The sequence below is a fragment of the Paraburkholderia xenovorans genome (genome assembly GCF_046030735.1).
Lineage (GTDB): Bacteria > Pseudomonadota > Gammaproteobacteria > Burkholderiales > Burkholderiaceae > Paraburkholderia > Paraburkholderia xenovorans_A.
Window position 1 is genome coordinate 1 of the sequence record NZ_JAQQBV010000003.1, and the last position, 57,671, is coordinate 57,671.

The following is a 57,671-nucleotide window of genomic DNA, read 5'->3' on the forward strand; positions in this document are numbered from 1 at the left end:
GCGCGCTTATCTGCTGCAATTGATCGGCATGATTTGCACGAGCCACCGCGACATGATTCAGGCGCTAGTGGCGGCACGCTCGCCGGCGCGGCAGGAATCTGTGTTTGCGCGCTTGTCGGGCTATCTGCATGCCCACCTGTCCGATCCGTCGTTTTCTGCCGCTTCGCTCGCGGCGCTGATGTCGTTGTCGTCGCGTTACGTCGGCGACCTGGTTAAGCGCGAAACCGGCAAGTCCGTCGTGCAATGGATCACGCAGACCCGCATCGAGGAAGCGAAAAGACTACTACGCGACCACCGTCGGCAGATCAAGGACATCGCGTTCGAGGTCGGCTATCGCGACGAAGCGTATTTCACGCGACGTTTCAGGCAGTTCACCGGCGTGTCGCCGTCCGCGTATCGCGACGGAGCCTGAGCGGCAGCGCGTCACGACGCCGACGCACCGTTTCGGGCGAGGCTCGCGCGTGAAATGTGGAATTGTCCAGGTGCTTGCGTCTATCTGTCCAGGCGATGCGTGCCCTTCGAAGATATCGTGCAGTCACACACGATTTCTCCTTTGGAGCACCACGCCATGAGTCAATTTGTCATTTCCGCCCCGCCGGTCACCTCGGTCGAAGTCGCCGGATCGGACGCACGTTTCCCTGTCCGCCGCGTGTTTTGCGTGGGGCGTAATTACGCCGACCATGCGCTCGAAATGGGCGGCAATCCGGATCGCGAGCCGCCGTTCTTTTTCCAGAAACCATCGGACGCCGTCGTGCCCGCAAGCGGTCAGATTCCTTATCCGCCGCTGACCAGCGACCTGCACCACGAGATTGAAATGGTCATTGCAATCGGCAAAGAGGGGACGAATGTTTCCACCGACGATGCCAGAGATCTGGTGTGGGGCTATGGCGTGGGTGTCGATCTGACGCGCCGCGATCTGCAGGCAGCGGCGAAAAAGCTCGGTCGTCCGTGGGACTGGGGCAAAGGATTCGATTTGTCTGCGCCGACAAGCCCGTTGCGCCCGGTCTCGGAAGTCGGCCATCTCGAAGCGGGTCGGATCTGGCTCACGGTGAATGGCGAACTGCGTCAGGAAGGCGATCTTCGCCAGATGATCTGGCCCGTCGTGGACATCATTCGCTATGTGTCGGAATCGGTGACGTTAAAACCGGGCGATCTGATTTTCAGCGGCACGCCGGCCGGTGTCGGTGCAATGCAACCCGGCGATACGGTGCGCGGCGGCGTAGAAGGTATCGGTGAATTTGAATTCCGGATCGGCGACGCCTGAGGCTAGAACCAGGCGTTCCGGGTCCCCGCCAGACCCGCTTGTTGTCATTTCATCGCTACGTGTAATCAGTAAGAAATCCATGAAAAAAGTTTTGCCGTTCATTGCCGCGTTGACACTCTGGACGTCATGCCAGGCACAGTCATCCATCGGCTCACCCGTCGGCTCATCAAGCGGAGAATCATCCTCTGAGACTGCGGGCGATTTCATTGCACATGACTTCAGGTTCTCCGATGGAACCGTGCTTCCCGAAGTAAAACTGCACTATGTCACGCTGGGTCATATTCAACGAAACACGGCGGGTCACGTTACCAACGCGGTGCTGCTTCTCCACGGCACGACCGGTACAGGTCAGCAATTTCTGTCTCCCGCATCGCGAAAGGAGTTGTTCGCAGCGGGTGCACCGTTGGATGCCAACAAGTACTTCGTCATTATTCCGGATGGACTGGGGCGCGGCGGCTCGAGCAAACCGAGCGACGGATTACGCACACGGTTTCCTCAATACGGTTACAACGACGTCGTCACCGGGCAGTATCGGCTTGTGAAAGAAGGGTTGAAAGTCGACCATCTGAAGCTTGTTCTCGGCACGTCGATGGGCGGCATGCAAACGTGGCTTTGGGGCGAACAGCATCCGGACATGATGGACGCGCTGATGCCGATCGCGTCTCAACCGATCGCGATGGCCGGGCGCAACTGGTTCTGGCGGCAGATGGTCGTCAGCGCAATAGAGCATGATCCGGACTGGCAGCATGGCGACTACACCGCCTCTCCTCAGCAATGGGTGCGCGTCATGCCGGTGTTCACGATCATGACGCAGAACCCTCGGCAGATCCAGTTGACCGCGCCTGATCGGGATGCGGCCACTCGTCTGTACGATGCAACGATCGCGCAATACTCGAAGTACGACGCCAACGACGTGTTGTACTGGTTCAAATCCTCCTGGGACTATGACCCTGCGCCTGAGCTCGGCCGGATAAAGGCGAAACTGCTCGCCGTGAACTTCCAGGACGACCTGATCAATGCGACCGATCTCGGTGCGTTGCAGCGACTCGTTCCTCAGGTGGCCGAAGGTCAATTCGTGGAGATTCCGGAAGGCCCGTCGTCGTTTGGGCATCAGACGCTGGCACATCCGGAAGTCTGGAAAAAATACGTCGTGCAGTTACTCGCCGGTAAGCGCGAGCCTCAATAAGCTGGATCTTTCCGCTGACAACTTTCTCATTTCAGGTTCTGTGCTGCATCTGGGCACAGAACCGTTATCGGCCAGGCATTTCGTGAAAAAAGCAAAACATTTCATTCTCGGCGCTCTCTTCATCACAGCGTTGTCGTCGTGCTTCGCGCAAAACGCCGAGATAAACCGAACCGAGATTACCCGGAGCGACGTATCGGTGCCGGGCCGGCAGGCGATCGTTTCGCGTCTCGAGATCGCACCGGGTGGAAAGCTCGGCTGGCATACGCATCCGGGCGACGAAATCGGCTACGTGACCTCAGGGGTGCTGACACTGATGGTCGCGGGCAATGAAGCGCGCAAAGTTGCAGCGGGCGGCGGCTTCGTGGTGCCGGCCGGCGCTGTGCATAGCGCAAGGAACGACGGCGCGCTGCCCGTGCAGGTGATCACCGTGCACGTGGTGGCAAAGGATGAGCCCTTCGCCACTCCGGCGGCTGCGCCTGCATCCGGCAAGTAAAGCGGGCAAGGTGTTGCTGGCGTAAAGCAGTAAAACAGCCATGATAGAAAGAACGCGCCACAATCGAGCGCGGGAGGATTCGCTCTCGCGGAATCGAATCGTCGAAGAGTCGATCGCGTTGCTGGACAGCCGCGGCGAAAGCGGCCTGACCTTTCGCGCGCTGTCCGGGCGGCTTGCCACCGGCATCGGCGCTATCTACCGGTACATCGACAGCAAGAACGATCTGCTGACTGCCGCTTGCGACGCGGTCATCGCCGACATGATGAGCGTGCCGCCGGTCGGCGCGACGCCGGAAGCAACGATTCGCGCGCTGGCTCTCAGCCTGTTCGACGCGATCGACGCGCATCCGTGGGTCGGCTCGGTACTCACCCAGGCACCGGCGCAGTTGCCGACGGTGCGCGTGCTCGAACGCATAGGCCAGCAGATTCGCTCTCTTGATGTCCCTGACGACGCACAGTGGGGCGCCGTGTTCGTGTTATTGAATTACATTCTGGGCGTCAGCGGGCAGAACGCGGTGAACGCGCAGATCGCGCGGGAGTCAGGCACCGACAAATCCAACTTCCTCGACGAGCTGTCGGCAATGTGGTCCGAGCTCGATCCGCATGAATACCCGTTCACCCGTCGCGTGGCAGGGCAATTGCACGTCCATGACGATCGCCTCGATTTTCTCGCCGGCATCGATCTCATACTCGGTGGGATCGGCGCTGCGCGCAGTCGCTGAGCGGACGTGTCATGCGCGGCTGTGCGACGGCTTTCAGCCCGTCTTCTGCCCGTCTTGCAGACCCATTTCAGATTCCCCTTCATTTTCGCGGCGATTTGCCGTAATCCTGTTGACCGCCCGCGCCTTCCCGGCGCGATGTTTTTCCGTTCCGCTGGCTGTACCCCGAGGCATCCATGTTTTCCAACATCACGATCCGCGCCCGTCTCGCCCTTGCGATGGGCTTCCTCGGCCTGCTCATGACGATCGGCGCCGTGCTCGGCGTGGCGGGCATCGCGTTGAGCAATGCCGATCAGAAGGATCTGTACTCCAACGAACTCGCGTCTGCGATTGCGATCGGCAAGTTCAACTTCTTCTATGCGCGCGGCCGGCTGGTACTGGACCGGATCGCGGCTCAGCCCGATCGTGCGGACGTGGCCACCCTCGAAGCGAGAGCACGCGAGCAGTTTTCCATCGGCGACGAAGCCTGGCGGACCTACCGTGCCCTCTCCGCCGACCCGCGGCAGCAACCCCTCGCCGAAGCGGTCGAAGCCAAGCGCGCGCTTGCAATGAACGGACCGGTCGCTCAGGTGTTTGCCGCGATCGACCGGCGCGACACCGCGCAACTCGGCGATCTGATCTCGAACAGGATGACGGCGCCGTTCAACGAAATCACGGACCGTTCCGCGGAGCTCGAAAAGATGCAGGCGGATCAGGCCCACAGCCGGTACGAGGCCGCACAGGAGCGTTTCCATACGATTCTCGCGCTCGCCGGAGCCGGTCTGCTGATCGGGCTGTCGATGGCCGCGTTCGCGTGGCATGCGCTACGTAAGTCGATTGCCGGCCCGCTCGATGACGCGATGCACCACTTCCGCGCGATCGCCGAGGGCGACCTCGCCCGGCGTATCGAGGTACGCTCGCGCGACGAGATGGGCCGGATGCTGGAAGATCTGCGCCTGATGCAGTCCCGCCTGCGGGAAACGATGGTCTCGGTACGCGACGGTGCTCAATCGATTTCCACGGCTACCGCGCAGATCTCGGCAGGCAACACCGATCTGTCGCAGCGGACCGAGGAGCAAGCCGCGTCGCTCGAAGAGACCGCATCGAGCATGTCGGAACTCACGTCGACCGTGCGCCAGAACGCCGACAATGCGCGTCAGGCGAGCGAACTCGCGCGGGCTGCGGTAGACGTCGCGCACGAAGGCAGCGAGGTCGTCTCGAAGGTCGTCACGACGATGGGCGAAATCAATGCAAGCTCGAAGCAGATCGCCGACATCATCGGCGTGATCGAAGGCATCGCGTTCCAGACCAATATTCTCGCGTTGAACGCGGCCGTCGAAGCGGCGCGCGCAGGCGAGCAAGGCCGCGGTTTTGCGGTGGTGGCGGGCGAAGTGCGCACGTTGGCTCAACGCAGCGCGTCGGCGGCCAAGGAAATCAAAACGCTGATCAGCGAATCGGTCGACCGGGTGGGTAACGGAACGGAACTGGTGGGCCGCGCAGGAAAGACGATGACGGAGATCAACGACGCGGTGCGTCGCGTGACAGACATCATGGCCGGGATTGCGGCCGCCTCCGAAGAACAAAGCGATGGGATCGAGCAGGTCAACAAGGCCGTCTCGCAGATGGATGAAGTCACGCAGCGCAACGCGGCATTGGTCGAGCAGGCCGCGGCAGCCGCGGTATCGCTCGAGGAACAGGCCACGCGCATGAGCGATGTGGTGGCCGTGTTCCAGTTGCCGGCGAATTGAGTCTCTATCGCCTCGTTGATTTAGCCTGACAGCAACAGCACACCATTCACGCTTACTTACGCCAGCACGTTCGAGAACACCCGGTCGGCGAGGCGGTTCGAATCGGTGCCGCTGTTGAGCACGCCAACGGCTTTCAGGTCGTCCGCATAGAGCGAGATTTCCTTCCTGAACGCGTCGCCCACCGGATGATGGTGATCGGTGTGACTCCTGAGCATCGCGGCCAGTTGGTTCACGTCGGCGGAAGGCGTGTACGGCGAGAAAATCGCCGCGGCTTCGGCCGGATGATTGGCGGTCCACTCGGTTGCGTCGAGCAATGCCTGCGTCAACGCCTGCGCGGTCGCGCGGTCCTTGCGCACCAGCGAGCCGCGCACGCCGAGCACGCAGCACGCGCGGGTCTGGTATTCGCCGCACAGGTTGTTGGATACCTCGTACAGATGGTCGTCTTCGCGAATCGTCCAGATGGTCGGGTCGCCATCCGCGATCGCCTGCACTTCGCCCTTCTTCAGCGCCTGGCCCAGCAGGTTCGCCGGATACTGCCGCCAGTTCACGTCGCGCTCCGGATCGACGCCGATCTTCTTCAACACGATCGCGAAGAAATTCTTGGCCGGACTCGCCATGTCGCTCACGCCGATCGTGCGCCCCTTCAGACCCGCCACGTCGACGATGCCCGACGCGCGCGTGGCCAGCAAACGCATGCAGCCGCCGTGAATGCCGGCTGTCAGCTTCACATCGAAGCCCTGCTCCAGCGGTTTGATCCAGCGCAGCGCCATGCCGACGCCCGCATCGGACTTGCCGGTTGCGATCGCTTCGAGCAACTGGTCTGTCGAGCCCGAGTAATTCACCAGTTCGACCTGCAAGCCGTGCTTCTGGAAGAAGCCCTGTTTCTCCGCAACGGCCACCGGCGCGGTACAGATCGCGCCCGCATTCCACGACAGTTTCAGCGGTTTGAGCGGCGTCTGCGCGAGCGCCAGCGAAGCCGGCAGCAGCGACGCGCCGCCGAGCGCCGCCGCGCCCGCGGTCCACGCGGTTTTGCGCAGCCACGCGCGGCGCGCGGGACTCAGCGGAGATTCATCGTAGGGATTCATGTGCGGCTCCAGAGGTCGTTGTCGGTTGTTGTTTGGTCGTTGTTAGTTTTGCTTCTATGCTTCGTTCAGGTGTCGAGCCCGAGTTGCGCCAGCACTTCGCGACGCAAGGCCACCAGTTTCGGATCGTCGCGATGGCGCGGATACGGCGCGTCGTTGCGCACCTCGGCAATCACGCGTGCCGGCCGCTCGCTGAATACGATCACGCGATTGGCGAGCAGCAGCGCCTCCTCCACGTCGTGCGTGACCAGCAGCACGGAGAAGCGCGCGTCCTGCCAGAGTCGCGCCAGCTCGCCTTGCATGCGGATGCGTGTGAGCGAATCGAGCTTGCCGAACGGTTCGTCCAGCACCAGCAGCGCCGGATCGTTGACGAGCGCGCGCGCCAACGCGACACGCTGCGCCATCCCGCCGGACAGTTGATGCGGAAACGCTTCGGCGAATTCGCTCAGGCCGACGAGTTCCAACGCCGCGTCGATCCGTTGCTCGGCTCGTTCATACTGCGGACCGGCGCGCCGCGCGAACCGCTTGCGCTGCGCCTGCGGGCCGATCCCGACATTGCCGCGCACCGTACGCCACGGATACAAGGTCGGGTCCTGAAACACCACCACGCGCGACGGATCGGGGCCCGCGATCGCAGCGCCATCGGCCTGCAAGCTGCCTTCGGTCGGCTTGTCGAGGCCAGCGACGAGACGCAGCAACGTGGATTTGCCACAGCCGCTCGGTCCGAGCAACGCAACGAATTCGCCGGGCTCGACGCTGAAACTGACGTCCTGCAACACCGGCAATGCGGCGCCGCGCAGCGCGAACCGATGGCTGACGTGCGTGACGTCGATACGTGCGCCGTCGCGAACCGACGGCGCGGGAACGGACCGATTCAACACTTCGGGTACGGCTACCATTTGAGCAATCCTTTCTGCCATGCGAGCAGACGGTCACGCACACGAAACAGCAACGTGATCAGGCCGGAACACATCAGCGCCATCACCAGCAGCGCCGCATACATGTTCGCGTACGCGGCCCACCCCTGCGCCCATTGCAGATACCAGCCGAGCCCGGCTTTCACGCCCATCATTTCCGCGACGATCAGCACCGAGAACGACGCGCCCAGACCCATGAACAGCCCGACGAACACCGACGGCAGCGCCGCCGGAATCGCGACGCGCAGAATCAGAAAGCTCGGCCGCGCGCCGAGCGTGCGGGCAATGTCGTAAAAGGCCGAATTGACGCCGGCGACACCCGACCACGTCAGCACCGTCACCGGAAACGCGGTGGCCAGTGCGATCAGGAAGACACTCGCGCTGAAGCTCGACGGAAAGAAGAAGAATGCGAGCGGCAGCCACGCGGTGGCCGGCAACGGGCCGATCAGCCGCAGCACCGGATGCACCCAGTAGCTGACCGCTTGCGACCAGCCGATGCTCACACCTGTGATAAAGCCCACGGCCGCGCCGAGCACATAGCCATACGCCAGCAGACCGAACGAATGCAGCACGCTCGTGCCGAGCCGCGCATAGTCGTCTGCGTAGACGCCGATCAGCGCTTGTGGCGGCGCGAAAAACGGCCGCGGCAGCCATTCGAGTTGCGCGGTGACGGCTTCCCACGCGCTCACGCCGAGCGCCAGCGCGAGCAGCCAGGGCATCGCGCCGAGCCACGCGCCGGTGCGCGTCACCGGTGCATTCGCGCGAGCCGGTTCGTTGCGGTAGCCGGCAATGGCAGTCCCGATCGCGAATACCGCCAGCACCAGTTTCAGTGCTATCAATTGTTTCGTATATGGCCAGTCGTCGAGACTTGGCCACCATTCGGTCAACGCCGCGCCGCCGAGCCATGCGAGCGCCGCGAGGCCGGCGATCAGCACGCCGCGTGAAAAACGGAGCGTGGGAGCCGCGCGGCGGGCCTCGCTTTCGCCCGCGGCGACGGCCGCGCCGCGCGTCGCGATCGATTCGAACTGGGTGGACATGATGGTTCGGGCCTCCGGCCTCGTGTCGGTGCCGATGACGCGGCCAGCGCGCGTGAAGCGCCCGTCGAGGCCGTTACATGACACGCGATTCCAATAGGATGGCCGATTATAGAAACGGCATATCGGCATTTCCAACCGACAATTCCGCCGATCGATATTCCACTCGCAGCGCTATTTTTAGAGCGCTCGCGTCACGTTGACGAATACGACGCTGCGACATCCAAATCGTCCAGCTTTGCGCGCATTCAGATAACGGTATGAAAATTCCTTGGTTCTTTCTTGCGTCCGCAATGCCGAGAATGTGCGATCCCAACAGACTCCAGCCCCACTTTCTCATTCATGTTCAGCCGACCGACCCGCACACTCCTTAACCGCACCTTGCGCGCCGTCGCACTGCTCGCCGCATTCGGCGCGAGCGTCGCGCATGCCGACAGCACGCTGGACCGGATTCATCAGCGCCACAAGATCGTGGTCGGCGTGATCCTGTCCGGGCCGCCGTTCGGCTCGCTCGATCCGGCGACGCAAAAACCGGTCGGTTTCAACGTCGATCTCGCCAACGACGTCGCGAAGCGCCTCGGCGTCGACGTGGAATTGACGCCGGTGCAGCCGTCGAACCGCGTGCAGTTCCTGCAGCAGGGCAAGGTCGACGCGTTGATCGCCAATATGGAAGTCACGAAGGAACGCGCGGAAATCTTCTCTTACCCGCCCACGCCGTTCGAGGAGATCGGCGGCGCGCTGATCACGCGTAAGGACAGCGGCATCAAGACATGGAACGACGTGCGCGGCAAACCCGTGTGCGTGTCGCAGGGCAGCAACTATACGAAGCCGCTCGCCGAACAGTACGGCGCACAGGTCAAGGCTTTTCGCGGACAACCGGAGTCGCTGCTCGCACTGCGCGGCAACAACTGCGTAGCGGCGGTGCACGTCGCGCCGACGTTGCGCCTGCTCGTCGCGCACAATCCGGACTGGAAGGACTACACGATCCCCGTTTCGAACGAACTGATTCCGTCGCCTTCGGTGATCTGGGTTCGCAAGGGCGAAACGGACACGCAGAACGCGCTCGATAAAATCGTCCAGGACTGGCACCGCAGCGGCTGGCTGATCGACGTCGAACACAAGAACGGCATGCAACCGTCGCAGGCCGTGCTCGATCTGCACACGAAGCTGAAGGCACAAGGTGCATGAGCGTGTCCGCTGCTGACACGCTCTCGCATGCCGCGACCGGTCTCGTCGACGCGATCGGCAAGATCGGGCTGAACTACAGCTTCGTACTCGCGCCGGACGAACTCGCGTCGTTCCTGCATGGGATGCTGGTCACGCTCGAATTGTCGCTGGTGACCGCCGTCGGCAGTCTGCTCGCCGGCGTCGTGCTCGCGGCCATGCTCACGTCGCCGCGCGCGGCGCTTGCGCGCCCTGCCCGCGTGTTCGTCGAAATTACCCGCAATACGCCGACGCTCGTTCAGTTGTTCTGCGCGTTTCTCGTGCTGAACATGCTGATCAGCGAGGCGTTGCGCAACCTGGGCGGCAATCCGCTGACACCGTTCATCTGGAGCGCGATCGTGATCTCGCTGCATAAGGGCGCGTTTCACGCGGAAGCGCTGCGCGCCGGTATCGAAGCGGTGCCGCGCACCACGCTCGAAGCGGCGCAATCGCTCGGCTATAGCCGGCGTCAGCGCCTGTGGGGCGTGCAATTGCCGCTCGCGCTGCGTTTCGCGCTGCCCGCGCTCGTCAACAACATGGTGGATCTGGTGAAAATGACCACGGTCGCTTCGGCGATCGCGGTCGGCGACATCACGTATGCGTCGATCATGATCTGGACGCAGCGCGACAACGTGCTCGAATTGATGATCCTGATTCTGCTGTTCTTCGGCGCGCTGACTTTCGCGATCAATCGCGCGGGGCGCTGGCTCGAAGGTCGCCTGAGGATACCCGGCTATGGCCACTAGTACGCTTTCGCCGCCGGCACGCGGAGGAAAGCGCGTGGCTGCCGTAATCGGCGTGGCGGTCGCGCTCGCGCTCGTCGCGTGGCTGGTGCAGGGGTCTCGCAATCCGACGCTCTCCGCACTCGTCACATGGACACCCGCGCTCGTCAAATCGCTGTGGGTCAACATCGAAATCAGTTTGCTGGCGATCGCGCTGGGCACGCTCGCCGGTCTGGTGCTCGGGCCGTTGCTGCTGTCGCCGCTGTGGATCGTGCGCGCGCTCACTCGCAGCTATGTGCAGGTGTTTCGCAATGCGCCGCTGCTCGTGCTGATTTACTTTTCGACCTACGTGTTCCCTTTCGAAATCGCGTTCGGCCAGCATATCGTGCCGTTTCCCGACTGGTTCAAGGTGACGCTCGGTCTTGCATTGCCCGCGAGCGCCAACTTCGCCGAACTGTTTCGCGGCGCGATCCAGTCGATTCCGCACGCGCAGTGGGACGCCGCGCGCTCGCTCGCCTTCAGCCGCACACAGGTGTTTCGCTGGATCATTCTGCCGCAGTGCGTGAAGCGCATGCTGCCGCCGTGGATGAACCTCTACGCGAGCATTACGATGGCAACGGCGCTCGCGTCGCTAGTCGGCGTTCACGATCTGCTGGATACCGCGCAGGTTGCGAGCAATACCGTCGCGCGTGCGGATTTCACGGTGGTCGTCTATTTCGCCGTGCTCGCGCTGTTCTTCGCTTACTGCTATCCGATCGCGCGCTTCACCCGTCTTCTCGAGAAACGCTATGCCTTCAGTTGAAACCTCGCCCGCCGGCGCGCGCCCGCTGGTCCGCTTGCGCGACGTGCATCTGTCGTTCGGTGCTAACCCGGTGCTCAAAGGCATCGATCTCGACGTGTTCCGCGGTCAGGCGGTGTCGATCATCGGGCCGTCGGGTTCGGGCAAGTCGACGATCCTGCGCTGCATCACCGGCCTGCTGCGTCCGCAGCACGGCGAAATCGAAGTGGACGGCACGCGCGTCGACCGTCTTTCTTCCGAACGCGACGAGATCGAATTACGCAAACGCGTCGGCTTCGTGTTCCAGCAGTACAACCTGTTTCCGCATCTGAGCGTGCTGGACAATCTCGTGGTCGCGCCGGTGCGTATTCTGGGCCGCGATAAAGCCAGCGCGACACGCACCGCGTACGATCTGCTGAAGAAGGTGCGGCTCTCGGACAAAGCGCATGCGTATCCGGGCGAACTGTCGGGCGGCCAGCAACAGCGTGTCGCGATTGCGCGGGCGCTCGCAATGCAACCCGATCTGATCCTGTTCGACGAAGTGACGTCCGCGCTCGATCCTGAGACCGTCGGCGAAGTGTTGACCGTGATTCGCGATCTGGTGAAAGACGGCATGACCTGCGTGCTCGTCACGCACGAAATGCGTTTCGCCGAGGAAGTCAGCGATACGGTGTATTTCACCGAGGCCGGCGTGATCGTCGAACACGGGCCGGCCGAGCGGTTGTTTCGTGCGCCAGCCAGTCCGCGCACGCGCGCGTTTCTCGCGCACACGCAGACGGCGCCGGACGCCGCGCGCGAAGTACAGGCGCACGCGCACAGCACGACGCCGGTGAAACTCGATTTGAGCAGCTTCGCGATTTAAAGCGGACCGCGCGAATGCAAAAACGGCGTCCGTTTTGCGGACGCCGTTTTTTTTGTGCTACCCACCTTCCGCCGTTTCTAGCCCTGCTCCGCCGCGTAACGACTCGCCGGCCGCGGCAATCCAAGATGATCGCGCAACGTCGTACCGCTATATTCGGTGCGGAACAACCCACGCCGCTGCAATTCCGGCACCACCAGTTCGACGAAGTCGTCGAGGCCGCCCGGGAAATACGGCGGCATGATGTTGAAGCCGTCGGCCGCCTCGCCGACGAACCATTCTTCGAGCGCGTCCGCGATCTGCACCGGCGTGCCCCACACGATCCGATGCCCGCGCGCGCCTGCCACCAGATAATACAGTTCGCGCAACGTCAGATTCTCGCGGCGCGCGAGATCGGTCAGCAGTTTCGCGCGGCTCTTGAGCTGATCGGATTCCGGCAGATCCGGCAACGGACCGTCGAGCGGATACTTCGACACGTCGTGACCGAGACGGTCGGACAGCAGAGTCAATGCGCCCGACGTATCGATCCATTGCTGCAATTGCGCGTACTTGTCCTTCGCTTCCTGCTCGGTTCTGCCGATCACCGGAAACACGCCCGGCATCACATGCAGTTGATCGCCTTCGCGACCGAACTTCGGCAGGCGGCCTTTGAGGTCGCGGTAGAAAACCTGCGCTTCCTCGATCGTCTGCTGCGCGGTGAACACCACCTCGGCGGTGCGCGCGGCGAGATCCTGGCCCGGACCCGACGAACCAGCCTGAATCACCACCGGATGACCCTGCGGCGGACGCGAAGAATTCAACGGGCCTCTCACCGAGAAGAACTGCCCTTTGTGATCCAGCGTGTGCACTTTTGCGGGATCGAAATAGACGCCGCGTTCCTTGTCCTTCACCACCGCGTCGTCGTCCCAGCTGTCCCACAGCCCTTTCACGACGTCGACGAATTCGCCCGCCATCTCGTAGCGCAATGCGTGGTCCGGATGATTGCCGCGCGTGAAATTCGCAGCGGTGCGATCGTACGACGTGGTCACCACGTTCCAGGCCGCGCGGCCGCCGCTCAGATGATCGAGCGACGCGAACGAGCGCGCCACGTGATACGGCTCGCTATACGTGGTGGAAGCAGTCGCCGCGAGACCGATGTGACGCGTGCCCATCGCGAGCGCGGAGAGCAGGCACAGCGGTTCGAGCCGCATCGCCATCGACGGATGCGCGTCCGGTCCGCTCGTCAGCCCGTCGGCGAGAAAAACCATGTCGAATTTGGCGCGCTCGGCCGTTTGCGTGATGCGCTGCATCAGCGCGAGATTTTCGCTGCCGGCCTGCGCGTCGGGATGACGCCAGCCGGCGACGTGATGTCCCGCGCCCTGAATGAAGAGCCCGAGGCGCATCTGCCGCGTGGCGGCGTTGCGAGTAGTCGATGTCATACGGTGATCTGTGCGAAGACGTTGAAAAGAGTGGCGAGGTCGGCGGCGCTTTGCATCGACTCGACGTGCGCGGGCACGAACGCGACGCGTTCGTCGCGGCCGGTGGCGTCCGCGAATTTGGCGGGCAGATCTTCGGCGCTGTAGAGGCGATCGGTCTTGTGCGTCAGCACCGTGCCGTTATGCAGCGCGATCTCGACAGTGGAAAAACGCGTGGCGGGATCGGTCGAAGCACGCGGCGCGCTTTCGTCGTGACGACGCGCGACGCGCGCGGCAAGCGCGCTCAGGTCGTCGCGTACCGGCACGTCGGCGAACGTGGCGACGCCTGGCGAGCCGTCCGTCAACGCGGCGGCCACCGCGTATTCCACGCTGAATCGCGCTTCGAGACCGGTCGACGGCAATTGATTCGATAGCGGCGTGTCGCCGCCGGGCGGAAACGTGACCGTGACGCTGGCAATGTCCGCCGGCGTCACGCGATGCGCGTCGCGCAACGTCAACGCGGCATGCACCGCGTAGTGCGTCGCCGTGCAGCACGCCCACGGTTTGAAGTACAGACCCGGCGTGTCGATTTGCCAGCGCGCGCCCCAGCCGTCGTTGACGCGTTCGAGTTGCGCCGCGCCGCCGCTAAATACACCGAAGAAACCGATTGGGCCATCCAGCGCATCGGGCGACCCGTGCAAACGCGCCGCGGCGAGTTCGGCGGAAAACACACCCGCGCGTGCGGCGAGACCCGCGTGCAGCGGTTTTGCTTCGCTGCCGAATTGCACACGCAAACCGGCCGACTGCGTGGCCGCAAGACCCAGCGCGTTTTCGATCGCGTCGGCATCGAGCTTCAACAGATAGGCGGCCGCCGCGGCCGCGCCGAGCGTGCCCAGCGTCGCGGTGTTATGAAAGCCCTGTTCGTAATGACGGCTGCCCAGCGCGAGGCCGAGGCGCGCCATCGTTTCGACGCCGACCACATAGGCGTCCAGCAAGTCGAGCGCGCTGCTGCCGCGCGTTTGCGCCAGCGCGAACAGCGCGGGCAGCAGCACCGTGGACGGATGGCCGCGCACGCTGCTGTGAACGTCGTCGTAGTCGAGCGCGTGGCCGGCGTAGCCGTTGAGCAACGCGGCCTGTTGCGCCGAAGCGCGCACCGCGCTACCGATCACGGAAGCGTCGCCACGCGAATCGTGGCCGCTGACACCCAGCAGTTTGCGGTAGCCGCTGTCGCTTGCACCGGCGAAGGCCGCGGCGAGGAAGTCGAGAATGCCGCGTCGCGCCGCTGCAATCGCGCGCGCGTCTTCACGAGGAACCGACTGGGAGATCGCGGCGGCCAGAGTTTGGGTCACGCTGCGGGCCGCGTGCGTGGCAGCGGGAACATCGAGGCTTGGCATATCGGAGGCGGACGCGCCGTTCAAAGTCATGCGACAAACGTTGCCCGTCACCGGCGTGCCACGGAAAAACCATGCGCAAACGGATATCGATCGGGCAACGACCTAAAGGCCGCATGCTAACGAAGCATCTCGTCATAACCAAACAAGAATTCCCGCTTTCGATATTGCGGATTCTGCGATGCTGTAGCAGAACCCGCGGATCGAACTCGGACGGCCGAGCTGCGTTACTGTGCGGCCGCCGTGACAGGCGTGGCAGGCGTGCCGACCGCCCAATCGAGCGCGGCATCGAATAGCGTCGCGCCGTCGGCACTCAGTTTTTCGAACGTGCGATTGCCGAGAAACACCGCGACCCGGCGCGCGGGCGCAATGAAGTCGTAATCCATCGTCGCGCCCTTTTCGTACGCAAACATCACCGCGCGGGTGGGCTCGCCCGGTAACGTCGCGATGACGGTTGCGCCTGGCGCCGGCTTGCCCCAGCCCATTTCATCGTCGCGGGGATAGACCCAGCGCTTGCCCGCAGGAACGCCGCCCGCGAGCGGGCTCGGTGCGTTGACCACGTTGATGTAATGCTCCTTGTCCAGCGTGCCGAAGTCTTCTCCCTTCTTCTGGCCGGTGAAGCGCAACGAGTCGAACAGGTCCGACTCCCAGGTCAGCAACGGCACGGGCACGTCCCGAAACGCGGTGCCCACCATATCCCGCGCACTGACGACCGACGAGATGATCACCAGGTCCTCGCCTTGCGCGGCGCTGACCGGGCCGCTCTGATCGACCATCGTGACGACCATCCCGCGCTGTTCGAGATGCGCGCGAACCTTGTCGTCCTCTTCGCGATCGCGATGCGTGAGCCGCGTCACGTATAGCACTTTCTTGTGGTCGGTGACTGAAGAGGCCGACGCGTTGCCGCCCGCCGCATAGGCTGCGGCACCGCCGCTCAGTTCGCAGATCGCCGCAACGACGAGGGCCAGCGCGGCAAACGTGTTGCGACGCGAACGCGATACCGCAACCGGGCGCCTGAATCGGGAAACATCATGGCTCGAAAAAACGGACATCGAAAAATCCTTTATAAAAAACCGCATTCGGCTGTGACGAAGCTTAAAAATCGATCGTCGACGTAAGCGTGAACGTGCGTTCCAGCCCGATGCCCAATTGGCTCGACCCGGCCGACGCCCAGTAGTGTTTGTTGAACGCGTTGTCGACGTTCAACTGGAACGTCGCGCCCTTGCCGAAAATTTTCGTCGAATAACGCGCACCGGCGGAGAACAGCGTGTAGCCGGGAATGGTCGCCTGATTCGCGTTGTTGATCGGACGCGAGCCGACGAAATAAGCGCCGCCGTTGAACGACAGGCCCGTGAGTTGCGGTACCCGATAGTTCAGGAACACACTGCCTGTGTAGCTCGGCGTGTTTTCCGGGCGTTTGCCAAGCGTAGTCGGATCCGTGCTGTCGACGAGTTCGGCATTCAGCCACATGCCGGTCGTGACGATGGACAGATCGCGCGTCACGTCGCCCTGATATGAAAACTCGACACCGCGATAACGGCCCAAGCCGTTCAGTGCATACACGTTGTTTGCATCGGCACTCGCAGAAGGCTGACGAATCTGGAACAACGCGATCGACACCAGCGAATCGTTGCCGAAGCGATGCCGCACACCCAACTCCTCCTGGCGGCTGACCGCGGCCGGCAACATCTGGTACGCGTTCGCTGCGGTAGCCGGCGCGCTGCCCGCGGATTCGAGCCCCTCGATATAGCTCGCGTACACGCTGGTCTGCGGCGTCAGCTTGTACAGCAGACTGGCGGACGGCGACGTACGATGAACGTCCTGCGTCGCCGTGAAGGCCTGAGTTGCGTGGTAAGCGGAATAGCGCACGCCGGGCGTGAATTGCAGGTTCTGCGTGAGGTCGATGCGATCGAACGCATACGCACCCGCGTTGCTGGCGTGCTGTGCGTAGAAAGCCTTCGAACCCGCCGGCGTGAGGTTCGTGATGCTGATCGGCGAATAAAGGTTTTGAGCCGCCGTGTAGTACAACGTCGTGAAATCGGGCTGGAATTGCCAGGTCTGCGACACGCCGAAGGTGACATCGTGATTCACGCTGCCGGTGTGGAAATTGCCATTCATTTCCGCCCGAACGATCTTGCTCTCGTAGAACTGACCATTCTGCTTACTGCCCTGCAACGTACCCGCGCCCGTGTTCACGTTGTACTTCTGCATGATCCACAACCAGCGGTCGCGCTGCGTGATCGACTGCCCGAGCGAGACGTTCGCGCTCCAGTTGTCGGAGATCAGATAGTCCGCGCGAAACAACTGGCTGGTGGCCGTCGCGCTGGTTTTCTTGTCGTTCGGCGACAGCAGCGTCGACGCATCCGGCAGTCTCGGCAGCGTGATCACGCCCTTGACCGCAGCCTGCGGCGTGATGCCGGCCTGCTCGGCCACGCGCTCGTCGATATGCTCGAGATCGTATTTGAACGACAGGCGCCGCGTCGCCTGCCAGTCGAGCGCGACGCTTTCGAACTTGCGATAACCGCGGTCGCCGTCGATCGGCGTCTCGAGATGCTCGTCCATCGCATTCACACGGATTCCGAACTGATTGTCCGCACCGAAGCGGCGCGCGACATCGGCCTTCGCGCCGACTGAACCGTGCGAATCCACGAGTGCCGAAACGCTCGTCACCGGCGTAGCGCCCGCACGCTTCGTGACCATGTTGACGACGCCGGCCGGAACCGTGAACCCGTAGTACAACGCGGAGGCACCCTTCAGAACCTCGACATGATCCTTGTCCTCCATCGGCATCCAGATGTTGTTATCGATCGGCAGCACACCGTTGAGGAGATAGCTGTTGCGGTTGTCGAGCGCGATACCGCGGATCGACAACTGGTCGTACGCGATACCGCTCAATTGCTGACGCACGACTCCGGCGACATTGCGCAGCGCGTCGTACAGGCCGCTCGCCGCCTGGGCTTTCAGCAGATCGCCGGTCACCACGTTGACGGTGGCGGGAACGTCCAGCGTATCCAGTCCGCGGTATTGTGCGGTATCGACTGTCTTCGGCGCGAACGGGCTGGCTTGCTGCGCGTTCTTCGTCGCGTTGACGTCGACTGCTTTGAGCGTGGCGCCTGTGGCGGCGTCCGCACTGCCTGCATTACTTGCAATACTCGCATTACTCGGCGGTGCAGTTGCGGGCGTGGCGGAAGGTGCCGACGCGCCCGATACCGGATCTGCCGCAAGCTCTGCCGCGGCATGACTGACTACTGGCCAGGCTGCCGAGATGAGCACCGTCGCGGCACAAAATACACGCGGAAGCTCGAACGTCCTGGTTCGCGCGCTCCGATGTGGGCGTCGGTGTGGCACAGCGTTTGTCATGAATTCCCCGAGGTCGATGCTGAAAAAAGATAAATATGAATTGTCACTTCTCAAATGACAATAATTCTCATTTGAGAACGGATCGCATTTATACTCCCTTTCATTTTTGTGATCAAGCGCGGAGCGATGACACTCACGACAGCGCGGTTTTCGGCTTGATTGCGCGGAGTACGACCTCAGGTCGTTATGTATATGAAAGAAATGGGCGGTATTTTGTGCGGGTAGTCAGTGATCGATTGCGGCCCATCACGCGCCGCGAACATCACGAAAAATCGTCACATTGAGTTGCTATACAGGAATGGCAACGCTCATCGGAGATCGATTTGGACATTCGAAAGTCAGCCACACGCGTCGACGGTGCAACGAAACACCCTTTCGAAAACTGCTTCGTCGACTTGGGGGGACACTCGGCAGAACGGGCTCTTACTGCGCTCACTGCTGCGATACATGCGGCGCAGCGCGATATGAACGCGCTCACCTGGATCACCGACGCGCTGCCGGGCGCAACGCTCAAACCGGCGCTCGCGATCGGTACGGTCGGCGAGTTATACCGAACCTATACGCGCCCCGCCGAACTGGGCCGTCTGAAATCGGTGCTGCGCGCGTAACAGGCGATCGTTGAGGCCTGGAAAGCTGGCTTTAACTGAAGGGACGAGGCAATTAAGATGGAGGCTGAAACCTGCCTCCTATTGCCGGATACCTCACGCCAATGCCTTCTTCCGTCCGCAATTCGCTGCTCTGGATTTTCGACGCATTCGAGCGCGAGCCGACTTACGTCAGCAAGCGCATGTTCGGTAGCGACGCCGCTTATATCGACGGCCTGCTATGCCTCGTCGCCGCCGATCGCGCCAAACCGTGGAACGGCTTGCTGGTGTGCACGTCGCAGGAACGCCATCGCGCGCTCATCGACGAAATGCCTGCGTTGCAGCCGCATCCGGTACTGCGTAAATGGCTTTATGTGCCGCAAGACGATCCCGCGTTCGAAACCGTCGCGCAACAGATGACAGCGCTCGTGCTCGCGCGCGACCCGCGCGTGGGCGTCGAGCCGAAACCGCGACGCGGCTCGCGCGGGAAATCCGCGCTGCCGGATACGTGACCCGCGCTAAGCGGTTTCGCAGCGCTGGTTATCGGGCCTGGCTGCGGACTTTGCTTCGAGTTTCGGCCAGATAAGTTTCTCGAATTGCTCCGCCGAAACCGGCGCGGAATACAAAAAGCCCTGTGCGTAGTCACAATCGATATGGCGCAGGAAGTCGCGTTGCTCGTCCGTCTCGACACCTTCCGCAATCACTTTCAAGCCGAGCTTGTGCGCAAGCACCACCATCGCCTCGCACAGCGCCTGGTTGTCGCCGTCCGAGCCCAGGTTGTGCACGAACGAACGGTCGATCTTCAGATAGTCGATGTCGAAACGCTTCAGATAGGCGAGCGACGAATAGCCGGTTCCGAAGTCGTCGATCGACACACGTATCCCCGCGTCGCGGAAGATCAGCAGCTTGCCGTTCAATTCGGCATCCAGCAGCAGGCCTTCGGTGATTTCCACCGCAATGCTCTGTCCGGGCATTCCTTCGCGAAGAAGCGATTCGGACCACTGTTCGCATACCAGGCTATCCTGACGAATCTGCACCGGCGACATGTTCACGCTGATCTGAAACGACGGATGAAAGCGGCTACGCCAGTCGCGCACCTGCCGCACCGCCTGCCTGAACACCCAATCGCCGATCGGTACGATGAGCCCCGTGTCTTCGGCCAGCGGAATGAAGTCGAGCGGACTGATCATCCCGCGCTCCGGATGCAGCCAGCGGATCAGCGCCTCTGCTTTGCAGACCTCGCCGGTCGCGAGATCGACGATAGGCTGGTAATAGACGTGAAACTGCTCGCTCTGCAACGCGACGCGCAGATCGCTTGTGAGACGCAGGCGCCTTTCCGCCGCGACCTGCAAGTCGGGCGTGAAATAGCTGAAACGGTTGCGGCCGGCATTTTTCGCCGCGTACATCGCCTGGTCGGCGTTCTTGAACAGCACGTCGAGTTCGCGGGCATCAGTCGGATACAGCGTGACGCCGGCACTGGCGGAAATAAAGGCCTCCTCCGTACCGAACCTGAACGGCTCGGCCAGCTTGTCGATGATCGTCCGTGCGATCCGCTCGACGGTTTCGGTGTCGTCGAGTTCCGGCAGAATCACGGTGAACTCGTCGCCGCCGAGGCGGGCGACGGTATCGCATTCACGCACGCATGCGGTGATGCGCTTTGCGGCTTCGATCAGCAGAATGTCGCCGGTATCGTGCCCGAGCGAATCGTTGACCTCCTTGAAGCGATCGAGGTCGATCAGCATCAGTGCCATCGGCCGGCCTGAGCGATGCGACATGCGCGCCTTGTCGTCGAGACGGTCATGGAACATTTGCCGGTTCGGCAAATGCGTCAGTGCGTCGAAATTGGCCTGTTTCCAGATCGTCGCCTCGAATGCCATCCGGTCCGACAAATCGCGGCCCACCGCGAGCACCGAACTCACTTCACCCGATCCGTCGATCTCCGGCGTCAGGCGGATATGCGTGCATTGCTCGTGGCCATCCTTGCTGAGCCATCGCAGCTCGAATTGCGTGCTCTTTCTGCTGGCAATGGTCTCGCCGATCTTCTTCTCGTAGATCAGCGCATTCGAGCCGCCCGGAACTTCGGAGGGCCGCTTGCCGAGCGATTCAGCAAGATTGAATCCGGCCGACGTGCAGAACGCGGGATTGGCGTACGTGCGGCGCAAGTCGCGGTCGTAGCGAGTGATCGTATCCGGCGAATTCTCGATCAGCGTGCGCGACTCCTGTTCGCGACTGACGAGTTCCATCGTGCGCGTAATGACGGTCTGCTCAAGCGACGCGTTGATCTCGTTGATCTTCTGGATCTTCTGCCGCATCGCCGCGCTCATTCTCTCGAAGCGTTGCGCCAGCCTGCCGAGTTCGTCTTTTGCACCGGCATGAATGTTCTGTTCCGCCTGTGCGTCTGCTTCTGAGTCTGCTTCTGAGTCTGCTTCGGCGCCCGCGTCGTTGCCGCTATCGTGCATTTTCCGCACCAGTTCGATGAGCGGCGCCGAAATACTGTACGAGATGAAGTACGCGAGAAAAATCGACAGCAGGAAACCGGAGATGCCGACCAGCACGATCTGGTTGCGCACCGACTGCGCTTCGGCCATCAGCTTCTTTTCGGCGACCGTGCTGACCACATACCACGTGGTGCCGGGAATGTTCGTGTAGGCGGCGAAATAGCGTCCCGCGTGCCGGCCTTCGAAGTCGACAAAGCCGCTCGGCTCGCCGAATGGCGCGCTATTCGCGATCTTATTGACGAGACCCGGCTCGGCCGATCGATCTGCGTTCGCGGACGATCCGTCGGCTCGCGCGATCAGTTTGCTATTGCTCGCGTCGAGAACGTAGATCTCGGTGCCGCTTCCCAACGCGACGTCATTAAAAATCGTTGAGAAGTGTTCAGGGCTGATCACCAGCACCAGATTGCCGATCTGCCGGTTATTGCTCTTGCCGATGATCGCGCGCACCATCCCGAGATTCTGCTGCCCTGCGCCGTTGTCGTAACTGCCCCAGTAGGGCCGGCCGCTGAGATCCGGCGCCTGCTTGACGAGGCGCATCACCCCTTGGGTCAGTTGCGCGAATGCTTGCGTGTCCATGACCCGGTCGGTGGTGTCGAGTATGTATTTCTGATTGATGAAATTAACCGACCCGTAATGCTCGAGCAGCAGCCGCGTCATCTCCTCGCGCGCCTCGCTCTGTTCTTTCGCGCTGCCGGTCGCGACCTTCGTCAGACCGCCCTGAACAGGGTCCGACAACACCACCAGACTACTTTCCGTCTCGATCTGCTCCATCCGCAGCGAGATGTTCCTGGATACCTGTTTGACCACCTCTTTCGAGAATACTTCGGCCTTCTCCCTGATCGCCGCAGTCGACTCCACGTACGATATGTAGCCCGAAATCAGTATTGGTATCAAAGAAAGCAGGATGAATGCCGCGATCAGCCGGTAACGAATTTCGACCCGGCGCAGCAAATCCAGCGAGAAGTACGCGAAAACGCGTCGCAGCAAGCCAAGGAGCGATCTCATTTGTAATGCATCTTCGCTTCATGCTTGACGGACTCGTCGAGCAGCCTGGCCGCCTGGCTGGGCGAGATCTTCCTGAACAGCACGTCCTGCATCAAACGGTGCAGGCGCTCGATCGAGTTGGACGGGAACACCGAATAATAGGGGCTCGCGGTGACCGGATAACGACTGACCCTGTTCGTATAGTCGACGATCTTCTGATCGCTCACGATCGTCCCCGGCACTTGCTTGAACGGTGGAATGTTCTGGCGTTTTCTCTGCAGAATGGCAAACCCTTTCCCGGCGATGAACTCCAGAAAACGCATCGACGCCGCCTTGTTGCGCGTGTCGCACACCGCGAAGCCGGTTTCGCTGCCGATCACCGGCACGACCCGCTCGCCGGGTGCGTTCCACGGCGGAATGAAGACGCCGACCTCGAACGGATTGCCATGCAGCAACAGGCCCGCCGCCCAACTGCCGTGAAAAGCCATGGCGGCTTTACCGTCCTTGAACAGGCGTATGCCTTCATCGTAATCCGTCGCCATGAATCCTTCCTGCGTGAAACCGCGCTCGGGTATCAGCTTAAGCCCCGCAAAAATGTCCGCAACCTGCGGCGTGTTCAGATTCAGCGTGCCCTCGCCGATTTTCTGCTTCCACGTGGGTTCGTGAGCCACCACGTTGTTCGCAAAGCCAGAACTGAACGGGCCGTTGCCGAGCATGTTCGGGAATCCGCCGCTCCACACGATCGGCGTAAAGCCAGCGCGCTTCAGTTGCTCGCATGCCTTCAGGAACTCGCGGAAATTAGTCGGCAGTGCCTTGATCCCCGCCTTCGCGAACATGTCCTCGTTGTAGTAGATCAGGGTTGTCGCCACGCCGCCGGAGATGCCGAAGCTTCTGCCTTGACGGCTCGTCCAGTCGCCCTTCAGCGGGTCGAGCATGTTGTGCCATGCGGCTGTTGCCCCGACATCCGCGAGCGTGCCCTGATCCGCCAGTTCAGCAGCATAAGCGTTCGGATTGACGCTGACCACATCGGGCAGGTTACCGGAAGCGATCCGCGGCTTGATGTTCTCTTCGACCGAATTGCCGATCATGAACTGCACGTTCACGCGAATGTCCGGATTGAGCTTGCTGAACTCGGCCGCGATCTGCAGCATTTCTTCCGGCCAGTCCGGCGCCCAGATCAGCGCGGTGATCGTGGTGACCGCCGGCGTGGCCGCACTCGACGACGTCTCGTCTTGCTGCCTGCACGCGCATAACGATAACAGCGTCAGACCGAGCAATCCGGCAAGCAAGCAGGAAAACAGGGAGGCAAGCTGAGTTCGTCGCACTTGGGATTCAATCGTTGGTTTCGGGACGGATCAGGTGGGTGGCGGCGCGTGCAATGAACGAACCGGTGCCTACCGTGCATATCGGCAAAATATAACGGTTCTTTACCCAGGGCAAACTCGATGGATCGCGGATCGGCGCGAGGGCCTGTTTATCGACCGGATGACGACCGGATGCGATCGCTTCGGCTGGAGGCCAGGAGTGGGGGGAACGGCTGGTGTGGAGGAATCGAGGGCCGTGCGAGATGCACGACCGCGATATCGCGCGGCGGCATTCAGATCGAATGCGGAAGATCGACCGGCACGCCACGCATACTACCCGCGGCGCACCGGTCGCTTGCAGCGCTTATTGCCCGGTGTAACCGACCGGAGCCGTCGCGTTGGACTTCGCCAGCGTCGCGTTGGCCGACACGATGTACTGCGGCACTTCGGTGAGCGTCAACGTGGCCGTACCGTTGGTATAGGCAAGCGTGCTGATGTTGCCGTAGCCGTCGATCTTCGTCACATTGCCCGACGTACCCGGGCTATCCACCTGCAGCGAATAGCTGGTCGAATAGGTCTGGCTGTACAGGCCATTGCTCGCCGGCCACTGCGCATTGCTGTGCGCCCATGCCGCGGTCACGACCTTGCCGTTGCCGAGTTGCTGGAACGCGTACGCATAGACACCGGCCGGCGCATTCTTGACCCGGCCCAGCGTATTCGTGCCGTCGAGGGCGCGCGTCATCGTCGCGAAGGCCATGGCCTCCGGTTTCGGCGAAAGATTCGTCGCGCCGTACGCGCCTTGTGCGTCGCTCAGGTCGAAGAACGAGCCGTATCCCACTTCACCCGGATAGTCGGGGCCGTAGAACAGCGTCGTCAACTGCGCGCCGCCGCCGAGCACGATGATGTGCGAACGCACGCCAACCGCTGCATGAGCGAACAACTGGTTCTGCGACGGACCCGTCGAGCCGTAATTGATGCCCGGGTCGTAGCTCGTGCCTGCCTCGGTGAAGAAGAGCTTCATGTTCGGCTTGCCCGCCTGCATCACCGAGCGCAACTGCGCGACCAGATTGTCGAGTGCATTCGCCTGGTTCGCCGGATCCGGATCGGAGTCCTGCAACTCAGGCGGATGCGCCGGATACGTGCCCGCGTTCCAGTAGCCGTGCGACGAGACTGCATCGATGTAATTCCACAACCCCAGCGCGCCGAACTTCTGCAGATAACCGGTCGTACAGGTATCGCAATTCGACGGGAACGGGTTGGTCGTGCCCATCACGACCGCGTTCGGATCGGTCGAATGAATGCCCTGATACGCAGCCTTGTACATCGCGACAAAATTCGCGTCGCTGTCCGCCCAGCCGAGGCTCGGTTCCCACGTCACCTGGTAGTAGTTGCTCTGCTGGTTCGGATAGTACGCAGAGCGAATCAGACTGGTATCCGTGCCGACTCGCGCCATGAAGCTCTGGAACTCAGGCATGTTCGTCGGCGCGTAGTAGCTGTCGTTGAACTGGCCGGTCTTCGAATCCCAGGCCGGCAGTCCGTCGAGACGAACAATGCGCATCTGATCGGGATTGGCCTTGTAGAACGGATCCAGATCGTTCACGTTAGGCGTGTACGTGTTGGGACCATTGGGTTCCATGACCGACACCTGACGGTCGTCGATCGTCCACGAGATGCCCAGGTCGTGCAGCGCGGCGATATTGCCGTTGAATCCCTGCATGCCGAAGCGATGCTGATCCTGATGCGCATACGTCACGTTGCCGAGCACCGACGTGAGGTTAGGCAACACGCCGAATGTCGCGATGCCGGTCGGACGCGTGCCGCTCATCGGCAGCGTGCCGCCGTTCGAGCGCAACGTCGCCGTCAGCGCGCCATACCCGGACCACGTCGACGTGCAAGGAATCGTATTGGTCTGCACGCCGGTGCTGACCGCAAAACTGCCTTGTGCCTTGATTGCGCCGTTCGAGTCCGCGACCGACCAGACCACCGTGTCCGCGCTCGGCGCGTTCGTCGTGATCGCGAGCTTGAACGGTGCGTTGTTCTGGAAGATCCGCAGGCCGTCGGTGGTCGGCGTGTCGGCGCTGATCACGCCATTGGCGGTGCCGCCCGCGGTGTGAGTCGGCGCGCTGCATGAGAGCGTCGACGTGCTGGGGCTGGGGGTGGGGGCGGGTGCGGGCGTGGGTGTTGGGGTTGGCGTTGGCGTTGGCGTCGGAGCTGGTGCTGGTGCTGGTGCTGGTGCTGGTGCTGGTGCTGGTGCTGGTGCTGGTGCTGGTGCTGGTGCTGGTGCTGGTGCTGGTGCTGGTGCTGGTGCTGGTGCAGGCGTCGGCGCGGGGGCTGGCGTGGGCGTTGGGGTGGGAGTTGGCGTCGGTGCAGGTGCAGGTGCCGGCGCAGGTGCAGGCGTCCCACTCGCGGCAACCGCCCTTACCCAGCACGATTTTCCATAGCCGTACGCGGGATCGGTCTGCGAAACCGCGCCGACATAGCAACCGACTCCGTTGCTGAACGTGCGCGGCGCCGTCAACATCACCGAAGGCGAGTTGGGAGGAACCGCGCCGAACACCACCGAACCGGTGCCGAGGAATTTGCAGGTGCCGTTCTCCTGTCCGCACAACGTGTATTGCAGACCTGACACGGTGATGGTGCTCGCTGCGTGTGCGCTTTCCGCGCCAAACCACGCGAACACGGTTGCTGCCGCAACCCCCATGAGTTTCAAGTTACTCGTCATTGACTGTATGTATCGCTAAAAGCAGGTTATCCCCGAGGATGAGCAAGATCGAACTAAGCCGTCCCGCCTTGGCGTTGTTGACTACAGAGAGAGGTGAAACCGGCGAACGCGATGATCGCGTTCATTGCTGACGAAGCTCGCGCGTCTGCTAGGCCGCTGTCCGCGAACAGAGGACGTTATTCATTCGAACGTGCGCATACCGCTGCCATAGCGCAGCCAGATCACCCGTCGATTCACAGTCATTTGCTATTTATTACGGATTACTTACCATAATGTTTAAAAAATCTGTCTACCCTGACGCCATTTACGATTGCTTCCATGGATTGACGACGCGCAGCATTTATCGCGGCGTGAAGTTGCCGTTCGACGAAGTACAGCGATACAACGGGCAGTTGGCAGTCCGGCGACGGACAAGTGACAAACAAAACAGATGACGAACGGACGCAATCATGAACCAGCGGATCGCAGCCGTAACGCTGCATCCGTGCACGTTCATGTCTGACGATTGCTGCGCAAGCTTTACTGAGCAGCGAAATTTCCTCGCGAGTGCCCGGTATTACTTACAGCGGCGAATGGCAGACGAAGTATAAACGTTTCATCCGTGTAACGTATCGGCACGCTGGCGCGATAAGTAGTACTTCCAAGGATATCCGCTGTGACGTCCCCGTCGGTTTCGGAAAGAAATGGAAAGAGAAAAGCTCTGCCTCATTGAGCCGCTTAAAACGCAAGTCTTTATTTTTTCCAGGCCGGGAAATTTGAGCGACACAAACAAATGCACACGTCTATTTATATTATTAATATAAAACCCTATTGGAGAATGGTCGAAAAGACGCGATGATGGCTTCATTCACGGACTGACAATGCGTCGTCGCGGTCATCCAGTTGAACGCGCAACTATTCTCACGCATTACTCCAGTCAAGAAATTCAGTTGCGAAAGATCAGCCCGATAAGTGGAAAATACAGCCTATGAGACCAGTCAAATTCGATACCGTCGTACTCGGCGCGGGCATTGTCGGCGTGTCGGTTGCAGTGCATCTTCAGAAGCGCGGGCGCGCAGTCGCGCTGGTGGACCGCAAGCTGCCGGGCAACGAGACCTCGTTCGGCAATGCCGGGCTGATCCAGCGCGAAGGCGTCTACCCTTACGCGTTTCCACGCGACCTCGGCACATTGCTGCGCCATGCGCGCAACCAGTCGCTCGACGTCCGCTATCACGCGGATGCGCTGCTCAAGGTCGCGCCCTTCCTGTGGCAATACTGGCGCAATTCCCATCCCGAGAAACACGCGGCAATCGCGCGCGCGTACTCGACGTTGATCGAACATTGCGTCAGCGAACACCGCGCGCTGGCCGCGCAAGCGAACGCGAGTGCGTTGTTGCGGCCGATCGGCTGGATGAAAGTGTTTCGCACCGAGGCCCGACACCACGACGAAATACGGCTTGCCGAACAATGGAATCGTGAATATGGCGTTGCGTTCGAGTCGCTCGACGCCACCCGTTTGCAACAGATCGAACCCGATCTCGACAAGTCTTTAACAGGTGGCGTGCGCTATCCGCAGTCCGATTCCGTGAGCGATCCGAACGCGCTCGTCACCGCCTATGCGAAGTATTTCGAAGCACTCGGCGGCCGTTTTTTTATCGGCGATGCCAACTCGTTGCGCGAGCCGGGAGAACATTGGGAGGTCGACACGAACGCGGGCACGCTCGCCGCATCGTCTGCGGTGATCGCGCTGGGGCCGTGGTCGGATATGTTGAGCGCACGACTCGGTTACCGGCTGCCGCTCGCCGTCAAGCGCGGGTACCACATGCACTATGCGTCAAAGGGCGACGCTCGCCTCAACCAGCCGGTGCTCGACGCCGAGCGCGGCTATCTGCTCGCGCCGATGGCGAAAGGCATCCGCCTCACCACCGGCGCGGAGATCGCGCTGAACGAAGCGCCCCAAACGCCCACACAACTCGCCGCAGTCGAACCCATCGCGCGCACGCTGTTTCCATTGGGCGAGCGCCTTGACGAACAAGCATGGATGGGACGCCGCCCTTGCACTGCCGACATGATGCCGATCATCGGTCCAGCGGGACGTCACAAGAATTTATGGTTCGCGTTCGGCCACGCGCACCATGGGCTCACGCTAGGACCCGTAACAGGCCGTCTGATCGCTGAGATGATGACCGGCACGCAGACGTTCATCGACCCGCGGCCCTTCAGGGTCGACCGGTTTTAACCTGTTCTCTGCACGGCCATCGCACGGAGAACTTCGAAAACCGGTTCGCTCCGGCGAATACCCTTTGGCCGACGTCCGCGAGAATTTACGATTCATGTTTGCCAGCCAATAGCCAGATCACCCACAACGCCAACAGAATGGGATGTGCCTGCCGTATCGGCCGGCATGCGTGACTGCCGCAAGCAGTCATTCCTGAATAAGGAGCATCGTATGTTGATGCGTGATGTCATCCCCAACGTTCTGAACCGCGAATCCGTCCTTCTTTCGGAAGACCCGGCGGCGCCCGTCGCACTGAAGACCTTCCATCACGGGTTCGATATCTACCTGAAGGACTCGAACGCGTTCATGAATACCTATTTCTCGCGCTACTTCGAATGGCAAGGGGTGTGCCGCGAGCGCTGGTTCCACGAGTGCATTCACAACGACTTGCTGGGCTCGGACGGTATGTTCGTCACCAAACGCGCGCACCAGGAATACGTGCATGAGACCTTTCCGTTTCAACGGGTGGATTGCTACCTGAACACCGTGCAGGTCAGGCAGTGCTCGGCGTACCTGCTGTTTCGCTTCTTCGTGGACGGACGCAAGGTCTCGCAGGGTTACCAGCAGATCCTGTTCTCGGGAAGGGACCGGAAAATCAGGCGTTTTCCGGAAGGGATCATCGAGCGTGTGAAAGAGTACGAACTGCCGGTCTCGGCACTCGCCAACGCATAAAGGAGAAACGGGGGTTAAAAGGGCTCAAGGCGCTATAGAGGAATAACCCCAAGGCACTCACCGCGCCTGACGCCCACCTGCAACTTCAACGCTTCATGTTTTGACGCCGGCGCTCGGACCGCGCCGGCGCATTCGCCTGTGCCCGGTCGGCCGGAGAACCCGGCGTGGGCAACCAGACCGTGAAGGTTGTATGCGCACCGGGTATCGACGCGCATTCGATGCTGCCGCCCAGCATATCGACCGCACGTCGGCAGAATGCGAGCCCCATTCCCGCGCCGCTGCCGTGCCGCTTGGTTGAAAAGAACGCGTCGAAAATGTGCGGCAAGACGTCGGGCGCGATGCCCGGGCCGGTGTCGCGAAAACGCAGAACGCAGAAGCCCTGCTCTTCGGTAGCGCTAATGCTGATCTGGCCTTCGCCGCTCACGCGAATCGCGTGCAATGCGTTCTTGAGCAGATTGAACAGCACGAAGACGGCCAGCGTATCCGAGCCCGAGAAACACATGGTTTCGTCGATCGGCATGACGGTGACTCGCGCGCGCTCGTCGCCGCGGAACGGATAACGCTCCAGCGCCGAATTCACGCATTGCTGGATCGAATGCGGGCTAAAGCGCTTGCGATCGAGCCGGTCCAGCGTAAAAGAAGCCAGTGCCATTTCGACCATCGCGCTGGTACCCGAGACTTCCCGCCTGATCGACGTAGCGAGTTGGCTGATGCGTTCGGACTGTCCGGAATGCCCCTGATCGTCGTAGAGCCCGTGGGTGACCGCGAGCCGGTAGCCCTTGAACACGTGGGACCAGACGCTCGCGATTTCGTCCGCGTGCATGCCGATCGTCGCGAGCGGTGTGGCGATTTCGTGTGCGATGGTCGCCGCGAGCGCATACGGGTGGATCAGGTGATAGCGCACGATCGTGATGGCCAGAAGCCCGAGGCTGAGGGCAATGAACAGCACGCCGGGCGGGTAGATCGGCAAGCCGTAGTTGACCGCGTAATCGACCGCCGCGAACGAGTACAGGCACAGGCTCGCCAGGCACAGATCGAGACGCCTGCGCGCCTCGTTGCCGGCCTTCTTGCGGGCGGCGAGCAGAAGCTGTGCGCTGCGCAACGAGAGCAACACCGTCTGCAGTACATGCAAAGGATGCAGCGTTCCGGCGGCCGGATAGTAGCCGAAGAAGTAGTGGCGATAGCCGGCGATCACTTCGTCGCCGGGAAGCAGCACGGCGAGCACGACGCAGATGCCGTAGGACACCAGCAGCAGCGGCCGTTCGCGGCGGCGCGCCGCCACTTCGGTGACGAAATGATAGAACGTGGTGGGCAGAAAAAGAATGAACAGATAGCCCACCCGGACCAGCACGCTCGCGATATGGGGATTGTGAGTCTGGAACAGCAGGGTCCACGTGCCCTGCCATGCGAAGGTCGTCGCGCACATCAGGATGAACGGCGCGGACAGGCGGTTGAAACCCTGAGTAATCAGCACGTAGAGCCCGAACACCACGAACAGCGCGGACACGAAGGCAGTCGGGATCGCGTACATGGGGCTCTATGTGTCTCGAAACGTGGATCCAGGCCGGCATTTTTTACAGCCCGGTCCGCTACTCATCAGGACGGTAGCCGCCCTCTTCTTCAGACCGGCGCTCGCTGATTCCGGTCGTCGCGCCATTGCGAGAATGTCAGCGGGTTCAGGCCCGGGTTCAAGCCCACCTCGCCCGGCTCGATTCTGGCCCAGCCATAGAACGCGTCCTCCCAGCCCGGAATCTGATACGGCTTCAGTTCCTTGTACCGGGTGCCCGGACGGTAGGCCATTTCCGGCCAGAAAAGCGGCATCGTTTCGCGCACTGCCATGCGCTTCAACAGGTCAGCCGGCCCGCTCTCGTCAGCGACGATCTCGCCCTGCGAGATCCAGTCGCTCTCCGCCCACGCGACAAAAACGCTCGGCTTGCCGGCGCGGTCGAACATCAGGATCGCGTTCTGCTCCGGCCGCCAGTAGTACTCGACGATGCCTTCGGCAGCCACCAGCTCGTCGATCACGCGCCTCGTGCGCGGGTCGCAATAGGTCATGCCGTTGTCGCCCAGACCCAGCCAGCCGGCTTCCGCGCAATGCCTGCGCCTCGCGTCGTTCAGAAAATGGACCAGCCGGTTCGCCGAATCGCCGTCGGTCTTGCGCAGATACAGATCGACGATGCCGGCATTGAACGCCTTGACCGCGACTGTTTCATCCGCAACACCGGTCAGCAGCACTTTTGCACAACGCAAACTGGACAGCGACGAAAGAAAATCGACGCCGCTCATGCCCGGCATGTCGTAATCGACGACAACCGCGGCCACTTCCTCGAAACGCAGATCGCGGGTCAGGATGTCGCGCTCCGCCGAGGTTTCGACGAACCGCTCGATACCGGTTTCGCTCAGGCACGCCGACGCGGGCGCGAACTCCAGCGAATTCTCGCGCGCGTGCTTGCGGATGAAAGCAAGCGCCGTTTGCGGGCGGGTAAAGAACAGATTAGTGGAGACATCCGGAAAGAAGCGACGCAAAGCGTCGAGATAGCTGTCGTTGTCGTCCACGAAAACGACGGAGGCCGGATATAAAACGGGGGGTCGGATAAAGTTGTTCATATTTTCACGTGGTTCGTCACGGCACTGCCTGATTCCGGTAGAACCATATAGTACCGGGGTCTGTACTTTAACTGTGCAACTTGCTTGGTCTTTCAGGCACGCTATGCCAATTGAGTACCACGCACTCAAGCAAGCCGACCCGAAACCGGCGGCCAGCGGGCGCTCGCGGCTGAACCGCGCTGCCATCACCACTTAATTGTGAAATCCCCCGTGAAAATCCCTATTCTCAATCGCTCTCGATAAATGCAGATCGAGCAACCTATGCTCTGATCGCTATATCGATCTATCCATTGCTTCGTGGCGACGCAAGTGGAACGGCAACAGAATGAGGCGATCGTGAAACTCCGACACTCATCATGTCCGCTATCTCCGCTCCGCAATCGCCCAGTCCCATCCGCAGCGAAGTCGACCTCGACGCCGACGGCAAGCACGCCGGTTACCTGCGGGTGCCGCATTCCGTTCACCGCTCCGCTTATGAGCTGGTTGCCGGTGCCGATCGTTTCCATCCGCAATGGAGACGGCCCTGTCGTGTTGATCATGGCCGGCAATCACGGCGACGAATACGAAGGCCAGATCCTGGTCTCGCAATTGATCTTCGATCTCGAAGCCGAGGACATCCAGGGTCAACTGATCTTTCTGCCGGCGGCCAACGCGCCCGCTGCGGAAGCCGGCTTGCGCACCTCGCCGGTCGACGGCGGCAATCTGAACCGTGCGTTTCCGGGCAATCCCGACGGCACGCCGACCCAGGTCATTGCGCACTACATCGAACACACGTTGCTCAACCGCGCCGACTATCTCGTCGATTTGCATTCGGGCGGCAGTTCGCTTTTATATGGCGGCGCCAACATGCTCGCGATCGATCCACGCGACAGCGACGAGCGCGAGAGGATCATTGCGCTACTAAAGGCATTCGGCCTGCCCAATGCGTTTCTGCATAAGGAAAACCCGGTGCATGCGGCATCGGCGGCTCGACGCCAGCGCGCGTTGTCCATCACGACGGAACTCGGCGGTGGTGGAACGGTGAACCCGGCATTGATTCGCGATGCGCGCCGTGGGCTGCTGCACTTTCTCGGCTTCATCGAGTTGCTGCATGGGCGCCTGGTCCCCGAGAGGCCGCCGGCTGCGACGCGCTTCCTGCGCGTGGCCGGCTCGAGCCACTATGTGTATGCGTACGAAAGCGGCCTGTTCGAACCGCTTGTCGAACTCGGCGAACGCGTCAGTGCGGGGCAACCGGCAGCTCGCATCCACTTCCCCGATACGCCTTTGCGCGAACCCGTCACGCATCATTTTCAGGCCGCTGGCGAAGTGGTTTGCAAACGCGTACCCGCGCTTGTACGGCGCGGCGATTGTCTTTTCCATCTCGCAGAAGACTATCCGCTCACCTGACCCGCGCGCTCAGTTCTGCCTGACATATTGCCGGTTTGTCCGCATTGACGACTGATGCCACGGCCATCGATATGGATATGGCAATTGCTTCTTTAGTCCGTGCGGAATCCGAAGCTATCGTAGCTGCACCCCGATCAATGCATCCATGCAATCTGGTTATCCATGAGCGACAGCATTCTCGATACCACCACGCTCGATCCTCGCGCCAAGCCGTTGATCGATGCATTGCAGAACGAATATGCAACGCGCTACGAGCCGTACAGGAAAGACGGTGGCGCGGCCGCCGCGCAGGAAATGAAGCGCTATCCGCCCGAAGCCTTCGCGCCGCCGCACGGTGCGTTTGTTCTATTGCTGCGCGACGGTGCAGCGATCGCGGGCGGCGCGTTCAAGCGTTACGACGAACGCACGGCGGAACTCAAACGCATCTGGACTCGCGACGATGTGCGCCGCCAGGGTCTCGCAAGAAAAATCGTGCAAGCGCTCGAATTGCGCGCGCTGAATCAGGGCTACACGCGCGTCTATCTGACGACCGGCTTCAGACAACCCGAAGCATGGGGTCTCTATAGCGACTGCGGCTACACGAGCCTGTTCGATTCCGCGGTCGAGCCGGAGGTGCTGGTGCAACTTCGATACGGCAAGGACCTGCTCGAACCGGGGCGCACCGACACGCTCGACGATCTCTACAGCAAGGAACCCACGCTGGTTGCTCACGACTCTTCCTCCATCGCCTCTCCGGATTAAAAACAGAACCGCCATGAAAACCACCCACAATTTTTCATCTCTCGTTCTGGCCGGCATGATGGGCGCCGCGCTGATCTTCAGCTCCGCGTCGTTTGCCGCCACCGGTTTCGACCTGAGCCCCGAGCAACCCGGACGTCTGCACACGGCTCCGGACTCCAATGCGATCAAGGCGCTGCCGGCCAATTTCCCGTTCATCAAAAGCGACACGCTAACGGTCGGCCTCGTCGTCGCGCATCCGCCGATCAGCACCTATGCGACCGACGCGAAAACGGTAGTCGGGTTCGATCCGGACCTCGCACAACTCGTCGCGGACAGTCTCGGGCGCAAGCTGAACCTCGTGATACTCGCGTGGCCCGACTGGCCGCTCGCGCTCGCGTCGGGCAAAGTGGACGTGGTGATTTCGAACGTGACCGTGACGGAGGAACGCAAGGCCAAGTTCGATTTCTCGACCTATCGTCGCGATCTGGTCGGCTTTTACGTGAAGAACGATAGTCCGATCAAGTCGATCAAGGAACCGAAGGACATTGCGGGCCTCAGGGTCATCACGGACGCCGGCACCAATCAGGAAAAGATCCTGCTGGAGTGGGACAAGGAAAATGTCGCGCACGGACTCAAGCCGATTTCGGTGCAGTACTACGACGACGACGCGGTCAAAGCCGTCGCGCTGCAATCGGGTCGCGCGGACGCCATCTTCAGCGTCAACGCCGCGCTCGCGTATGAGGCCGCGCGGCAAGGCAAGACCCGCGCGGTCGGCGCAATAAGCGGCGGCTGGCCGCGCACCGCGGAACTCGCCGTCACGTCGCGCAAAGGCAGCGGCCTCGCCGATCCGCTCACCGTTGCGCTCAACGATCTCATCCGCAACGGCACGTATCTGTCCCTGCTGCAACGCTGGAAGCTCGATTCCGAAGCGATCGACAAAGCCGCCACGAATCCGCCGGGTCTGCCGAAGACCTGACAAGCGCGCGCGTTGAACCGCTGCACCGCCCACTTCCTGTCTTTCGATAGCCGCTACCGTCATGGCTTATTCACTCTCCTTGCTGGACAAAAGCCCAATCGCGGAAGGCGCGTCCGCCGCGGACGCGCTCAGCTTCACCGTGAAGCTCGCGAAACGCGCCGAAGAACTCGGCTACCGGCGTTTCTGGATCGCCGAACATCACGGTTCGCCGACGCTCGCGAGTTCCGCGCCCGAGATCGTCATCTCGCACGTGCTCGCGCATACGTCGCGCATTCGCGTCGGCTCGGGCGGCGTGATGCTGCAGCACTACAGTCCGTTCAAGGTCGCCGAAACGTTCAAGCTGCTCGCGGCGCTCGCGCCCGGCCGCGTGGATCTCGGCGTAGGCAAGGCGCCCGGTGGGCTGCCGCTCACGACAAAAGCGCTGCAATGGCTGCAGGACAAAACCCGCAAGCCCGATTTCGCGTCGCAACTCGCGGAACTCGACGCGTTCCTCGCGCTTGGCGTCGCTGAAGATCATCCGCTCGCGGGCGCACTCGCGCTGCCGGTTCCACCCGCGCCGCCGGAGCGGATCCTGCTCGGCGGCAGCCCCGAAAGCGCAGCGCTCGCCGCGCGGCACGGCTGGCAATTCTGCTACGCCGGCCATTTCAACGGCGACGAAGCCAACATCGAGCGTTCGGTGCAGACCTATCGGGACGCGACAGGACACGCGCCGCTCCTCGCGCTTTACGCGGTGGTCACGCAATCTCAGGAAGAAGCCGATCGGCTCGTCGGGCCGTTGCGGCTTTTCAGGTTGCAACTGTCGAGCGGACAAAGCTTCAACCTCGCCACGGCCGAAGCCGCGGCGGAATTCGCGCGGCAAAGCGGCGTGAATTCCACCAGCGACTATCGCGTCGAAGAACGCCGGCCGCACGTAGTCAAAGGCACACCCGAGCAGGTGCGCGAACAACTCGACGCGCTGAGCGCGCGTTTCGGCATTCAGGAGTTCGTAGTCGATTCGCCGCTCGTCAGCTATCCGGAGCGGCTGCGCTCGGTCGAACTGCTGGGCAGCCTTCTCGAAAGCGTCCACGCGTGACGCATCCCTCAACCTTTTCACCCGAGCGGCGGACGACGTCATGAGCACGCAAAACATCAGCTTTGGAATCATGTTGCACGGTGCAGGCGGCCACATGAATTCGTGGAAGCATCCCGATGGCCCGGCGGATGCCAGCGTCAATCTGGACTACATCGTCAAAACCACGCAGAAGGCCGAGGCGAACGGCATTGTCTTCGCATTCGTGGCCGACGGCCTGTACATCAACGAGAAATCGATCCCCCACTTTCTCAACCGTTTCGAGCCGATTTCGATTTTGTCCGCGCTGGCCACGGTCACGTCGAAAATCGGCCTTGCGGGTACGGTCTCCACGTCGTATAGCGATCCGTTCACCGTGGCGCGGCAGTTTGCATCGCTCGATCTGATCAGCGGCGGACGCGCGGGCTGGAACGTCGTCACGACGCCGCTCGAAGACACCGCGAAAAACTACGGCGGCTCGCATCCCGAGCACGCAGTGCGCTACGAAATCGCCGACGAGTACCTCAGCGTCGCAGAAGGACTGTGGGATAGTTGGGATGACGATGCATTCGTGCGCGACCGGAAAAGCGGTGTGTTCTTCGATCGCAGCAAACTTCACACGCTCGATCACAAGGGCAAGTTCTTCCAGGTGGCTGGGCCGCTGAACATTCAGCGCTCGCCGCAAGGCCAGCCGGTGATCTTCCAGGCGGGCTCGTCCGATGCGGGGATCGCGCTCGCCGGCAAGTATGCCGACGCGGTATTCACGCACTCGATCTCGGTCGAAGAAACAAAGGGCTTCGCGCAACGCGTGAAAGACAGCGCGGTCGAACACGGCCGCGAACGCGACGAAGTCCGGATCTTTCCGGGCATCGGCCCCGTGGTTGCGGCGACGCAGGCCGAAGCCGACGAGAAATACCGCGTGATCAGCGAGTTGCTGACCATCGACGAAGCGCTCGCCTATCTCGGACGCTTCTTCGATCATCACGACTTCGGCCAGTATCCGCTCGACGCGCCCTTTCCCGAACTCGGCGAGATCGGCCGCAACAGCTTCCGCTCGACCACGGACCGCATCAAGGCGAATGCACGCGCGAACGGTTCGACGTTGCGTCAGGTGGCGCTCGAAGTCGCGACGCCGAAAACGCAATTCGTCGGCACAGGCGCGCACGTCGCCGAGGAATTGATTCGCTGGGTCGATGCGGGTGCCGCAGACGGATTCATTCTGGGCTTTCCGGTGCAGTCGCAAGGACTCGACGATTTCATCCGCTTCGTGATTCCCGAACTCGAAAAGCGCGGCCGCTACGAGCGCACGCTGAAGGGCGCGACGCTGCGCGACCATCTCGGCCTGCGACGCAAGGCAAGCCGCTATGCGCTCGCGGAAGCGATCTGACGACACGCGAGGCGCATATGAACGATTCCGCAGAAATCCTGAACTCGCCGCTCGGCGCAGCCCAGCCCCATACGAACGCAACCGCGGACCGTGAGCGCTATCGGATCGTGCCGGCGCGGCACCGCGCGCGTACGATCGGCACGCTGTTCGCCGGGCTGGTGATCGTCGTCGTGCTCGACTCGGTGCTGAGCAATCCGCGCTGGGGATGGAGCGTGTTCGCCGAGTGGTTCCTGTCGGAACCGGTGCTCTCCGGTTTGGGACGCACGCTGATTCTCACCGCGCTCGGCGCCGTACTCGGCTTCTCGCTCGGCATTCCGATCGCGCTGGCGCGCGTGTCGCGCTCGCCGCTTCTCGCGGGTATCGCGTGGGCGTTCGTGTGGCTGTTCCGCTCGATTCCGCTGATCGTGCTGCTGCTGATTCTCAACAACCTCGGTTATCTGTACGAAACGGTCTGGCTTGGCATACCGTTCACGAACATCTCGTTCCTCAGCATGCCGACCACCGAGCTGATCAGCCCGTTCTTTGCGGCCGTACTGGGCCTGACGCTCAATCACGCGGCGTTTTCCGCCGAGGTGATTCGCGGCGGCATCCTTTCCGTCGACCAGGGGCAACTCGAAGCGGCCGGCGCGCTCGGCTTGCCGCGCTCGCGCCAGGCCCGGCGCATCGTGTTGCCGCAGGCGATGCGCGCGATCCTGCCCACCGCGTTCAACGATCTGATCGCGCTCGCGAAGGGTTCGTCGATGGTCTATGTGCTGGCGATGCCCGAGTTGTTCTACACGGTGCAGATCATCTACCGGCGCAATCTCGAAGTCATTCCGCTGCTGATGGTGGCCACCGTCTGGTATCTGATCATTCTGACCGTGCTTTCTGCGATTCAGGTTTATGTGGAGCGTCACTATTCGCGAGGCGCCACTCGCAATCAGGCGGCGTTGCCGTTCGGCGGTCTCCTGAATTCGCTCGTGAAGCATCTTGGGGTTGAGCCCAAGAAGTCCAATACCGAATCCTCCACATCGCCCGTCGCAACAAAACAAACCATCGAAAACCCGTGGACCGATCAGCGCGCAGGCGGCGCAATCTCCATCCAGCGGATCTCGAAGAGCTACGGTTCACTCAAGGTGCTCGACAACGTATCGCTGACCATGCCACCCGGCAGCGTGACGGTAATCCTCGGCCAGTCCGGCTCGGGCAAGTCGACGTTGCTGCGAACCATCAATCACCTCGAACGAGTGGATGAAGGCCTGATCGACATCGATGGCGAATTCATCGGCTATCGACGCGAAGGCCACACGTTGTACGAACTGAAGGAAAAGGACATCCTGCGCCGCCGTATCGAAGTCGGCATGGTGTTTCAGAACTTCAACCTGTTCCCGCATCTGACGGTGCTCGAAAACCTGGTCGAAGCACCGCTCGCGCACGGCACCGCGACGCGCGCCGAAGCCGGGAACATCGCGCGTAGTCTGCTCGCGCGCGTCGGACTGGCCGGCAAAGCCCATGCGTGGCCGCGGCAACTGTCGGGCGGTCAGCAACAGCGGGTCGCGATTGCGCGTGCGCTGGCGCTCAAGCCGAAGGTGTTGCTGTTCGACGAACCCACGTCGGCGCTCGATCCCGAACTCGTCAACGAAGTACTCGACGTCATCAAGGAACTGGCCCGCTCCGGCACCACGATGGTCATCGTCACGCACGAAATCGGCTTTGCACGCGAAGTGGCCGATACGATCGTTTTCATGGACCAAGGCCGGATCGTCGAATCGGGGCCGCCGGCAAAAGTGCTCAACGCGCCTGAACATTCGCGCACTCGCGAATTCCTTTCACGGGTTCTTTAAATTCATGATCATTAGTCGACGTCGATTCATTTACACCTGCGTTGCGCTTTCGGCACTTTCTGCGCTTTCCGTCTGCATCGGTTCGAACGCGACGGTGGCCGCATCGGGCGCGGTCGATTTGAGTCCGCAGCAGACGGGCCGTATCCGGACCACCGCAAACCCCGAAGCGATTGCCGCCCTCAAGAACTATCGTTTCACCAGACCGGGCACGTTGACCGTCGCTATTTCGCCGCATGGGCCGCCGACCGCAACCTATGCGACCGACGCGAGAACCGTGATCGGCTCGGATGCCGACTACGCGCAACTGGTCGCCGATTCGCTCGGGCTCAAGCTCGAGATCGTCCCTATCACGTGGACCGATTGGCCGCTCGGTCTGACCTCGGGAAAGTACGACGCGGTGATCTCGAACGTCGGCGTGACCGAGCAACGCAAGGAGAAATTCGACTTCACGACCTACCGCCAGGGTCTGCACGGTTTCTATGTCCGGACCCAGAGCCCGATCAAAAAACTCGCGGAGCCCAAGGATATTGCGGGTCTTCGCATCATCACGGGTTCGGGGACGATTCAGGAAAAGATCCTGCTGGAGTGGAACCGGCAGAACGTCGCGAAGGGTTTGAAACCGATCGAGTTGCAGTACTTCGACGACGACTCCACAGCACGCACGGCGCTGCTGTCCGGCCGCGCGGATGCGGAGTTGAATCCGAACGCGCCACTCGCATACGACGCCGCGACTACCGGTGCGGTTCGCGCCGTCGGCACCGTCAACGCGGGCTGGCCGTTGAAAGCCGACGTGGCGATCGCGACGCGCAAAGGCAGCGGTCTCGTCGACGCGTTGACCATCTCAACGAACGGATTGATTCAGAACGGCACCTATCAGAAGTCGCTTGCGCGTTGGGGCATTCAGGGCGAAGCACTCGAGCGCGCTGAAAGCAATCCGCCGGGATTGCCGAAGTTCTAGCGCAGGCGTTTGGCCGGCACGGCCTCGCCTGTCATGGTTGTTTCGCCCGCCATTGCGCGTAAGCCACGAGCGTTTCTTCATTCGGCGGATAGGTGCCGCGCAACGGCCTGCCTTCCGCGATGCGTTGCGTGATGAACGCTTCGAGTTGTTCCTGCTCGGTCGCATCGCGCGCGACTTCTTCGGCCATTTCATGCGGCACGATCACCACGCCGTCGACATCGGCGACCACGATATCGCCCGGATAAACCGGCACGCCGCCGCAGGCGATCGGCACGTTCATATCGACCGCATGGTGTTTCGCGAGATTCAGCGGCGCGCTCGCGCCGGCACACCATAACGGCAGACCCAGTTCCGCGATCGTGCCGCTGTCGCGCACCGGGCCGTCGGACACCATGCCGGCGACACCGCGTTTCGCGAGCCGCTGCGCGAGAATCGAGCCGACCGATGCAACCCCGCGCTCGCCGCGGCAATCCTGCACCAGCACGCTGCCCGGCGGCGCCGTTTCGACTGCCTTGCGCTGCGGATGGTCCGGGTCCTGAAACACGCCGAGGTGATCGAGGTCTTCGCGCGCCGGAATATTGCGCAGCGTGAACGCGGGACCGACCAGGTTCGGCGCACCGGGCGCCGGTTTGACGAGCGGCGCGACGCCTTGCAGGAAAACATTGCGCAGGCCGCGCTTGAACAGTTGGGTGGTCAGCGTCGCGGTACTGACGTGGCGCAGCAGTTCGAGAGTCGTTTCGCTGATGCCGGGATCGGATGCGGTCATGAGAGATTCTGGATGAGTTAGTGGATTTCGGGCTCGGGGCGCGGGCCTGCCGGGTTGTCCCGAGTACTTTGCTGGACGGATGCGGACGGTGTCGGCGCGCGAATCGGCTCTTCGAGAAAATCGAAATCGCAGCCCTTGTTCGCCTGCATCACGTGCAACTGATGCATCACGCCGAAGCCGCGTTCGAACGGCAGCTTCGGCGTGATCGGCAACTGGCCCCACTCGGGCATGCCCGGTGCGCCGATCGGACCGGCGTGTTGCAACACGATCACCGAATCGGCGGTCACGTCGAGCGCTTCGCTATCGATGCGCGCCGCCATGTCCGCATAGTCCCTGAACACGACGGCAGGACCGCGATGCTTCAGCAGATGCGTTTCCATCGCCGCCGGCTTGATCACGCGTGATAACCCATCTGCGCGGTGCGCGAACGATGACCGAACGAGCGCAGATCGTTCACGCCGTACCAGCGGTGGCTGCGAAGTTGCTCCGGGGTTTTGCGGTTCGATGACACGGACGTCTCCATGGTCGCGATACCTTCGCTTCGCGCCGCGCCCGGATGAACCGCACACGGCTTTTCGATCACGCGGATGGTAGCGCTACCATCGAGCGGCGTCGCTCGGGGATTGCACTGAACGAGACGTGGGAGGATTGGGCGGCATGGCGCCGCCATCGAACAAAAACTGAAATGTGCGCGAAGAACTCGCGCCGCAGGAGAAAAGCCGGCAACGCCGACGAATTACGAAAACAGCGGCAGAGACTCGACAGGCGTTGGACGCGGGCGCCGCGGCGCCGCCCGGCGGGTTCGCGCGACAGCTTTCACGCCGCTGGAACCGAGCCGCCGGTTCAGATCCGACAGCGCCTTGCAGAGCGACGTGCGAGCCGGCATCTGAGCCAACGCCAACTCGAGCCGGTCGAACAGTTCCGGCAGGTTCGCTTCGCCGGTCGTCTTTCGCGCCGAGCTACGGTTGCGCATAACACCGCTCCTTTATTGCATCGATATTCCGTCGGCGCGCTTCCCGTCATGTCCACGGCGCGCCGCTGCCGGATTCAGAACAACTGGGCGCCCAGTTCGCGCAGGCTATTCCACTTGACCGTGCTGACGAAAGTCCGGCCGGTGGTGTCGAGCGACTCGATCATCGCCCGTTGGCCGCGCGCTTCCGCCACCACGCGGACGATGCGCGCCTGGTAGCGCAGCAGCGCGCCAATCGGCGGACACAAGGCTTCCCGGCAACGTTGCGATCGTTTCTTTTCCATGCGCTTTCATTAGGTAATCAACGGGGTGCAGGGCCGCGGCAAGTCGCGGCATCGCAGCCCGGATGCTACCAGGTCAACGCGAACCCGTCCAGGTATCGGGGTATCGGCGGGTAGCGGGATATCCGGGCAGCGTGCAGCAACGCTGGTTGAACCGGTAGAGCGCGAACCGTTCACGCATACGCTCACGCATAGCGCGCGAGAAACATATCGGCAGCGGACTCCGCCACCTGCCGCTGTTCATCCGCACTTAACGGCGGCTGCCCCATCGTCACCTGCGGCCAGAAAGCGAACGCCTTCACGAGGGCCTGCAACTGCGACGACGCGAACACCGGGTCCGGCGTCCTGAGCCGGCCGTCGGCGGCTGCGGCGCGAATCCACACCGTCAGATCCTCTTCGCGCTCACCCATGCGCGCCACCATGTCGCGAGCGCGCTCCGGCGAATGAATGCCGGCCGCGATGGCGACGCGCGCAAGCGACAAAAACGCCTCGCCACTCAACAGGCTCAGTTTCTTCGACAGCAGTTGCAGCAGTTGCGCGCGCAACGGCAGTTCCGGCGAATACGCGGGTGCCGCGTCGGTATCGCTCGACTCCCACAGCTGCCGCAGAATCGCCGCGAACAGCGCTTCCTTGCTCGGAAAATGGTTGTAGACGGTGCGCTTCGAAACGCTCGCGCGGGCCGCGATGCGGTCCATGCTGGTCGCGTCGAAACCCGCCGCGAGGAATTCTTCGATAGCCGCGGCCAGCACCGCCGCGCGCTTGCGGTCGGTCAGGCGTAAGGAGGAGACACAGAGTTTCATGAGCAAATTCTACACCGCACAGTATACTTTTCTCGAAAATAAACTACACTAGGCAGTCTACTTCCTGTATCGAGATGGCTCATATGACATCGTTCACCGGTTCCATTCGTCGCGTTTTAGGTCTGAGCGCGGCGCAGCGCGGGCGCGAATCGTTCGACGCGTCGGCTCAGCACGACGGCGAGCGCTTTCGCAACGTCAAGCCGCGTCCCGTGGAAGGCTTCGGCAAAACCTTGCGGATCGCGTGGAACGTGTTGTTCAGGAAGCCGGACGGCACGATGCCCGCCGGTCCGTTGCCCGTCGATTCGTTGTCGCGCGAACAGCTTCTCGCCGCGCCCGATCGCAGCCTGTATCGCCTCGGCCATTCCACGATGCTGCTCAAGTTGCGCGGCCAGTTCTGGCTCACCGATCCGGTTTTTGCAGAACGTGCGTCGCCGTTCAAGCGGCTCGGTCCGAAGCGCTTTCACGCGCCGCCCATCGCGCTGGACGACCTGCCGCCGCTGCGCGGCGTGATTCTGTCGCATGATCACTACGACCATCTCGATCGCGAAACCGTGCTGGCGCTCGCCGCCACCACCGGCGTTTTTCTCACGCCGCTCGGCGTGGGCGACCGTCTGATCGAATGGGGTGTGGAGGCATCGAAGGTGCGCCAGTTCGACTGGTGGCAAAGCGTCGAGATCGACGGCCTCGCGTTCACGGCCACGCCGGCGCAGCACTTTTCCGGCCGCAGCCTGTTCGACGGCAACAGCACGTTGTGGGCGTCGTGGGTAATCGTCGACGACGCGTTGCGCGTGTTCTTCAGCGGCGACACGGGCTACTTCGACGGCTTCAGGACGATCGGCGAGCGGCTCGGTCCGTTCGACGTGACGTTGCTCGAAACCGGCGCCTATGACGCGATGTGGCCGTACGTCCACATGCAGCCCGACGAAACCGTGCAGGCGCACGTCGATCTGCGCGGCCGCTGGCTGGTGCCGGTTCACAACGGCACGTTCGATCTGGCGATGCACCGCTGGCAGGAGCCGTACGAACGCGTAAGCGGCCTCGCGCTCGCGCGCGGCATTCCGCTCGCAACGCCGCGCATGGGCGAGCGTTTGAACCTGGACGCGCCGCATCGCGGCGAACGATGGTGGCGCGAAGTCGTGGAGAATGCCGAGGTCCGCTTGCAGGAAAGCAGCGGACAAGGTCTTTCGTCGAACTGACGGGTGACTGACCGACTGACCGGCGCGCGGCCGCTGAGTAACCGGTATCAGTCTCAGAGTTCGAGCACGAGTCTGTTGCCGGCCGCGCGTGAACAGCAGGTCATCATCCGCGTATTCGACTGCCGCTCGCCTTTGGTCAACACCACGTCGCGATGATCGACTTCGCCGGCGAGCACGCGCACTTCACACGACCCGCACAGCCCTTCCTCGCAATCGCTCTGCACGTCGACATTCGCGTGACGCAGCGCCGCGAGCAGGGTCTGGTCGGCGGCCACCGTCACGACGAGTCCCGAGTCCTTCAACTCCACGTCGAACGCGTGCTCGTTGGCGGCATCGAGCGCGCCGAGTGTCGATTCGAAGTGCTCGACTTTCAGCGAATCGTCGGGCCACTTCAAGCTCGCATCCTGCAACGCGTCGAGCATGCGAGCCGGACCGCACGCATACACCTGCGTGCCCTCTTCCACCCTCAACGCATTGAAATCGTTGCGCGTGCCTTCGTCCGACACGAAGACGCGAACCCGTTCGCCATGCAGTTCGATCAACTCGGGCAGCAAAGCCATCGCGGCCCGCGTGCGGCCGCTGAAGTGAATTTCGTAGTCGAGGCCGAGCGTTTGCGCGCGACGCGCCATCGCGCTAATCGGCGTGATGCCGATACCGCCCGCGATCAGGATCAGCTTGCGCGCCGCTTCGTCGAGCCGGAAATGATTGCGCGGACCACGAATTCTCAACTGCGCGCCGACCGCGAGATTGTCGTGCATCCATGCCGAACCGCCGCGGCTTTCGCGTTCCTTCAGCACCGCGATTTCGAACGCGCTCGCATCCTCGGGATCGCCGCATAGCGAGTACTGCCGCGCTATACCCGTTGCGCCGCATTCGACGTCGATGTGCGAGCCCGCTGTCCAGCGCGGCAACGGCCGGCCATCCGGCGACGCGAGCTTGACGCGCACGATATCGCGTGCGTCGCGCGACAGCGACGTGACCACCACCGGCCGGCTGATCGCATGAGCCGAAGGTTCGCCGATGCGCACCGCCGCGCGCGGTTCGAGCACTGCGGTATTGTCGCGCTCGGGGTTCAGCAACGGATCCCATTCGACGAACACATGCTCGGGCCCGCGAAACGACGTGTTCGGCACGTAGCTGAAACGCTGGTCGGCAAGACGCATGTGCGGCAAGCGGCGCGTGAATTCGTCGAGGAAAATCTGCATCTCCATGCGCGCGAGATTCTTCCCCATGCATTGATGCGAGCCGTAGCCGAAGGTCAGTTGATCGCTCGCGTTCTCGCGGCGGATGTCGAACAGATCCGCGTCGGCGAACTGCCGTTCGTCATGATTCGCCGACGACGTCACGATCAGCAGCTTCGCGCCCGCCGCAATGGGAATGCCGCCGACGTTCACGTCGCGCGTGACCAGACGCCGCCACGCCGCAACCGAACCGTTGTGGCGCAAACACTCTTCGACGGCATTCGGAATCAGGCTCGGGTCCTCGCAGATATCGCGCCACGCCTGCGGATGTTCGAGCAACAGTTTCATCGCATTCGCGGTGGCGTTCGCAGTGGTTTCGTGCGCGGCCACGATGCCGGCCATCATCATCGAATGCAGATAGGAGTCGGTCACGACCTCGGGCAATTCCTTCTGCTTGCGAATGCCGTATTGCATCCAGCCGGGACCGTCCGGGTCTTCGCGCATCTTGTCGAGCACCTTGCCCGCGAAGGTCCAGAACTTGCCCACCGCATGCGCGACCGCGACCTGCTCTTCCGGCTTCGGACGTCCCCATGTGTTGACCGTGTGCGCAATCGAATACTCGCGCAGCGTGTCCATGTCCTCCTCCGGCACGCCGAGGAAATGCAGCGCGACCGTCAACGGCACTTCCCACAGCATCTGGTCGACGAGATCCGCGCGGCCGTCGTCGATGAAACGATCGACGTATTCGCGAGCGAGCCGCCGCACCATCGGCTCGTGATGCAGCAGCGCCTCGGGCGTGAACGGGTCCATCAACGCGCGGCGGCGCGGCATGTGCGCCGGTTCGTCTTCGTTCACCAGCGTGCGGTTCATCGCATAACCGTACGACGCGAGCACCTCGTTCGCTTCGGGTCCGGTCGGCGTGATCTTTTCGAGCGCAATCGACGGACTGAACGTGAGGTTGTCGCGAAAGATAGCCTTGATGTCGTCGTAGCGGGTGACCACCCAGTAGCCCAGCTTCGGGCTGTAGAACACCGGCTCCTGCTCGCGCGCCCAGCGCACGTATTCCGGCGGGTCCTGCTGATAGCCGTCTTCGAATGGATCGAATTGCGCCGCGCGCGGGCTCACGGGACAGGCCGGCGCACCCTGACTGAAAGGACAACCGGAGGCCCGCTCCGCTGAATTCGTGTCGCTCATCGACATCTCCTGCTGCAAAATCCGTTTTGCGTAACTATAGTACGCAATGCGTAAATTACCGCCTGGGGTTTACGAGTTGGCCCGTTTCGACAGGTGCGCCCCGTTAAAATGCCCGCATGAAAAAAAGCCCGATGACCACGCCCGCCGAGATCGAATCCGCCGCCGCGCCTGAACGCGAACGCCGCCAGCGCGTGCAATCCGCCACCACCGCGGTGGTGTTGCTGAAAGGGCTGGCCGCGCTCGGCGGACGCGCGTCCTTGACCGCGCTGGCGTCTTACGTCGACGAAAGCCCTGCGAAAGTGCACCGCTATCTGGTCAGTCTGATGGAAGAATCGCTGGTCGCGCAGCAGCCGCTCACCCAGTTGTACGTACTCGGGCCGGAATGCCTCGCAATCGGTCTCGCGGCCATGCGCATCGTCGATCCGATTCGCGAAGCGGAGTCCTCGCTGGCGTTGCTGCGGGAAACGCTCGAGGTCACCTGCTTCGTCGCGGTCATGGGCAATCGGGGTCCGACGATCGTGCGCTTCGAGGAGCCGGGTCTGCCGGTGACGGTCAATGTCCGCGTGGGCTCGGTGATGTCGGTGTTGTGGTCGGCAACCGGCCGGGTGTTTCTGGGTCTGCTGGACGAGTCCCGCATCCGCGCCATCGCCGAAGACGAACTCGCGCAGGCGCCCGCCGAGCTACGCGCACAACTCGATGCAAACGATCCGATCGGCACGCTCAGACGCGAGGTTCAGGCCGCGCGGGGCGCTTCGGTGAAAGACACCAATCTGAAGGGAATCAGCGCGGTCGCCGCGCCGCTCTTCGACTTCAACGGCCGCCTGTGCGGCACGCTGACCGCGCTCGGCGCGACAGGCGGATTTGATTCGTCGATCGATGGACCGATTGCCGCCGCCGTGCGGCGCGAAGCGCACGCGATCAGCGCGCGGCTCGGCTTCGCTGCCGGGACCGTGCAGGCATAACGCGTACCCACCACTCGCACTATTCGCATTCCCAAATACACATTCGCCGGGAATAACCGATCCACTCCGCTGGTTTACCGATGCAGAGCGTGATGACGCGACTCACGTCGCGCTCCTGATTCGCGCTCGCTCCTGGAGGAGGATTGCAATGAAACCGATCTCGCTGAACCGTCTCGTCGCGCGGACCGTATCCGGCGCGCTCTGCGCGAGCGCCGCGCTTCTGTTCACGTCTGCCGGCGTCTACGCGCAAACCGCGCCGGCGTCCGGCACGCATCAGGTCACGCGCGCCGAAGTGCGGCATGAGCTCGAAGAGCTCGAGGCCGCGGGCTACAACCCGTCTCAAGGCGAAGACGAGAACTACCCCGCCGACATCCAGGAAGCCGAACGCAAAGTAGCCGCCATGCATGCGGCCCAAGCGAATGCGTCGATCGGCAATCAGCCGGCGATGCAAGGCATGTCCATGCATTGACGGCAAAACGGTGTGTGTGAACCTGTGGACAGCGGGTTCTCCCTTTGAGCGCCGGTCTTCTTCAGGCCGACGCTCTTTTTTCAGCTTCGACGCAACGACTCGAGGTGATCAATTGGATATCATCGGTATGGCTCGCCAGTCACAGACGGCGCAGACGGCGCAGACGGCGATTATTCGCGACGAACACCATAACGTTTGGACCAAAGGATCGACCGTGCAAACTCTGCTGCGCCGTGTTCAATTGGGGTCCGGTGTGGTCTTGCTGGTCTACCTGTTTCTGCATCTGCTCAATCACGCGCTCGGGATCTGGTCGCTGGATCTCGCGGGGCGCGGCCTCATGCTGGCGTTGCGCTTGTGGCATAGCGCGCCGGGCACCGTGCTGCTTTACGGCGCGGCGCTACTGCATTTCTCGCTCGCGCTATGGACGATCTACGGGCGCCGTCATTGGGGACTTCCGCTCACCGAATGGATACGGCTTTGGGCGGGTTTGAGTCTGCCTCTGCTGCTGATCCGGCATGCGGTGGACACGCGGCTTGCTTCGTCGCTGTATGGCTTCGAGCCGAACTACGAGCGCATCGTGATCGCGCTGATCACGAGCGGCTCACAAGGCTTGCAACTCGCGCTGCTCGCGCCGGGCTGGGTGCACGGCTGTCTCGGGCTATGGCTGCGCATGCGCCACCATGCTACCGCGCGCCGCGCGAAAGCCGTGCTGATGTTCCTGCTGGTCGGGATGCCACTGCTGTCCGCTGTAGGCTTCTTCCGCATGAAGCAGGCGGTGCTGGCCACCCATACCGGGCCCTTGCATCCCGATCCGAAGCTGGTCACACACCATCTCACGCTCGATACATGGCGCCATGACATCCTGGTGCTGTATCTGTCGCTGGTGATCGGCGCGCTCGTCGCAGGTTTGTTGCGCAATTGGCTGGAGCGGCGGCGCTTAAGAAAAGAACCGGTGAACGTTTGATGCCCGAAGCGCCTTGTCGCAACTAGAGACTAGCGGCTAGCGACTTCTGCCGTCCACCTCGCGCAGCGGAATCGCGTCTACATCGAGGCCGTCGATACAGAACGCGTTCACGCTGCACATTGCGGGGTCGATCCGCCGTTGATGAAACGTGTAGACGCCACAGGTCCCGCAAAAATAATGCAGCGCGTGGCCGGTATTCCATCGATACGATTTCAGCGCCTCTTCGCCTGCGACGATCCGCAGGCTGTCGCGCGGCACGCTCACCATCACCGCGTTGCGCTTCGTGCATAACGAGCAGTTGCATCGCACCAGTTCGTCGATCCGCACGTCGAACGCGAAACGCACCGCGCCGCAATGGCACGAAGCCGAGTAGCCTGGCATCGCTGTCTCCTTTTCCGGTCAAATGCCGGCCCTCAAAACGTCAGGGCATCAGCAGGATTTTCGAACCGATCTTGTTGCGCGCCATCTCGAAGCCTTCGAGCGCGTCGGCCAGCGGCAGACGATGCGTGACCATCGGCACCAGCGCGGCATGATGCTCGACGACGAAGTCGCGCACCTGCGCCCAGGTCGCGCGCGACGCTCTATAAGTGCCGCGGATCTGGTGACGGTTGCGCACCAGCTTCGCCGCGTCGAAACTGACCGGCGCGCCGTGAATCCCGCAGATCACCAGCACGCCCGACGGCCGCAGAAGATCGAGACCGGCCTGCACGGTAGAGGGCACACCGGTCGCTTCGATGACGATATCGAACTCGTCCGCGCCGATCAGTTGCTTCGTGTCGGACAACGGCTGCTGTTTCAGATCGAGAGTCCTGTCGATGCCGAGCGCGCGCACGCCGTCGAGCCGGCCCGGATCGTCGTAGCCGACCACGACGACCTCCGCGCCCCGCTCCCGCGCCAGCAGCGCGATGCCCTGGCCGATCGTGCCCGGCCCCATCACGAGCACCTTGTCGCCGCGCTTGACCTCCGCGGCCTTTACCCCGCTCAGTCCAATCGACAAAGGCTCGCAAAGCGCCGCGATACCCAGATCGATGTCGTCAGGCAGCGCGAGGCAATTGAGCGCCGGCACACGCACGAAACGGGCAAAGCCGCCGTCGCGCAACATGCCGATTCCGCGTCGATCGCGGCATTCGTCGAGCCGCCCCGCGCTGCAGAATTCGCACACGCCGCATTCGACCGATGGAATCACCACCACCGGCTGCCCGGCCTGCAGACCGGCGACGTCCACGCCGACTTGCGCGATCCGGCCGGCGAATTCATGGCCGATCGTGACCGGAAACGCCTGCTTCAGAAAGTCGTAGCCGCCCGACCAGTCGTAGATGTGCACGTCGCTGCCGCAGATGCCGGCGGCGACCACGTCGACGATCACTTCGTGCGCGGCAGGCGCGGCCGGTTGAGGCACTTCACGAAATTCGAGGCCGAAGGCCGCGGCGGTTTTTTGCAATGCTTGCATGGGTTACTCCTATGAGTTGCTCCAATGAGTTTCGCGTGACAAGGCGAGAGGCTCAAAGCGATGAACGGACTACCGGCGCGCTGCGCCGCAGCGATGCGTCCACCTGCGAATGCGTGATGCCGAACGCGAGTTCGTAAGCGTCGACGATAACGGTCGACGCCGCTCCGGCGTGCCCGAACGCCAGATCGCGCAACGCCGTAGCGTGCGCTCTCAAGCGCTGTTCGTCGGTGCCTTCGACCAGCAGCACATGGGTCGGCTGATCGGCATTCGACCACTTCTCGAACGCGTCCGGCACCGCAACGTGAGCGCGCCCGAGATGAACGGCGGTGACGTCGGCGAGCGCGCTGCAGGTATCGATCAACGCGCGTTCGTCGAACGCCCGCGCCGCCTTGATCCGCACGCACGCGATCGCCTGTCCGGCCGTGCTTCCCGCGGACCCGACCGTGTTGCAGGTGGCGCGCACCACGTTGCTCAGAAGCGGCCTCATCGCGGCCGACCGTGCCGTGGGCCGTGCGATCACATCGAGATAGGCGGCCGACTCGAACACCGCCGCGGTCTCGACCTCGTACAGCGTGAAGTAACGATGCTGCCCGGGCGCCGAAGACAGATAGCGGCGTCCGGCAATGAAGCCGGCGATGCCGACCCGCTCCGGCACATGTTCGTCCGTATGCCAGCGGTTGTATTCCGCGTCGGATTCGGCGCTGATATCGTTCCAAAGCGCGAGAAACGCGGAGCCGGAAAGGGCCATGATGCAGTACCTTCGTTGATAAAAAAGCCATCAGGACGGCCGCGCGTGCAGCACGCGGGGCGTCGCGGCGGGCATGCTGAACATGCACAGCGCCGCCACCAGCGCGGGCACCGCGACCAGTGTGAACAAGGTCCCGTAGCCGAGGCCCGACGAGAGCAGATAGCCGCCCATCACCGAGCCGAGCATCGAGCCGAAGCGGCCGATGCCGGTGGCCCAGGCCACGCCCGTCGCGCGACTGGCCGTCGGATAATGCGTGGCGGCCAGACCGTTGATGCCGACCTGCGAGCCGCTGATGCAAAAGCCCGCCAGAAACACGATCGGGCCGAGAATCGCGGGCGTCGTATAGGTCTGCCCGACCAGATAGATCACCGCGCCGGCAACGCCATACGCGCAGCCCAGCACCCGGTGCGGCGCGGCCATGTCCATCACGCGGCCCAGCAACAGACCGCCGCACGTGCCGCCGACGGACCACAGCGCGGTGGTCAGCGCGGCCATCTTCATCGAGCCGCCCGAGTGCGTGATGATCGTGGGCAGCCAGCTCGACATCAGATACAACACCGACAGCCCCATGAAGAACGCCGCCCACAGCAGCAGCGTGCCGCGGCGATAAGGCGCGACCAGCAGTTCGCGCACGGCCGAGCGCAATCGCTCCGCTTCGCGCGCGCCGAAACGGCTGTCGTCGTCGATCGCGGACGCCGCGATGCGTCGTCCGAAAACGCGCAGTTCCGTTTGACGGTCCGGTCGCCGCAGCGCGAGAAAACGCATCGACTCCGGCAGCCACAGCCACAACACCGGCAACAACACCAACGGCGTCACGCCGCCGACGAGCAGCATCGCGTGCCAGCCGAAGCGCGAGATCACCTGCGAGGCCACCACGCCGCCGAACGCCGAGCCGAGCGAATTGCCGCACAACATGATCGTGATGAGGGTCAGGCGCCGCCGCGCCGGCACATATTCGGCGGTCAACGTGACGGCAGTCGGCGTCGCGCCGCCGATGCCCACGCCCGCGAGAAAACGCAGGAACGCGAGCTCCGTCACGTTGGTGGCGAACAGACTGAACAACGTCGCGAAGCCGAAAAAGGCAACCGACGCGAGCATCACCGGCCGTCTGCCGTGACGATCGGCGAGCGGGCCGAAAATCAGCGAGCCCGCCATCATGCCGATCAATCCGAACAGGAAAATCGGCGACAACTGGTTGACCGTCAGCCCCCATTCCGCGCGCACCGAAGGCGCGATGTACGCGGCGAGACCGATATCGATACCGTCGATCGCCACCGTGAGGAAGCACAGCACGATCACCAGCCACTGGAAACGGCTGAGCGGTTGCGTGTCGATGAAATCCTGCACATCTATCAAACCATTCTGTTTCATACTACGTGTCTCCTGCTCACATCGTCCTGCTCGCTTCGTCCCGCTCACATCGTAGTGTGCGGACGCGACTCCATGGTTCGCACCACTGTTCTAGAAAAGCTTTCTCAGACCAACCCGCACGGCCAGTTGATTCGAATTGCTCGACGGCGACAAGCCGAACAGATCCGCAACCGCCTGCTTGCCGGTCGAATCGACGCCGCTCGCGTGCTGCCAGATCCCCATTCCGTATACGTACGTGGCCTTCGAGAAGAAGTAAGCGCTGCCCGCTTCGACCGAGTTATAGTGCCCGCCCGGCGACGCGCTGTATTGCCAGGCCACGCCCGCCATCGTGAACGGCGTGAAATTGAACGCGTAGTTCAACTGGTAGTTGTTGAACGCGGCATTCGGCGGCGCCGCGCGATTCGACGCGGTTCGAACGATGTCGAGAAAGCGCACGTTCGAGTACAGGAACGACCACTGCGAGCGGCCATACACGTATTTCGCGCCGCCGCCGAGCACCTGCTGGCTGGTCGCGCTCACGTAGTTCTGGAAGATCGGATTGGTGACCGGATTGCTGAACGCCGCGCCCGCCACCGGCGAACTGCCGGCGCCGTATATCGACGTGGCCGGCGTGCGCATGTTCATGTACGCGCCCGCAAGCGTGAGGCCACCGTTCGCATACTGCGCGCCCGCGCCGTAGGTTCTGTCGTGCGAAAAATCGCCCGCGGTGCCGCCGAGACTCAGCATCGCGCTGTAGTTGAAACCGCGATACACCGGGCTCTCGTACTTGATCACGTTGCTGATCTTGTTGTAATTCCACGATCCGTCGATGTCGCCGAGCGTCGCGCCGAGGCCGCCCGCGAACAGAAAACTCGTGCTCAACGGCACGAAGTAGTCGTTGGTCATCGAGTACTGGCGACCCAGATACACATTGCCCCAGTCGCCGCTCAGGCCGACGAACGCCTGTCTGCCGAACAGCGTATTGGCCGGCTGGAACGCGCCGGTTTCGATGCTGAAACCCGCTTCGAGCACGAAGATCGCTTTCAGATTCGAGCCCAGGTCCTCGACGCCGCGCAGCCCGAACTTGTCGCCCGCGCGGCCGCCGCTGTAGGTTTGCACGGCCGATTTGCCGCCCTGGTTGTTGCTATAGGTCAGCGCGCTATCCACTGCCCCGTAAATCGTCACGCTGCTTTGCGCGTGTGCTAACGCGCATGCCGCCAGTGGCAGGCAGGCAACCAGTTGTTTCATTCCGTCTCCTGTTCGTTATCCGGGGCAGCGGCGGGCGCGCCCTCTTTTTTAACCAGACCGCGCGACGATGCGGCGGCCTGTCAGGAAAAATGATCTCCGAAACGGGCGTCCGGAAATAGCAGCAAAACGGAAGTTCAGAACACGGTTTCGGGAAAATATCGAAACGCGCGGGTGCCGTGGCTCAGCAGCGCAGCGGCAATCAGAGGAAATCGTCCTCGCGAGCGAGTTCGACGAGGCCCTGCCGCAGGAAATCGAGAAGCGCGCGGAACAGCTTCGGATTGTTGTGATCCGCCGGCCGCAGCACCTTGATCCAGAAATCGGGCAGCTCGAAGCCGCTGAGAATCCGCACGAGCTGCCCCTGCTGGACACTCGCTTTCGCACGGTAGCGCGGCAGCACCGCAATGCCGAGTCCGTCGACCGCGGCGCGATGCATCGCGTCGATGTCGTTGGTGGAAAAAGCGCTATTGACGGCCACGTCGATACGGCCCGACCCGTGTTCGCTGAAGGTCCATGTGCGTACCGGGCTGAGGTACGAATACAACAGGCATTGATGCGTCGGCAGCTCGGACGGATGCGCGGGCTCGCCGTATTTCTCCAGATACGACGGGGCGGCATAGACGAGCCGCTTGAACGGACAGAGCGGAAATTCCTCGACGCCGTCGTACGCAACGGGCAGCCCCGTGATCACGAAATCGAAGCCTTCCAGCAGCGGATCGACCGGCCGGTTCGTCAATTGCAATTCGATATCGATCTTTGGATGCGCGCGAAAAAAGTCGTTCAGCAGCTTGCCGAGAAAATGATTGGTGAACGACGACGGCGCCTTGATCCGCAAGCGGCCGGTGAGCGCGGGGCCGTCGTCGACGGGGCTGCTCATCAGGCGCTCATACGAAGCGAGAAAATCGCGTGCGAGCGCGATCGTCTCCCTGCCGCGCGAGGTCAGATGCAGACTGCGCGTGGTGCGCTGGAACAGCAGCGTCTCCAGTTCCTTTTCGAGCGCGCTGACCCGTTTGGTAATCACGGAGCCCGCTACGTTGAGGCGCAGCGCGGCGCCGGAAAAGCTGCCGACTTCCGCCACCGCGAGAAACGCGCGGACGTTTTCTACGCTGTCCATGTGTGCCTGTTCGTGCCTGTGGGTGTCTGTTCGTATCTTGTGCCGGTCGGTTTCGCTAGCCGGGTTGCGCTTTGCTGCGCGCCGCCAGTATAACGATCGGCAAACGGCCGCCAGGTCGCGGCAGGACAGACGGCGGCACATCGCGACCGGATGCCCGCTATTCAAACCCCACGCATGTCCGCTACTTCGGCTCGCTCTTCAGATAGCGCTGCGGGGTCTCACCGAGCGTTTTTCTGAACATCGTGATGAACGCGCTCGACGTGGTGTAGCCGAGTTCATGCGCGATCGACGCGACCGGCACGCCCTGAGCCAGTTTCGACACCGCTTCGACGATTCTGAGTTGCTGACGCCATTGCCCGAACGTCAATCCGGTCCCGTCCCGGAACAGACGCGCGAGAGTCCGCTCGCTCGCGCCGACGCGCTCGCCCCATGTGGTCAGCGAATAGCCGTTCGCCGGCTCCGTCAGCAGAAAATCGCAGATTTGCCGCAGACGCCGGTCGAGCGGCAACGGCAAGCCGCCGCCCGTCGACTCGCGCGAATCGCGCATTTCCGTGAGCAGCAGCGGCGTAATCATGTCGTAGCGGCGATTCGGGTCGCTCCGCTTATCTTCGACCATCGCGGCCACCAGTTCCCTCAATAGCGACGACACCATCAGCGCCCGGCATTCCGATTCCGGCCACGGCGACGCCTCCGGCTCGAAATAGACGCTGTGCATCAGCACCTCGCCGGTCGCAATCAATTCGTGACCCACCCGCGGCGCGATCCACAATCCGCGCTGCGGCCCGAGCGTCCACATGCCGATCGGCGTCATCACACGCAACACGCCGCGCACGGTGAAGACGAACTGCGCCTGGTCGTGCGAATGCCAAGGCTCTCTATTTCCAGCTTCGTATTCATAGCTGCTTGCTATGATCGGGCGCGAAAGTTTGCGCTGCTGGAATTCGGGCCGGTGCCACCAGATCTGGTCCACGGTCAAAACATCCTTCGTCAAACGGTCAAAAACTGTCTGTTTTGCGAAATTTATTGGCAATACTTCGTGCTACCCCGTCGGGTAACCTATTTTGCATCGAACAGCGGCAAATTACTAATGCAAACAGTAATGATTCGCACTTACAAGATGCCGTTGCTACAGGCTACACAACAGGGGAAGCACGAGATGAACCGACGGACCGGTCGAAACAGGAAGACCACACAGATTGCACAAGCACACACGTGGGCGGCGGGGTTCAGATTGCTGCCGATCGCAGCAGCCGGCTTGATGTTCGCGAACGCGGCCTGCGCGCAGCAGCAAGCCCAGCCGACAGCAGCGGCGGCACCGGAAGCGGCGGCGTCCGGCGCTGCGGCCACGGGCAAGCCGGTGAACTCGCAACTTCCGGCGGTCGTCGTATCGGGGGAGCGTGGGCCTGAAACCGGCACCGGCCCGGTAACCGGCTATGTGGCGAAGCAAAGCACCGCCGGCACGAAGACCGACACGCCGATCATCAAGACGCCGCAGGCGATCTCGGTCGTCACGCGCGACCAGATGGACATTCAGGATGCGCAAAGCGTCGCGCAGGCATTGCGCTACACGTCCGGCATCAACCCGGAACAGCGCGGCACCAACACGGATTCGCTCGAATATCTGTACGCACGCGGCTTTCTCGTCGACGAGTTCTGGAACGGCTTGCGCACGCCGGGTCCGGCGGGCGGCTTCGGCTTCAACGTGACCAGCTTCGATCCTTATATGTTCGAGCGGATCGAATTGCTGCACGGGCCGGCCTCGGTGCTGTACGGCCAGGGATCGCCCGGCGGCACGGTGAATCTGGTCAGCAAGATGCCGACCGCCGAGCCGTATCACGAGGTCGGTTTCCAGACCGGCAGCTATGGCCGCGTGCAAGGCTTCTTCGACTTCAGCGGACCGATCGACCAGGACGGCAAGGTGCTGTACCGCCTGACGGCCGACGGCTTCAACACCGCCACCCAGACCGACTACGTGAACCAGCAGCGCTTCGCGATCGCGCCGACCCTCACGTGGCGTCCAGACAAGGACACCACGCTGACGGTATTCGCCAACTACCAGGCCGATCCTGAAGCGGGCATCTACAACTTCGTGCCGGTGGTGGGCACCATCCAGACGGGCGTCGCGCAATTGCCGCGCAGCTTCTATCCGGGCGAACCGACCTTCGACAGCTTCCGCAAGACCCAGGAGTCGATCGGCTATCAGCTGGATCACCGCTTCAACGACGTGTGGTCGGTCAAACAGAGCTATCGCTTCCTGCACAACAGCGAGACGCTGCAATACGTCGACGATGAAGACGGCTACAACCCCGCCGGCACCGCACTGGAGCGCACCGCGTACCTGAACCGCGGGATGGTGAACTCGCATACCGTCGACAATCAGGCGACCGCGAAATTCACGACCGGCCCCGTGTCGCATCAGGTGACCGTGGGTGTCGATTACCAGAACATCCAGTTCAATCACTACTTCCTCGGCGCGTTCTCGGATGTGCCGTCGTTGAGCGTGACGAATCCGCAATACGGCGCGACGATCCCTTACCCGGACTTCACGTTCGGCACGTCGAACGCGCAGTCGATCAAACAGCTCGGCACCTACGCGCAGGACCAGTTCGACTTCGGCCGCTGGTCGTTCCTGCTCGGCGTGCGCGAAGACTGGACCAACGAAGACATCACCTCGTACAACACCGGCGCCACCACGAGCCAGTTCAACCGCGCGTTCACATGGCGGGCCGGCGGCGTGTACAAGTTCGACAACGGCATCGCGCCGTATGCGAGCTATTCGAAGTCGTTCCAGCCGCAGGTGGGCACCGATTTCAACGGCCATGCATTCGATCCGACCACCGGCGAGCAGGTCGAAGTCGGCGTGAAATTCCAGCCGAAGGGTTACAACAGCTTCGTCACGGTGTCCGCGTTTCACCTGACCCAGCAGA

Annotated in this window: 49 protein-coding genes and 2 pseudogenes (1 of these 51 running past the window's edge); 26 read left to right on the forward strand and 25 right to left on the reverse strand. The window is 62.3% G+C overall.

Annotated elements, in window-relative coordinates:
- The 6 genes from PQQ51_RS03310 to PQQ51_RS03335 all read left to right on the forward strand — a co-directional run.
- A partial coding sequence (locus PQQ51_RS03310) for a helix-turn-helix transcriptional regulator (protein WP_408494805.1) occupies positions 1-412 on the forward strand: 412 nt, incomplete at its 5' end.
- 156 nt (positions 413-568) lie between these two features.
- Complete coding sequence (locus PQQ51_RS03315) at positions 569-1,264, forward strand: fumarylacetoacetate hydrolase family protein (protein ID WP_408494807.1); 696 nt, start codon at positions 569-571, stop codon at positions 1,262-1,264.
- A 79-nt stretch (positions 1,265-1,343) separates the two neighbouring features.
- Entirely contained in the window at positions 1,344-2,450 is a 1,107-nt protein-coding gene (locus tag PQQ51_RS03320; protein WP_408494809.1) for an alpha/beta fold hydrolase, read from the forward strand.
- Between the two features lie 82 nt (positions 2,451-2,532).
- The gene (locus PQQ51_RS03325) at positions 2,533-2,943 is read left to right on the forward strand and encodes a cupin domain-containing protein (protein ID WP_408494811.1); all 411 of its coding nucleotides are present in this window, start codon (positions 2,533-2,535) and stop codon (positions 2,941-2,943) included.
- 40 nt (positions 2,944-2,983) lie between these two features.
- Complete coding sequence (locus PQQ51_RS03330; protein WP_408494813.1) at positions 2,984-3,664, forward strand: TetR/AcrR family transcriptional regulator; 681 nt, start codon at positions 2,984-2,986, stop codon at positions 3,662-3,664.
- 173 nt (positions 3,665-3,837) lie between these two features.
- Complete coding sequence (locus tag PQQ51_RS03335; protein WP_408494815.1) at positions 3,838-5,388, forward strand: methyl-accepting chemotaxis protein; 1,551 nt, start codon at positions 3,838-3,840, stop codon at positions 5,386-5,388.
- Between the two features lie 56 nt (positions 5,389-5,444).
- Here the strand turns inward: PQQ51_RS03335 and PQQ51_RS03340 are convergent, their stop codons facing one another.
- From PQQ51_RS03340 to PQQ51_RS03350, 3 genes are all read right to left on the reverse strand, one after another.
- Positions 5,445-6,473, reverse strand: coding sequence for an ABC transporter substrate-binding protein (locus PQQ51_RS03340; protein WP_408494817.1), 1,029 nt, complete (start codon positions 6,471-6,473; stop codon positions 5,445-5,447).
- A 65-nt stretch (positions 6,474-6,538) separates the two neighbouring features.
- Positions 6,539-7,369 (reverse strand): ABC transporter ATP-binding protein, encoded by an 831-nt coding sequence (locus PQQ51_RS03345; RefSeq protein WP_408494819.1) that lies wholly within the window; start codon positions 7,367-7,369, stop codon positions 6,539-6,541.
- Entirely contained in the window at positions 7,363-8,424 is a 1,062-nt protein-coding gene (locus PQQ51_RS03350) for an ABC transporter permease (RefSeq protein WP_408494821.1), read from the reverse strand. The genes PQQ51_RS03345 and PQQ51_RS03350 overlap by 7 nt, the downstream gene beginning before the upstream one ends.
- 339 nt (positions 8,425-8,763) lie before the next feature.
- On the opposite strand from PQQ51_RS03350, the gene PQQ51_RS03355 reads away from it, so the two are divergent.
- The 4 genes from PQQ51_RS03355 to PQQ51_RS03370 are packed head-to-tail and all read left to right on the forward strand — an operon-like array spanning position 8,764 to position 11,986.
- Positions 8,764-9,609 carry a transporter substrate-binding domain-containing protein gene (locus tag PQQ51_RS03355; RefSeq protein ID WP_408494823.1) on the forward strand — a complete coding sequence of 282 codons (846 nt, stop codon included), beginning with the start codon at positions 8,764-8,766 and terminating at the stop codon, positions 9,607-9,609.
- On the forward strand, positions 9,606-10,370 hold the full coding sequence (locus PQQ51_RS03360; RefSeq protein WP_408494825.1) for an amino acid ABC transporter permease: 765 nt from the start codon (positions 9,606-9,608) through the stop codon (positions 10,368-10,370). Before PQQ51_RS03355 ends, PQQ51_RS03360 begins: the two co-directional genes overlap by 4 nt.
- Positions 10,360-11,148, forward strand: coding sequence for an amino acid ABC transporter permease (locus tag PQQ51_RS03365; protein ID WP_408494828.1), 789 nt, complete (start codon positions 10,360-10,362; stop codon positions 11,146-11,148). The genes PQQ51_RS03360 and PQQ51_RS03365 overlap by 11 nt, the downstream gene beginning before the upstream one ends.
- Positions 11,135-11,986: an amino acid ABC transporter ATP-binding protein gene (locus PQQ51_RS03370; protein ID WP_408494830.1), complete on the forward strand. Its 852-nt coding sequence runs from the start codon at positions 11,135-11,137 to the stop codon at positions 11,984-11,986. The genes PQQ51_RS03365 and PQQ51_RS03370 overlap by 14 nt, the downstream gene beginning before the upstream one ends.
- Before the next feature lie 77 nt (positions 11,987-12,063).
- Here the strand turns inward: PQQ51_RS03370 and PQQ51_RS03375 are convergent, their stop codons facing one another.
- The 4 genes from PQQ51_RS03375 to PQQ51_RS03390 form a co-directional block, all read right to left on the reverse strand.
- The gene (locus PQQ51_RS03375; RefSeq protein ID WP_408494832.1) at positions 12,064-13,401 is read right to left on the reverse strand and encodes an LLM class flavin-dependent oxidoreductase; all 1,338 of its coding nucleotides are present in this window, start codon (positions 13,399-13,401) and stop codon (positions 12,064-12,066) included.
- Complete coding sequence (locus tag PQQ51_RS03380) at positions 13,398-14,726, reverse strand: MmgE/PrpD family protein (protein ID WP_408494834.1); 1,329 nt, start codon at positions 14,724-14,726, stop codon at positions 13,398-13,400. Before PQQ51_RS03380 ends, PQQ51_RS03375 begins: the two co-directional genes overlap by 4 nt.
- Before the next feature lie 269 nt (positions 14,727-14,995).
- Complete coding sequence (locus PQQ51_RS03385; protein WP_408494836.1) at positions 14,996-15,820, reverse strand: hypothetical protein; 825 nt, start codon at positions 15,818-15,820, stop codon at positions 14,996-14,998.
- A gap of 43 nt (positions 15,821-15,863) precedes the next feature.
- The gene (locus tag PQQ51_RS03390; RefSeq protein ID WP_408494838.1) at positions 15,864-18,041 is read right to left on the reverse strand and encodes a TonB-dependent siderophore receptor; all 2,178 of its coding nucleotides are present in this window, start codon (positions 18,039-18,041) and stop codon (positions 15,864-15,866) included.
- A gap of 551 nt (positions 18,042-18,592) precedes the next feature.
- Here PQQ51_RS03390 and PQQ51_RS03395 point away from each other — a divergent pair.
- Both PQQ51_RS03395 and PQQ51_RS03400 read left to right on the forward strand, forming a co-directional pair.
- A complete protein-coding gene (locus PQQ51_RS03395; protein ID WP_408494840.1) occupies positions 18,593-18,736 on the forward strand; it encodes a hypothetical protein in 144 nt (47 codons plus the stop codon).
- 101 nt (positions 18,737-18,837) lie between these two features.
- Positions 18,838-19,224 carry a hypothetical protein gene (locus PQQ51_RS03400; RefSeq protein ID WP_408494842.1) on the forward strand — a complete coding sequence of 129 codons (387 nt, stop codon included), beginning with the start codon at positions 18,838-18,840 and terminating at the stop codon, positions 19,222-19,224.
- A 6-nt stretch (positions 19,225-19,230) separates the two neighbouring features.
- Here PQQ51_RS03400 and PQQ51_RS03405 read toward each other — a convergent pair whose 3' ends face one another.
- From PQQ51_RS03405 to PQQ51_RS03415, 3 genes are all read right to left on the reverse strand, one after another.
- Positions 19,231-22,215 carry a bifunctional diguanylate cyclase/phosphodiesterase gene (locus PQQ51_RS03405; protein WP_408494844.1) on the reverse strand — a complete coding sequence of 995 codons (2,985 nt, stop codon included), beginning with the start codon at positions 22,213-22,215 and terminating at the stop codon, positions 19,231-19,233.
- The gene (locus tag PQQ51_RS03410; protein WP_408494846.1) at positions 22,212-23,519 is read right to left on the reverse strand and encodes an ABC transporter substrate-binding protein; all 1,308 of its coding nucleotides are present in this window, start codon (positions 23,517-23,519) and stop codon (positions 22,212-22,214) included. Before PQQ51_RS03410 ends, PQQ51_RS03405 begins: the two co-directional genes overlap by 4 nt.
- Before the next feature lie 343 nt (positions 23,520-23,862).
- Positions 23,863-26,220 carry a hypothetical protein gene (locus PQQ51_RS03415; RefSeq protein ID WP_408494848.1) on the reverse strand — a complete coding sequence of 786 codons (2,358 nt, stop codon included), beginning with the start codon at positions 26,218-26,220 and terminating at the stop codon, positions 23,863-23,865.
- 967 nt (positions 26,221-27,187) lie between these two features.
- Between PQQ51_RS03415 and PQQ51_RS03420 the strand changes: the two genes are divergently transcribed.
- The gene (locus PQQ51_RS03420; protein ID WP_408494850.1) at positions 27,188-28,438 is read left to right on the forward strand and encodes an NAD(P)/FAD-dependent oxidoreductase; all 1,251 of its coding nucleotides are present in this window, start codon (positions 27,188-27,190) and stop codon (positions 28,436-28,438) included.
- Between the two features lie 210 nt (positions 28,439-28,648).
- Positions 28,649-29,149, forward strand: coding sequence for an acyl-CoA thioesterase (locus tag PQQ51_RS03425; protein WP_408495184.1), 501 nt, complete (start codon positions 28,649-28,651; stop codon positions 29,147-29,149).
- Positions 29,150-29,234: 85 nt separating this feature from the next.
- On the opposite strand, the gene PQQ51_RS03430 is transcribed toward PQQ51_RS03425, so the two are convergent.
- Complete coding sequence (locus tag PQQ51_RS03430; protein WP_408494852.1) at positions 29,235-30,680, reverse strand: sensor histidine kinase; 1,446 nt, start codon at positions 30,678-30,680, stop codon at positions 29,235-29,237.
- A gap of 89 nt (positions 30,681-30,769) precedes the next feature.
- Positions 30,770-31,756 (reverse strand): response regulator, encoded by a 987-nt coding sequence (locus PQQ51_RS03435; protein WP_408494854.1) that lies wholly within the window; start codon positions 31,754-31,756, stop codon positions 30,770-30,772.
- A gap of 356 nt (positions 31,757-32,112) precedes the next feature.
- Here PQQ51_RS03435 and PQQ51_RS03440 point away from each other — a divergent pair.
- The 7 genes and pseudogenes from PQQ51_RS03440 to PQQ51_RS03470 all read left to right on the forward strand — a co-directional run bounded on the left by PQQ51_RS03440 (position 32,113) and on the right by PQQ51_RS03470 (position 40,054).
- Positions 32,113-33,142, forward strand: a pseudogene (locus PQQ51_RS03440) (M14 family metallopeptidase).
- Between the two features lie 162 nt (positions 33,143-33,304).
- Positions 33,305-33,883, forward strand: a complete 579-nt coding sequence (locus PQQ51_RS03445; RefSeq protein WP_408494856.1) for a GNAT family N-acetyltransferase — start codon at positions 33,305-33,307, stop codon at positions 33,881-33,883.
- 55 nt (positions 33,884-33,938) lie between these two features.
- A complete protein-coding gene (locus tag PQQ51_RS03450; protein ID WP_408495185.1) occupies positions 33,939-34,838 on the forward strand; it encodes an ABC transporter substrate-binding protein in 900 nt (299 codons plus the stop codon).
- A 61-nt stretch (positions 34,839-34,899) separates the two neighbouring features.
- Positions 34,900-35,910, forward strand: coding sequence for an LLM class flavin-dependent oxidoreductase (locus tag PQQ51_RS03455; RefSeq protein WP_408494859.1), 1,011 nt, complete (start codon positions 34,900-34,902; stop codon positions 35,908-35,910).
- A 40-nt stretch (positions 35,911-35,950) separates the two neighbouring features.
- Complete coding sequence (locus PQQ51_RS03460; protein ID WP_408494861.1) at positions 35,951-37,273, forward strand: LLM class flavin-dependent oxidoreductase; 1,323 nt, start codon at positions 35,951-35,953, stop codon at positions 37,271-37,273.
- Between the two features lie 17 nt (positions 37,274-37,290).
- The gene (locus tag PQQ51_RS03465) at positions 37,291-39,096 is read left to right on the forward strand and encodes an amino acid ABC transporter permease/ATP-binding protein (protein WP_408494863.1); all 1,806 of its coding nucleotides are present in this window, start codon (positions 37,291-37,293) and stop codon (positions 39,094-39,096) included.
- Positions 39,097-39,103: 7 nt separating this feature from the next.
- Positions 39,104-40,054: an ABC transporter substrate-binding protein gene (locus PQQ51_RS03470; RefSeq protein WP_408495186.1), complete on the forward strand. Its 951-nt coding sequence runs from the start codon at positions 39,104-39,106 to the stop codon at positions 40,052-40,054.
- A 31-nt stretch (positions 40,055-40,085) separates the two neighbouring features.
- Here PQQ51_RS03470 and PQQ51_RS03475 read toward each other — a convergent pair whose 3' ends face one another.
- The 5 genes and pseudogenes from PQQ51_RS03475 to PQQ51_RS03495 all read right to left on the reverse strand — a co-directional run bounded on the left by PQQ51_RS03475 (position 40,086) and on the right by PQQ51_RS03495 (position 42,871).
- Positions 40,086-40,820, reverse strand: coding sequence for a ribonuclease activity regulator RraA (locus PQQ51_RS03475; RefSeq protein ID WP_408494865.1), 735 nt, complete (start codon positions 40,818-40,820; stop codon positions 40,086-40,088).
- Between the two features lie 17 nt (positions 40,821-40,837).
- Positions 40,838-41,290, reverse strand: a pseudogene (locus PQQ51_RS03480) (hypothetical protein); the annotation flags it as partial.
- 266 nt (positions 41,291-41,556) lie between these two features.
- Positions 41,557-41,793 (reverse strand): hypothetical protein, encoded by a 237-nt coding sequence (locus PQQ51_RS03485; protein WP_408494867.1) that lies wholly within the window; start codon positions 41,791-41,793, stop codon positions 41,557-41,559.
- 74 nt (positions 41,794-41,867) lie between these two features.
- The gene (locus PQQ51_RS03490) at positions 41,868-42,074 is read right to left on the reverse strand and encodes a hypothetical protein (protein WP_408494869.1); all 207 of its coding nucleotides are present in this window, start codon (positions 42,072-42,074) and stop codon (positions 41,868-41,870) included.
- Positions 42,075-42,256: 182 nt separating this feature from the next.
- Positions 42,257-42,871, reverse strand: a complete 615-nt coding sequence (locus tag PQQ51_RS03495; RefSeq protein WP_408494871.1) for a TetR/AcrR family transcriptional regulator — start codon at positions 42,869-42,871, stop codon at positions 42,257-42,259.
- Positions 42,872-42,954: 83 nt separating this feature from the next.
- Here PQQ51_RS03495 and PQQ51_RS03500 point away from each other — a divergent pair, with 83 nt between their 5' ends.
- A complete protein-coding gene (locus PQQ51_RS03500) occupies positions 42,955-44,067 on the forward strand; it encodes an MBL fold metallo-hydrolase (RefSeq protein ID WP_408494873.1) in 1,113 nt (370 codons plus the stop codon).
- Between the two features lie 53 nt (positions 44,068-44,120).
- On the opposite strand, the gene PQQ51_RS03505 is transcribed toward PQQ51_RS03500, so the two are convergent.
- On the reverse strand, positions 44,121-46,442 hold the full coding sequence (locus PQQ51_RS03505; RefSeq protein ID WP_408494875.1) for a cytochrome P450/oxidoreductase: 2,322 nt from the start codon (positions 46,440-46,442) through the stop codon (positions 44,121-44,123).
- 116 nt (positions 46,443-46,558) lie between these two features.
- On the opposite strand from PQQ51_RS03505, the gene PQQ51_RS03510 reads away from it, so the two are divergent.
- From PQQ51_RS03510 to PQQ51_RS03520, 3 genes are all read left to right on the forward strand, one after another.
- A complete protein-coding gene (locus PQQ51_RS03510) occupies positions 46,559-47,404 on the forward strand; it encodes an IclR family transcriptional regulator (RefSeq protein ID WP_408494877.1) in 846 nt (281 codons plus the stop codon).
- Between the two features lie 148 nt (positions 47,405-47,552).
- On the forward strand, positions 47,553-47,873 hold the full coding sequence (locus PQQ51_RS03515) for a DUF4148 domain-containing protein (RefSeq protein WP_408494879.1): 321 nt from the start codon (positions 47,553-47,555) through the stop codon (positions 47,871-47,873).
- 214 nt (positions 47,874-48,087) lie between these two features.
- A complete protein-coding gene (locus PQQ51_RS03520) occupies positions 48,088-48,837 on the forward strand; it encodes a hypothetical protein (protein WP_408494881.1) in 750 nt (249 codons plus the stop codon).
- Between the two features lie 36 nt (positions 48,838-48,873).
- On the opposite strand, the gene PQQ51_RS03525 is transcribed toward PQQ51_RS03520, so the two are convergent.
- From PQQ51_RS03525 to PQQ51_RS03555, 7 genes are all read right to left on the reverse strand, one after another.
- Positions 48,874-49,218 carry a GFA family protein gene (locus PQQ51_RS03525; protein WP_408494883.1) on the reverse strand — a complete coding sequence of 115 codons (345 nt, stop codon included), beginning with the start codon at positions 49,216-49,218 and terminating at the stop codon, positions 48,874-48,876.
- A gap of 40 nt (positions 49,219-49,258) precedes the next feature.
- On the reverse strand, positions 49,259-50,287 hold the full coding sequence (locus PQQ51_RS03530; RefSeq protein WP_408494885.1) for a zinc-dependent alcohol dehydrogenase: 1,029 nt from the start codon (positions 50,285-50,287) through the stop codon (positions 49,259-49,261).
- 52 nt (positions 50,288-50,339) lie between these two features.
- Positions 50,340-51,035, reverse strand: coding sequence for a hypothetical protein (locus tag PQQ51_RS03535; protein WP_408494887.1), 696 nt, complete (start codon positions 51,033-51,035; stop codon positions 50,340-50,342).
- Positions 51,036-51,065: 30 nt separating this feature from the next.
- Entirely contained in the window at positions 51,066-52,406 is a 1,341-nt protein-coding gene (locus tag PQQ51_RS03540; RefSeq protein ID WP_408494889.1) for an MFS transporter, read from the reverse strand.
- A 90-nt stretch (positions 52,407-52,496) separates the two neighbouring features.
- The gene (locus PQQ51_RS03545; protein WP_408494891.1) at positions 52,497-53,633 is read right to left on the reverse strand and encodes a porin; all 1,137 of its coding nucleotides are present in this window, start codon (positions 53,631-53,633) and stop codon (positions 52,497-52,499) included.
- A 199-nt stretch (positions 53,634-53,832) separates the two neighbouring features.
- Positions 53,833-54,744 carry a LysR family transcriptional regulator gene (locus PQQ51_RS03550; RefSeq protein ID WP_408494893.1) on the reverse strand — a complete coding sequence of 304 codons (912 nt, stop codon included), beginning with the start codon at positions 54,742-54,744 and terminating at the stop codon, positions 53,833-53,835.
- A 181-nt stretch (positions 54,745-54,925) separates the two neighbouring features.
- Positions 54,926-55,714 (reverse strand): AraC family transcriptional regulator, encoded by a 789-nt coding sequence (locus tag PQQ51_RS03555; protein WP_408494895.1) that lies wholly within the window; start codon positions 55,712-55,714, stop codon positions 54,926-54,928.
- 186 nt (positions 55,715-55,900) lie between these two features.
- Between PQQ51_RS03555 and PQQ51_RS03560 the strand changes: the two genes are divergently transcribed.
- Positions 55,901-57,671 carry the 5' portion of a TonB-dependent siderophore receptor gene (locus tag PQQ51_RS03560; protein ID WP_408494897.1) on the forward strand. Its footprint extends 512 nt past the window's final position, so 1,771 of the gene's 2,283 nt are visible here — the first part of the coding sequence; the start codon lies at positions 55,901-55,903; its stop codon lies beyond the right edge, outside the window.

Bases quoted from the DNA above. Each gene is read 5' to 3' on its own strand.
- PQQ51_RS03315 (WP_408494807.1), top strand. From the start codon at position 569: ATGAGTCAATTTGTCATTTCCGCCCCGCCGGTCACCTCGGTCGAAGTC.
- PQQ51_RS03320 (WP_408494809.1), top strand. From the start codon at position 1,344: ATGAAAAAAGTTTTGCCGTTCATTGCCGCGTTGACACTCTGGACGTCA.
- PQQ51_RS03330 (WP_408494813.1), top strand. From the start codon at position 2,984: ATGATAGAAAGAACGCGCCACAATCGAGCGCGGGAGGATTCGCTCTCG.
- PQQ51_RS03335 (WP_408494815.1), top strand. From the start codon at position 3,838: ATGTTTTCCAACATCACGATCCGCGCCCGTCTCGCCCTTGCGATGGGC.
- PQQ51_RS03340 (WP_408494817.1), bottom strand. From the start codon at position 6,473: ATGAATCCCTACGATGAATCTCCGCTGAGTCCCGCGCGCCGCGCGTGG.
- PQQ51_RS03345 (WP_408494819.1), bottom strand. From the start codon at position 7,369: ATGGTAGCCGTACCCGAAGTGTTGAATCGGTCCGTTCCCGCGCCGTCG.
- PQQ51_RS03350 (WP_408494821.1), bottom strand. From the start codon at position 8,424: ATGTCCACCCAGTTCGAATCGATCGCGACGCGCGGCGCGGCCGTCGCC.
- PQQ51_RS03355 (WP_408494823.1), top strand. From the start codon at position 8,764: ATGTTCAGCCGACCGACCCGCACACTCCTTAACCGCACCTTGCGCGCC.
- PQQ51_RS03360 (WP_408494825.1), top strand. From the start codon at position 9,606: ATGAGCGTGTCCGCTGCTGACACGCTCTCGCATGCCGCGACCGGTCTC.
- PQQ51_RS03365 (WP_408494828.1), top strand. From the start codon at position 10,360: ATGGCCACTAGTACGCTTTCGCCGCCGGCACGCGGAGGAAAGCGCGTG.
- PQQ51_RS03370 (WP_408494830.1), top strand. From the start codon at position 11,135: ATGCCTTCAGTTGAAACCTCGCCCGCCGGCGCGCGCCCGCTGGTCCGC.
- PQQ51_RS03375 (WP_408494832.1), bottom strand. From the start codon at position 13,401: ATGACATCGACTACTCGCAACGCCGCCACGCGGCAGATGCGCCTCGGG.
- PQQ51_RS03385 (WP_408494836.1), bottom strand. From the start codon at position 15,820: ATGTCCGTTTTTTCGAGCCATGATGTTTCCCGATTCAGGCGCCCGGTT.
- PQQ51_RS03395 (WP_408494840.1), top strand. From the start codon at position 18,593: ATGAACGCGCTCACCTGGATCACCGACGCGCTGCCGGGCGCAACGCTC.
- PQQ51_RS03400 (WP_408494842.1), top strand. From the start codon at position 18,838: ATGCCTTCTTCCGTCCGCAATTCGCTGCTCTGGATTTTCGACGCATTC.
- PQQ51_RS03405 (WP_408494844.1), bottom strand. From the start codon at position 22,215: ATGAGATCGCTCCTTGGCTTGCTGCGACGCGTTTTCGCGTACTTCTCG.
- PQQ51_RS03415 (WP_408494848.1), bottom strand. From the start codon at position 26,220: ATGACGAGTAACTTGAAACTCATGGGGGTTGCGGCAGCAACCGTGTTC.
- PQQ51_RS03420 (WP_408494850.1), top strand. From the start codon at position 27,188: ATGAGACCAGTCAAATTCGATACCGTCGTACTCGGCGCGGGCATTGTC.
- PQQ51_RS03425 (WP_408495184.1), top strand. From the start codon at position 28,649: ATGTTGATGCGTGATGTCATCCCCAACGTTCTGAACCGCGAATCCGTC.
- PQQ51_RS03430 (WP_408494852.1), bottom strand. From the start codon at position 30,680: ATGTACGCGATCCCGACTGCCTTCGTGTCCGCGCTGTTCGTGGTGTTC.
- PQQ51_RS03435 (WP_408494854.1), bottom strand. From the start codon at position 31,756: ATGAACAACTTTATCCGACCCCCCGTTTTATATCCGGCCTCCGTCGTT.
- PQQ51_RS03445 (WP_408494856.1), top strand. From the start codon at position 33,305: ATGAGCGACAGCATTCTCGATACCACCACGCTCGATCCTCGCGCCAAG.
- PQQ51_RS03450 (WP_408495185.1), top strand. From the start codon at position 33,939: ATGATGGGCGCCGCGCTGATCTTCAGCTCCGCGTCGTTTGCCGCCACC.
- PQQ51_RS03455 (WP_408494859.1), top strand. From the start codon at position 34,900: ATGGCTTATTCACTCTCCTTGCTGGACAAAAGCCCAATCGCGGAAGGC.
- PQQ51_RS03460 (WP_408494861.1), top strand. From the start codon at position 35,951: ATGAGCACGCAAAACATCAGCTTTGGAATCATGTTGCACGGTGCAGGC.
- PQQ51_RS03465 (WP_408494863.1), top strand. From the start codon at position 37,291: ATGAACGATTCCGCAGAAATCCTGAACTCGCCGCTCGGCGCAGCCCAG.
- PQQ51_RS03475 (WP_408494865.1), bottom strand. From the start codon at position 40,820: ATGACCGCATCCGATCCCGGCATCAGCGAAACGACTCTCGAACTGCTG.
- PQQ51_RS03485 (WP_408494867.1), bottom strand. From the start codon at position 41,793: ATGCGCAACCGTAGCTCGGCGCGAAAGACGACCGGCGAAGCGAACCTG.
- PQQ51_RS03490 (WP_408494869.1), bottom strand. From the start codon at position 42,074: ATGGAAAAGAAACGATCGCAACGTTGCCGGGAAGCCTTGTGTCCGCCG.
- PQQ51_RS03495 (WP_408494871.1), bottom strand. From the start codon at position 42,871: ATGAAACTCTGTGTCTCCTCCTTACGCCTGACCGACCGCAAGCGCGCG.
- PQQ51_RS03500 (WP_408494873.1), top strand. From the start codon at position 42,955: ATGACATCGTTCACCGGTTCCATTCGTCGCGTTTTAGGTCTGAGCGCG.
- PQQ51_RS03505 (WP_408494875.1), bottom strand. From the start codon at position 46,442: ATGAGCGACACGAATTCAGCGGAGCGGGCCTCCGGTTGTCCTTTCAGT.
- PQQ51_RS03510 (WP_408494877.1), top strand. From the start codon at position 46,559: ATGAAAAAAAGCCCGATGACCACGCCCGCCGAGATCGAATCCGCCGCC.
- PQQ51_RS03515 (WP_408494879.1), top strand. From the start codon at position 47,553: ATGAAACCGATCTCGCTGAACCGTCTCGTCGCGCGGACCGTATCCGGC.
- PQQ51_RS03525 (WP_408494883.1), bottom strand. From the start codon at position 49,218: ATGCCAGGCTACTCGGCTTCGTGCCATTGCGGCGCGGTGCGTTTCGCG.
- PQQ51_RS03530 (WP_408494885.1), bottom strand. From the start codon at position 50,287: ATGCAAGCATTGCAAAAAACCGCCGCGGCCTTCGGCCTCGAATTTCGT.
- PQQ51_RS03535 (WP_408494887.1), bottom strand. From the start codon at position 51,035: ATGGCCCTTTCCGGCTCCGCGTTTCTCGCGCTTTGGAACGATATCAGC.
- PQQ51_RS03540 (WP_408494889.1), bottom strand. From the start codon at position 52,406: ATGAAACAGAATGGTTTGATAGATGTGCAGGATTTCATCGACACGCAA.
- PQQ51_RS03545 (WP_408494891.1), bottom strand. From the start codon at position 53,633: ATGAAACAACTGGTTGCCTGCCTGCCACTGGCGGCATGCGCGTTAGCA.
- PQQ51_RS03550 (WP_408494893.1), bottom strand. From the start codon at position 54,744: ATGGACAGCGTAGAAAACGTCCGCGCGTTTCTCGCGGTGGCGGAAGTC.